Origin of the sequence: Haloechinothrix aidingensis (genome assembly GCF_013450155.1) — a bacterium.
Taxonomy (GTDB): Bacteria; Actinomycetota; Actinomycetes; order Mycobacteriales; family Pseudonocardiaceae; genus Haloechinothrix; species Haloechinothrix aidingensis.
In genome coordinates this window covers 223,011-280,147 of record NZ_JACCKD010000008.1, presented here as the reverse complement: position 1 = coordinate 280,147, position 57,137 = coordinate 223,011, and the positions used below count along the sequence as shown (strand labels likewise).

The following is a 57,137-nucleotide window of genomic DNA, read 5'->3' as shown; positions in this document are numbered from 1 at the left end:
CCCTTGCCGAAACCGGTGTGCACTGTGCGGCACGTCGGTCCCTCGGCAGCCGACTCCACCCCGTGACGAGCGTTTACTGTGACTACTTGCTATGTGAGTACCTGACAGGCGAGGCGCACAACACGGACGTCGCCGAGAACGTCAGTGTGGTGTGGGCCGAGAAGAAGCGCTTGACGCGCTTCATACCGGCCGAGCAGATATTTCCGCCAATCCTGAAAGCCCTGGAGGTAGACAGTGACCCAGATGACGCCTGAAGCCGCGCGCCCAACGATCGCGGCCGCCATTATCGTGCAGGACGGGAAAGTCCTGCTCGTGCAACGGCGCGTTAAAGAGGGCAGCTTGTCTTGGCAGTTCCCTGCCGGTGAAGCGGAAGAAGGGGAATCGGCTGGTCAAGCGGCAGTTCGTGAGGCGCGCGAGGAAACTGGCTTGACCGTCGCTGAATCGAAGGTGCTTGGCGAGCGCGTACACCCGGCAACCGGGCGCACGATGGCCTATGTGGCGTGCCATGTTGTCGAAGGCTCAGCGAGCGTGGTCGACGACGACGAGCTAGCCGACCTTGCTTGGTTGAAGCATGACCAACTTGCTGAGTACGTACCACACGGTTTCTACGAGCCTGTGCAGGAGTACCTTGACGCAGCGCTTTCGTCATGAGTCAGAGTTGCGAAACTGGTAAATACTCACGTTCTAGGGAGGCGTAATACGGGTGCGAGACCGGGTTCGCACCTCTTCACGAAGTCGTTCTCGTACCTGAGTATGAAGGTCGACGGATGTCGTAGATCCGACTTCAAGAGAGACGGCGAGACCGTAGTGAACCGCGCGCTCCAGTTTCCCCGATTCGGCGCGACATTGGACATTTATAGAAAGACTGTCGTTATGCATGAAGGCCACGACCTTATTGCCTTCCAATATTTCATGCTGGACAGTGCCGTTGCGAACTGTGTTGTGGGGTACCTCCTTGCGGTCGACCCCGATACCTGCGGCCGGTGGTTCAAATTGCAGCTTCGCAACTCGGTACTTCTGTGAGTAAACATTAATTGGGGACATCCAGGCTAGCGTTATGGTGAGCCGCCTCCACTCGGTTGTTCCCGACAACCCTCTTGGCAAGGGGTAAGAAAATTCGTGTTGACGCCCATCGTTGATTGAACCGGCACCAAGCAATAGCGCTCGATTCTGCCTTGCCTTTGCTGCTCGCTCCTGACGCAGAGTCCCGTAACCAAGTAGCCGCGCCAATTCCCGACGCCGTTCCGACGCAGTAAGATCAAGCAGCTGCGGCAGTTCGCCTCCAACTTTGTACCACTCCGCCGCATGAACGAGTAGGGCCTTAGCCAGCACGGGATGGTACAGCTGGTTCGGAAATTGAAACTCGTCCGTCTGATTATCCAGACTTTCGAGTATGTCAAATATTTCATTAAGTTGACGAGTCGCAAGCGCTGCCGAATTGCTTGTTCCGAAACTCCAGACCGTAGACTTCAGTTCTCCTTCAAGTCCTGGTGCTGCGGTATGTAGCCCCGGGGGAGTTTCTGGGTTATTAACGCCTACGAGTTCACTGGGTACTTCGGTGGTTGGATCTGGCTTCTGAAACAGTTGCCGCCCTCCCGGAAGTAGAACTTCTGGCTTGACAGATCGACGGAAGCCAAAACCAGCAGGTGAGAAACAAGCCGGAAACCCGGTGGGCACCACATCCACCACGTTATCGGGAAAATCGGAGTCTGTTCGGTCCTCGTGGCTAGCACCGACGGTTATACAATTGATCGATTCGGCTGGTGATAGGGGGCGTCGAAGGCTAGCGGTGTCGTGTAGCCAGCGAGCAATCTCTCGCTTTGTAGCATCAGATGAACCCACAGCGTTGGCTGGGAGTCGGGGACTAATAGAAGCTTGATTTCCTGCGCTTACGACTATGACAACATTGTACTTAGAAGCCAGCCGGTCTAACAGGCGTGCTAGAGGGCTGAGCCGACGGATAAATGGTCGGGCCGGATCACCGATGGACAAGTTGACGATTCGGACGCTCTGTGCTGCCGGATCCCGGTTCTCATCTCCTTCGAAAATTCGAGTGAATGCACGATGTATCAGATCGACAAGCAGCTCGTGCGGCGGGACGACCTCGTTAAGTCTGTTATGTTCATCAGGTTGTAGGATAGGTCTGATATACAGCGGTTGACGCGCAGATGTTCCTGGCTGAGATAGATCGCCATGGATTATGAGTGACGCCATAGCAGAGCCGTGAAAGCGTTGACTGGTTGTATACAATGATTCGTGATCGTCCGGATCATCAATGATTAGACGACCTGCGAGTACTTCGTGATTAGTGAATGGTACTCCGTCAAGCAAGGCAATACGCGGTCGGCCGGATGGCAAGCGGTGATCAAAATCGGAGTGACGAGGTGATACACTATCGGATGCCGGAAAAGTCACAGGGAGACTTGGGCTCACCATCATGACATATTCAGTGGTAAGTAAGTCGATTGCTGTAGGACCTTGTTCAAGGACGCGCTCAACCTCGGAACGAGGTATGTCTACCAACAAACCGTGGTACGCTATGCTCGATTGCTCCGAAGTAGCGACGATACTCCCGTTAGAAGATCGTATGATGTTTTCGACAGTTTGTTGGGAATCTAAACGAGCCGCAGATGTGCTGCGATACCATAGCTCGACCTCGACCCGAACATGCTGTTTAGGAGCAACTAGAACGCTTTCTCGCCACTGTTCAAGTAATCCGGTTTCTCGTATACGATCATGCGGTCCCCATCGACGAATAGAACGAAGAAGCTTAAATACATTTTTGAGAGGATTTAGGCCGTAGGTAAATTTGACCTGGGGATTCTGCTGCCATTGTTCAAATAGACTTATAAGGTAACCAACGGCGCGTGCGTTGGTCATAACCATGTAAAGTGTTATCGGTACTTGTTTAGTTGGGTCATCTTCGTAGGAGAAATCTTCGTCTGGATCAATAAGGTCGTCAGCTAAATCGGCAAGAAACTCGAGGCCGTCAATTTTGTCGACTGCGTTTTGGAATTTGTGTACGCTGTCCGCAAGTTCAAAAACCACTACAAGCTCAGGGTCAGGAGCGGCTGTTGGCTCTGTGATCTCGGCACGCTTATTCGCAAGCGTCGACTGAAGCTCGCGGAATTGTGGAGTTAGACGTTCACGTTGACGGTCGGGACTCGGGCCACTAACGGTGGGAATTAGTCTGCGTTTCCCTGGTATGATATCGCCAGTCGTGGGCGGCGGGAAAGCTAGTAGTGGTCGTTCCTGGCTTGTGGATGGGCCTGGGTCCGCCATTGTTCGATCCGACTCCGAGCGATATCTTGTGCGTTGCCTCCAGGCAATGAGAGCACCAAACGCCTGCGGATGTCTAGGGCGATCTGCTCAAGCTCCGCGTAGCTTGCTCCCGGGAGCTTGTCAGCCAGCGTTCGCGGTGCAAGGCCGAGGTCGCCGCCGAGCCGGGTCTGGAGGGAACTGAGGAACGACGTCGCCTCAGACCTGGATGGAGCGTCAAGTTCTAGTCGAACCTGGAAACGCCTCCACGCTGCACGGTCAAGAAGCTCAGAGTGATTGGTGGAGCAGATCACGATCACGTGAGGAGGTAGTCGGTCGATCTGCATCAGAAGCGTTGAAACGACTCTCTTGACTTCACCCGTCTCATGCAGGTCGGAACGTTCCTTTGCGATCGTGTCGAATTCGTCGAAGAAGACGACGCAACGGCGGGTGCGGACAAACTCGAAGACATGATCCAACCTTGCCGCGGTTTCGCCGAGGAAGCTTGACACGATTCCCTCGTAACGAACGATGTAGAATGGGAGCATGGTTTCGGTCGCGATCGCTTCGGCAAGAGTAGTCTTGCCATTACCGGGGGGGCCGTCGAGGAGTAGGCGGTTGCGTGGCTCAAGGCCGTGACTTCGTAAGAGTTCGATCCGACGGTGTTCTTCGATCAGTTCCTGTGATGCCTGCTGCACGGTATCCCGAAGATGCAACGTATCGAGACGTCGGCGCGGCACGGTGTCGAGCAGTAGGTCGTTGACTCGCGTGGCAGCGTCGTCACGCGGGAGCAGGTCCGATGAACCTACGGTGGTGATCAGCTCGGAGAGGCGATCAGCTACCAAGTGGTGCTGGTTGGCTCGCTCCTCGGCGATGATTGCCTCTACCAAGGTTTGGAACTTCTGCTTATCGCCGGATCGCTCTGCTTCAACTAGGTCGATCAGCAGATCTGCGCGTGCCACGGTGACCTCCGCTTCACCTGTGAGTTCGAAGCAGCTGAAGTACCCAGCCGTACAACGTCGAGTCGGCAGGACGCCGATAGACTGAAGCAACCCTATCTTGCAGCGCGCGAAGCGTCTTTACTACCTTGACCCGCCATTGGTGATCAAGGACATGGTGATCGTTATAGAAGTGCAACTTGCATGCGCGCCGACGCGCGGTGGGCGGCGGCGCCGGTGGACGAGGCGACTGACTCAAGGCGCGTGAGCCGCATGTCCGGTGACAGCTGGTGACGTTGAATTGTCATGCAGAACATCTGCCAACCGCGCCTGCACGACGCCTGGGTGCAACAAGTGCGGTATGGCGACGCCTCCGATGGAACTTTGGGTGCTCGCGATTTGTTCAAGGGTATCTGAAGGAAGATCCTCCAGAATCTTCAGCGAGCACCGTGCCCACTCCCCAGCGAGGTCGAACCGCCGACAACCGCCGATATCTTCGTTCCTATAACGAAACGCCAGTGCGTAGGCGGTTTCGGCCGCCGCGCGTGCGTTCGTAGTGAGTTCGCGCCGGAATATCGCTTCGAGCTGGATGATCGATGGCAAACTGTCGCCGGTCACTGTGTCACACTCCGGGCTAGTAGGCGAGCTTTTCGGCGGCGGTCTCGTAGTCAAACTGCTCGTCCTCACCGAACCACAGGTTCACCTCGTACTTGGCTTCCTCGACGTTGCCGGAAGCGTGTACGAGGTTCATGACAGCCTTGCCACTGACGTCAGCCGAAGCCTTGGTCTGATGGGCGAAGTCCCCTCGCACGGTGCCTGGAGCAGCCTCGCTCGGTAGCGTCGCGCCGATGATCTTGCGCACTGTAGTGACGGCGTTGACGCCTTCGAGTACTACAGCCATAACCGGGTTGGACTGCATGAAGCCAGCAGTGCTGTTGTAGACCTCGGCGCCAAGACGCTCCTCCAGGTCGAAGTAGTGTTTGCGGGCGAAGTCGGCATCCATCTGCTTCATCTTCACGCCGACGATCTTGAGGTTCGCATCTTCGAAGCGTGTCAGGATGCGACCCGCCAGGCCACGAGTGACGGCATCGGGCTTGAGTACTACGAGGGTCCGCTCTACCCCGAGATCTGACGAGTCAGTCATTTGTTGCCCCTTACGGTCGACTACGGAGAGCATCATGTTGATGCCCTTCGTAGCTTCCCACGGCTCGGGTCTGCCGTGTAGCTATCCGTGTTGCGAACTGGTGCAAATGGTGCCGAAGGAGCCTCGTGTAGCTACAGCGGATTCAATAAAGCGGCAGGTCAATGCTAGGTTAGACGGATAACAAGGTTCTCGTAATGAATAGGTCAGGGGTTCGAATCCCCTAGGCGGCTCCACGTCGGGCCCCATCCGCGCACGCCGTGGATGGGGCCCGAGTGCTGGCGGGGCGAACTGAGTGACAAAGCCGTTCCCGCGGCGATGTGCCGGTACGTCGTTGACAGCTGTCGCTGGATGTCGTTTCGCGTGCGGGCTTGTCCAGGGGGTCGGACGGTCGTGCGTGGGTTCGTGCTCGTGGATGTTTCCGGGAATCAGATGCCCGGGCCTCGCCGGGTGACACGGATGCCGTACTCACCGCGAAGTCGACACGAAGAACATTCACAAATTCCTTTCATAGATTTTTGGCGGACATATTCCTGATTCTCTTCGGTTCGTAACAAGAGTTTTGTCATTCCGTCACATTCGAAGGAATTGGTGTCGCATTGTTGTGTGATCCGTGACTCATCCGGAACTTCACTGTTACGTTACGTACCCGCTACCGGTAGTCACACATAGTTCGGTCCAGTACGCAACTGCACGGAGGTACTACACATGGCGAAGCGAACCGCACGTATCGGCGCCCTGGGAGCGGCTGCTGCGATGACCCTCGGCGGACTGATGTTCGTGTCGTCCGCCCAGGCCCAGGAAGCCGAGGGTGCTGGCGTGAGCTTCTTCGGCCACTACTGCGGATTGGAGAACTACGGCTCCGCGTCGGAGTGCACCTACACACCGCTGCTCGACCAGTCCTACGCCGGCAACGGGCCGTTCACGATCAAGGCTGTGGACACGGCGGGCGACGTCGTCTTCGAGACGTCCTGCGCCGAGGGCGAGCTGTGCACCGACGAAAGTGCCGGTTCCATCCCGGCCGGGTCGACGGTGACGATCGACGTGACCGGTGAGCCCGGCAGCGTCGGTGCGGGCGACTTCGAGTAACTCGCCCGGCCGGTCATCGGACCACGCGGCAGCCGCTGCCGCAGCGGGGCGGGCCACCGGAGCCTCCGGTGGCCCGCCCACTCGTATGTGACCGGCCATCACCCGAGCGGCCACTGCTTGACGAGCTCGACGTGCACCACGTGTGCCCCGGAACGGTCGGTGCTGTCCGCGTCGACCCGGGCGGCGGTATCCGCGAGGTTCTCCACGGCTCGCCGCTCGAATGACGCCGTGCTGGGTGGTCGCTCGTCGTCGGTATGCGTGGAAGCCGCCAGCACCAGCCGGCGAGAACGCACCGTGAACCGGCAGGTGATCACCGAACCCGGTACCGCCCTGCGGGCCAGTATCGTGCACATGCGGTCGACCAGGAGTTCCGCGTCGGTGACAGCATCACGGCTCTCGCCTCGCGCGTGCTTCGCCCACGTCACCCGGTTCGATCGGGAACCCTCCGCTGTCCCGTGATGTCGGTTGTTCCGCATCGACGACCCGTTGTCGTCCGTAGCCGTGCATCGGAGCGGCGTGATTAGGCAGCGGCTTCGTGGGTACTCGGAGGGAGATGCTCCACGGACTGAGGAGGTGCTGAAGGGTTGGCTGAGACCTCGCGGTTGCCCACGCCTGTGGCGGAGAGCTGGGACTGGCAGCGCTTCGGCGCGTGCCGCGACATGGCGAGCGAGGCCTTCTTCTCGCCCGAGCACGAGCGGGGCAGGGTGCGTAGGCGGCGCATCGAGCGCGCCAAAGCCGTGTGCCGCAGCTGTCCCGTGCTCCTCGACTGCAGGCGTTACGCGCTCCGCGCGGAAGAACAGTACGGCGTGTGGGGCGGTCTCGACGAGGGCGAACGGAACCGCTTGATCGCGACGCGACGTCAGACGCCGGCAGCGTGATCCGGGAGGAAGTCCTCGCGGGCGGTAGTCGTGCGTCCGTCGTGGACACACGCTCGACCCCGGTTCCCGGACTATCAGATGTGGATGGTTGGCGAGTGAAACGGCGGCTGCTTCCCGGCGTGACATCGCGCATTGACCTGGCGTTCGATACGAGAAGTACCCGCGTGGCAGGAGGACTGCTGGCATGAACGCGCTACACGAGCTGCGGGAGCTCGACCAGAGCGTGTGGTACGACAATATCCACCGCGCGCTGATCGAGGACGGGACGTTGGACAAGCTCGTCGACGAGTACGCGGTCAGCGGCGTGACGTCGAACCCGACGATTTACGAGCGGGCGCTCTCGGAGGGCGACGACTACGACGACGCGCTGCGCGCGGCGATCCAGCGTGGCGTGACCGACCCCGAGTCGGTGTTCTGGGAGGTCGCGGTCGCCGACATCGTGGCCGCGGCGGACATCCTGCGGTCGGTCCACGACGCGACGGGCGGTCGGGACGGGTTCGTCTGCCTCGAGTTGCCGCCGCGGCTGTCGCACAGCACGGGAGAGTCGATCGAGTTCGCCGACCAGTTGTTCCGGCGGGTCGACCGGGCCAATGTCATGATCAAGGTGCCCGCCACCACGGAGGGTATGGCGGCGATCGAGGAGCTGATCTACCGCGGCGTGAACGTGAACGTGACGCTGGTGTTCTCCCCCGACGCCTGGCGATCGGTGGCCGAGGCCCACGCACGCGGGCTCGAACGCCGCGTGGCCGAGGGTGCCGCCCCGGACGTGCACTCCGTGGCGTCTTTCTTCATTTCCCGCATCGACGCCAAGGCCAACGAGGAACTTCCCGACGAGCTGCAGAACCGGCTGGCCGTGGCCAACGCCAAGCTGGTGTACGTCGCGTATCGGGAGTGGCTCGAGACCGGCCGGTGGCGGAACCTGGCCGAGGCCGGGGCGGCGCCCCAGCGCCTGCTGTGGGCATCGACCTCGACCAAGGATCCGCGGCTGCTCGAAACGCACTATGTCTCGGCCCTGGCCGCCCCGAAGACGGTGGACACCATGAACGACCGGGCCCTGAACGCGTTCGCGGCCTCGGGCGAGGTGCCTGAGGCCATGTCCGGCCGGCGCGAGCACGCCGAGGACGCCCGCGCGGTCGTGGCCGAGGCGCGGCAGGCGGGGGTCGATCTCGAGGAGCTGGGCACCCGGTTGCTCGCCGACGGAGACCGCGCGTTCGCCGACTCGTTCAAGCAGATGATCGAGAACCTCAGTATCAAGATCGACAAGCTGGCTGAGCGGTGATCGGCATGCGACTCGTCGCGCCCGACACGCGACGTATGGGAGTGCGACGGCAATCCGGTGGTCACGGAGTACGTTCGGTGTGATGGAGCAGCAGTGTGACGCCGTCGTGCTGTTCGGCGCTACCGGCGACCTGGCGCGGAAGAAGCTGCTTCCCGCGCTGCACGACATGGCACGAGCCGGCCGGCTCCCGCCTCGCGTGATCGGCGTGGCGCTCTCTGACTGGTCGGACGACGATTTCCGGCGCCACGTGCGGGACGCCGTCTCCGCTGACGGTAACGGGCCGGAGGACGAATCGGCGTGGCGAACACTGGCGGCCTCGTTGAGCTACGTGCGGGGTGACTACACTGAGGCGGAGACCTACGAGCGCCTGCGCGCGACATTGCACGGCTCGCGGTGCCCGCTGCTCTACCTGGCGATACCCCCGGCGCTGTTCGAGACCGTCGTCGAGCGGCTCGCCGAAGCCGGCCTCAACGACGACGCCCGGGTGGTACTCGAGAAGCCGTTCGGCAGGGACCTCGAGTCCGCGCGGGAACTCAACAGGTGCGTTCTCGGGCGTTTCCCGGAAGACGCCGTGTTCCGGATCGACCATTTCCTCGGCAAGGAGGAGGTGCTCGACCTGCTGGTCCTGCGGTTCGCCAACACCATCCTCGAACCGGCGTGGAACCGCAACTACATCGACAACGTGCAGATCACCATGGCCGAGGACTTCGGCGTCGCGGGCAGGGGCGCGTTCTACGACGGGGTCGGTGCCGTTCGTGACGTGGCGCAGAACCACCTGATGCAGCTCGTGGCGCTCACGGCGATGGAACCGCCGGTGGCTACCGACGCGACCGCACTGCGCGACGAGAAGGCCAAGGTGCTCCGGGCCGTGCGGCCGGTCGATCCCGGCGATGCGGTGCGGGGGCAGTTCGACGGCTATCGCGACGAGTCGGGAGTCCACCCGGAGTCACACACCGAGACGTTCGTGGCCCTGCGGCTGGAGATCGACTCGTGGCGCTGGTCGGGCGTGCCGTTCTACATCCGGGCAGGCAAGGGGTTGGCGACCACCGCGACCGAGATCCTCGTCGAGTTCCGGCGACCCCCGCAGTTGTTCTTCACGCGCCACGATGAACCGCCGCCGCACCCCAATCACCTGGCGTTTCGCACCAAACCGGGGGAACGGGTGTCGATGGCGATGCACATGAAGGCCCCGGGAAACGAGCTGGTCAGCCGTCCTGTCGAGCTGGACTACGCCTACGACGAGGACCGCGAAGGTCCGCGCCTCGACGCCTACGCGCGATTGTTGAGCGACGCGGTGAACGGCGACCAACGCCTGTTCGCACGGTCGGACACCGTGGAGGAGGCGTGGCGCATCGTTGAGCCGCTGCTGACCGGGGCGCAGGAACCGCCCCACCGGTACGAGCGCGGTACGTGGGGTCCAGCCGCTGCCGACGCACTGATCGAACCACACGGTCGCTGGCACGATCCCGCGCCGTGAGTGGACCGGGGGCGCGCTTCCGTTCGTACCGGGGTGGTTGGCGCCACCACGGCTGTCCGGCGGGTGCGGTGGCGGCAGGCCGTCCAGTGGTCAGCCGAGGAACGGGTGTGCGCGTTCTTCGAGGAAGTGGTCGATGCGCATCCGCATGGACGGGTGAATGGTGAGGTCGTCGAGCCGGTCGGTCCCGACCCACCTGACCTCTTTCGTCTCGGTACCGTCCGCCTGCGCTGTCGCGCTGGTGGGCCGGGCAGAGAAGCAGATGGAGAACTGCTGGCGCACCTCGCCGTCGTCGTAAGCCATGACGTGGTTGGGATCGGTATAGAGCCCGACGAGTCCGGTGATCTCCACGTCGACGCCGGTTTCCTCGCGGACCTCGCGTACGGCAGTGGCGGTGATGGACTCGCCCACGTCGTGCCCACCGCCCGGTAGCGCCCAGAGATCGTTGTCGACCTTGTGGACGAGCAGGATGCGACCCTGCTCGTCACGCACTGCGACGGTGACCGACGGGACAACGCTGTTGGCCTCCGGAGCATGCGGGTCGTGGAAGTAGTCGATGCGTGCCATGAGCCGCCCCTCGTTGGTCAACCGGCGTGACGCGGGTACCCAGCTCCCCGCGCGTTCGACGCTAGCGTTACTCGGTGCCCCGCGCACAGGGGTCGACCGGTCGGGCCTTACTCATAGGTGGCTGCGAACCATGTGGCCCGGCCGGGCAGATCGATGACACCAGGCTTCACGTAGGCAACGTGCCGCAAAAGCGCCGCAGCCGCAGCAATACGGCACAACGGGGTGGGAATGATCGGCGATGCGCCGTGCCACCGGCGCGTTGGGCGATGACCTGGCCGGGTTGGCGAGTCGGCTGATCGTGGCATGAGCTGACGTAGGCTGGGGCCATGCCGGACGAGCGGCTGAACGCGGCGACGCCGCGCGTAGCGGCCGGTGTGCTGTTCACCGACGACACCGGCCGGGTGCTGATGCTGCGGATGACCTACAAGGACTTCTGGGACATCCCTGGTGGCTATGTCGAGCCCGGTGAGTCCCCGCAGGCAGCCGCCGCTCGCGAGGTACGCGAGGAACTCGGTCTGGATATCGCTGTCGGTGGCCTGCTGGCGGTGGACTGGGCGCCTTCGGAATCGGAGGGCGACAAGATGCTCTTCCTGTTCGACGGTCCCCGGCTCGACCCCGACACGCACTTCACCTTCACCGATGGTGAGATCGCCGAAGCCCGCTACGTGCCGGTGGACGAACTGGACAGCTACACACTCGACCGCCTCGCGCGCCGGATCCGCTCCGCGCTGCGCACATCGACGCCGGAGTATCTCGAGCACGGCGAGTCCACCACCGCGCGCTATCCCTGACCGGTCAACGCGCCTCGTTGGTTCACCGGCTCGATCGGTTACCCAGCTTCCCGCGCGTTCGAAGCCAGCGTTGCGCCATGTCCGAGGCATAGGGGTCGATTTATCGTCAAACATGTTGACCGGCACTGCCGACGTTCATCCGCACACGGGCGCCCTGTCGACAACGCCCGAGAAGTTGAGGTTTGAGTACTGCCTGACCACACAACTTGAATCGTTCTGCCGCACGCCAGCCCACCCGTGTAGCCGCGTACGGTAGGCGCGTGAGCGGCGAGGAAAACAACACGGGGCTGACGCGGTGGACGATTCATGGCGAGCGGATCGTGGACGATAGTCGCAAGATGGTCGTCAGCATCGCGTCAGTCGAGCTGCCGGATGGGGTTGAGTTCGAGCAGTACGTGTTCCGGTCGCCTCCGGTGGCGATGGTGGTCGCGCTGAACGAACGGGATGAGGTGCTGATGATCTGGCGTCACCGGTTCATCATGGATCGGTGGACGTGGGAGCTGCCTGGGGGCTATATCGAGCCTGGCGAGGACTCGGAGCAGGCCGCTGCGCGTGAGCTGAAGGAAGAGGCCGGGTGGTGTGCTGGTTCGCTGCGGCTGCTGGCGCGGTTCCAGCCGCTCGCGGGAAGCATCGATATGGAGAACCGCGTCTACCTTGCCGAGAAACTGGAAGCGACGGGCAACGGGCCTGACATCAACGAAACCGCGAAGGTGGAGTGGGTGCCGTTGTCTTCGGTCCCGGACCGTATCGCCAAAGGAGAGGTCATCGGCGCGGGTGCACAGCTCGGGCTGATGCACACAGCGCGCTTGCACGGCTACTAGACCCGCTGTAACGGGATCTGGTGTGCGGTCACCGTTCCCGACCCCACCGAGTGTGCCGACTGTCGCTCTCCGAGCCTGCAGGTCGTGGAATTGGTCGGTGCGTGCCATGAGCCCGCGTCGTCAGTCGTAGCCATGGTGGGGTTACTCGCCACCTCGACGCGACCGAATCTAGCGTGGCTACGTGTCTGACCTCCAGCGAATCGATAACTCGGCGAGCGTGCTGGTCGATGGATGTTCTCGTGTCGCATGGGCTCGGTACGATCTTTTATGTGCGCGGAGCAGGTGACCAGATGACCGTTGGGGAACGCATCAAGTTCTACCGACGTCGACGGGGCCTCACGCAGGAGGTGCTGGCAAACCTGGTTGGTCGTAAGGTTGACTGGCTGAGCAAGATCGAACGCGGCGAGCGGGACGTTCGACGGCTCGACGTCATGTCTGAGGTTGCGAGGGCGCTGCGCGTCAGCGTCGCCGACTTGTTCGGGCAGCCGGTGCTCTTGGAAGACGAGAACGAGAACGACGATGTTCTCAAGGTCCGCGATGCGCTCATGACACCTCGGCGGTTATCGCATGCTCTATTCGGTACGACCGCCGAACCGCTCAACGTCAACCCTCAGACATCGAGTCATTTCGTCGAACAAGCCTGGGATGCTTACCAGGCCGGCCGGCTTGGCCGCGTGATCAACACGCTTCCTGGGTTGATCGAAGCGGCGCAACAGCTCGAGGATGTCGCGAACGCCGGTGGGAGCGATGCGAGGGAGTGCTTGGCCGTATCGGCTCGGACACACCACCTGGCTGCGACTACGCTGAGCAAACTCGGTGAGTCTGATCTCGCCTGGATAGCTGCCGAACGTGCCATGCAAGCTGCTGATACGTCCGGTGACCCCTTGGTACTAGCATCTGCCGCACGTGCGGGAACTCACGCGTTACTCGCGGTGGGGCGATATGATGACGCAGTGGCGCTCGGTAGCCGTGCTGCGGAATGGCTCGCCCCGCAAATGGCGAATGGTGACCCGTCAGCGCTGAGCTTGTACGGCATGCTGCATCTTCGTACCGCTATCGCGGCTGCACGACGGCAGGACCGGGCGGTAGCAACAGACTTGCTGCGTCGCGCATCGACCGCTGCTGATGAGTTGAACGAGGATGGGAACTACTGGCAGACGGGCTTCGGCCCGACGAACGTAGCGGTGCATGAGATCTCCGCTTCGCTTGACCTGGGCGATGTGCCGTACGTCGTGGCGCACGGCCCGTCGATCGTGGTGGACCATCTTCCTGCTGAGCGACGCGCAACCCACCTGGTTGATGTGGCTCGCGCGCATAGCATGATCGCTAGGGACGACGTCGCTCTCGAACACCTGCTTGGGGCTGAAGCGCTCGCTCCCCAGCTCGTGCGACACAGTCCTGCAGTGCGGGAGACGGTCAAGGCAATGCATCGTCGCGCACCCGTCACGATGAACTTCACGTCATCGCCGTTGTCGGGACTCGCTGAGCGGTGCCGGGCGGTCCAATGAGTACGCGACGACCGACGTGTGGCCTACTCGTGTCATCGGCTGGTGGCGCCGAGCGCATTCGAGAAGGATTCGTGGAACCGGCGATCGCAGCGGGCTGGGCGGTGGCGGTGACGGCGAGCCCGACTGCGGCACACTGGCTCGGCCAATTCGGTGAGTTGGACAGGTTGACCGAGGTCACCGGATATCCCGTACGGGTTCAGCCCCGCATTCCCGGCGAGAGTAGCCCTCACCCACCGGTAGATGTGTACGCCGTGATTCCCGCAAGCGCGAATACTGTCGCGAAGCTCGCGCTCGGGATCGCCGACAACCAACTCCTCACGACGGCTTGTGAAGCTATCGGGGGCCAGGAGGTGCCCGTCGTCGTGTTCCCTCGTGTCAACGCGGCGCACGCGCGGCAACCGATGTGGAATCAGCATCTCGCCGCGCTACGTGACGCGGGGGTGCGTTTGGTCTACGGCGAACACGTGTGGCCCTTGCATGAACCCCGCAGCGCCCCCGGTAAAGATTTGCCGTGGACGGCCCTCGTGCAGGCTGTAAACGATGCCTACATGAGACGTCCAGACTTCTCCTGAGCAGACCCGGACAGTTTGTCCGGGGCATCCGTCTCCTTCGGTTGTTTCCTGGTGTTGTGCACGCGCACGCGATGCAGGACTACCACGTCGATTCGATCTGGGAGGGCACTGGCTATGGGATCGCTGATTGATGCTCTGGGCACGCAGGTTCTCGATGGACTGTGAAGCGTTTCCCTCGTCCGATCACGACAGTCAGCGGCGTATGCGGGCGTCGTGGTTGGGGTGTCTGTCCGATGGCCGTGATCACGTGGTCACGCATGCCGAGCTGTCCGGGGCGACGGGGCGGCGCGGTGGGACGTACCGCGCGCTGTGCGGGCATGTGGTGATGCCGGGCTCGATGCTGGAGCCGCCGAGCCCGGCGTGTGTTACCTGTGTGCGGTTCGTGCGAGTGCATCCGAGTGTGGTGACCCCGGAGCGGGCGAGCGAGCTGCGGCAGCGGCGCGGGCGGGGGCCGATCGCGGCCTACCTGGCGCGGTTGATGGCTCCGGTGGGAACGGGTGTGACCCCGACCTCGCCCGTTCCCACCGGTCTTCACCCCGATCGGGGTGAGACGTGATGGGGGTGCGGCTGCTGCTGGCCCGGCCGCTGCCGGGCACTGTCGGCGAGGCGCGGCGCGTCACGCACGTCTTCGCGGAGCCGGAGAGCGTGCCTGCCCGGCTGGATGCCTACTGCGGCGTGTCGTTCGGGGCGGGCGAGCTGGAACTGCTGGACGGGATCCGGGGCATGCCGTGTGAGCCCTGCCTGCTGCTGGCACCGCCGCCGGACGGGCAGCTCGACGGTGGTGCGGGCAGTGACTAGCCCGGTAGTGATCCGGGACTCTCGATTCTGGGTCAGTGTGTTGGTGCGCTGTCCGCGTAGCTCGCCCCCGGGGCTGGTCAGGTGCGGGGTGGCTCGCCTACGGCGTCGATGATCTTCTCGAACTCCGCGTAAGTCGGGACCAGCTTCGGTGACTCCCAGGTTTGCTGCGCCATGACCCGCAGACGCGGGTGGATGCCTTCGGCGATCTCCTGCTCGGTCTCGGCCTCGGGGTCGTCGTTCCACACGTTGAGGCGCGAGCCGGAGTTACGAGGTTCCGACGGGTCGATGTCGTGGTAGGGCGCGCCGATGTCGCCGTGCAGGTACATGGGGCCACGGAAGCGGTGCACGGCCCAGGTCTCGTACATGCCCTCCAGGTCCGGTTTCGGCGGCAGCGGGAAGCCCAGGTTGGAGTAGTAGGTCGGGTACCAGCTGATGTTGTGGATCTCGTGCCCGCTATCGAGGATCTCGGCCGGGGTCGGTGGCGAGGGGTCCGACAGCGGCGAGATATCCGTCCACCATTCGACGACCGTGTCGGGGTCGACGGCGACCGCTTCCCCGCCGTCCAGATCGTCGTTGGAGACACGTGCCGTCCGGCCGTGCGCGCGGACATGGGCGTTGATGTCGTTGACGAAACCGAACACCGCGTCCTTGGCATTGGCACTGTCGCCGTAGCGCTGCCGGGCGTACTCCTCGAGCTGCGGGTACAGCGGGTAGGTCGCCGCAGGCAGGTACTCGTCGGCACTGATCGTCCAGCGCTGGTTCGGAAACAGGGGCAGGTACTCGTCGACCAGGTCGAAGGCGAACTGCCGCGCCTGGGGGATCGTGAAGTCCAGGGCGGTCTCGTTCGCCCGTCCGGAGACGTCACGTAGCTGGAACTCCGGGTGCGGTGCCAGCGCCGCGCCCATGTGCCCCGGCATGGTGATCCCGGAGACCACGGTGACGTGGTAACGCGACGCCAGCTCGGTAAGGTCGCGGACCTGCTGCTTGGTCAGGTGCTCCGCCGAGACGATCTCCGGGTGCCGCTCGCTCTCGATCCGCCAGCCGAGGTTCTCGGTGAACCACAGATGCAGGTAGTTGAGCTTGAGGTAGGCACACTCGTGCACCCGCGCGACCAGCCACTCGTAGCTGAAGTGCTTGCGGCCGACGTCCACCATCAGTCCACGGTCCGCGTAGCGGGGCCAGTCCAGCGCGACCCCTGCGGGTACCGGACCGGGCTGCGCCAGCAGCTGCAACAGGCTGCGCGTGCCGTGGAAGGCCCCGGCTGCGGTATTGGCCGTGATCACTGCCGCGGCGCCGAGCTCCATCCGGTACCCCTCGGCACCGAGGACGGCATCCTCGGCACCCAGCCGCAGCCGTACCTCGCCGCGCCGGGGTGGTCTGGCTGTGACCAGGACGCGCGCCGGGATCCGCAGCAGCGCCTCGAGATCCTCCGCGGTCGTCTCCGCCGTCGGTGACAGCTCCTCGGCCTCCCGCGGGGTAACCACGACCCGGGCAGGGGAGTTGATGTGGAAGCTGCCCGGAGCCGGACGCCACCGGCGCATCGCGGGGATCGTCCACGGCTGCGCGGGTGCCTCGGCGGCGCGCGCCCAGCCGGGTATCGCTGCGAGCGTCCCGCCCGCGAGGAGACCCTGCAACGTGGACCGACGGGTGATCGTCATGCGGGTTCTCCTTCACCAGGGGCGCGCCGAGGTCGCGCCGGAGGGCGGCACCGAGCCGGCATCCCGGCCGGCACAGGGTTCCGGCTGTCACCCGGCTCGTGCGAGGCTGCGTATTACTGCGAAATCGTGACAAAAATGAGCACATTCGCGCAAGAGCTCTGCATGGCGCACGAAGGCTACACGCTCTACTGGGATCAAGCGGTGTGATCAGGTCATTCGGCTGCCGGTGCTTCCTTGCGTCACCGTCCTGAGAGTGATCGCCAGGCTCACCGCGCGGAACCGGAGCGCGGGTCGGCGGTGCATGGAACCGGTCGTGGCTGTTGCTAATTGCGTGTTCGACCGACAGAATGCTCAACATCAATCAGGCGGCGGATCCGAGCCGAGGTGATTCGTCACCGCTGACACGGCAGCCAAGGAGGGTCTCGACGTGGTCGCTTCGGTTCGACGCGGCGCGGCGTGTGCCGCAGCGGTCGCTGTCGTCGCCGGTCTCGCCACGCCGGTCGCGGCGACGGCCGCACCAGGCGGTAGCGATGCGGCTGATGACCGGCCCGGCGAGGAGCGTGCAACCGGAACCGGGACTCCGGCCAGGGGCGAGCGAGATTGCGGGCAGGGCTCATGGGTGGCGGGAACCGTCGACATCTGTGGCGGCGAGCTGGTGTATCGCGACTACGTCTACGACGACCACGGCGCGTCCGCGGCGGGACTGCCCGACGATCGGCTGGAGGGCCTGTACGCGGCGGTCCGCCCCACCCACGACGGCTGGGGCAACACCTCGCCTGCCGGCGCGGCCGACTACTTGGGTCAGCCGCCCGACTCCCGGGACAACACGGCGGACCTGGTGTCGTTGCGGGCGCAGGTCACCGACACCACGCTGACAGTGACCGCCGAGCTGAACACGATGTTCGAGCCGCACAGAGCCAAGGTCGTCGTCGGCATCGACACGGACGGCGACCCGGCCACGCGGCGGGGTGCGCAATGGCCGGGTCTGGTCGCGAACCCGTTCACCGGCGAGACGCTCGACAACTCGGGGCTCGACACGTTCATCGTGCTCGACCAGGGTGACCCCGACTCGAACCTGCTCACCACGACGGTGCAGCGCCCACCGGGGTCCACCTGGCGCCTGCAGGCAGTCACAGCCCGGCCGGTGGACGGGGTGGCTGACCCGGCCTTGATGAACGTCGCCTTCCGTGGTGTCGACGAGCGCGGGGGCTGGTGGGAGAACGCGCAGGCCGCGGCGCTGGCCGAGGGCGATATCTCGGACTTCGCGCACACGGTCTCCGTCACCGACCTCGAGCGGGGAGTGACGCGCCGGGATGAGGTGCCGCCGGGCAAGCTACGGCAGCGGGTCTACATCTCCGAGCACAATCCCGGCAGCGGCGAGGGCATCGACCACGACGGCGTCGCGGGGCCCGGTAGCTGGTTGCCCGAGGAGGATCGCTCGATCCTGTCGCAGGGGTTCACCCATGTCGGCAAGTACCAGCCCTACGGCTTCTACCGGCCGGCGGACCCCGCTCCGCACGAGCTGCAGCTGTTGCTGCACGGGGCAGGTGAGAACCATTCGGCGCAGATGTGGGACCCGGGTGGCGGTGCGAACCCACCGCCGATCGCGGAGGCCTTCGGCGAGAGCAACAGGGTCTTCGCCAGCCCACTCGGACGTGGTCCGCGTGGCTGGTACTCCTCATACAGCGAACGGGATGTGCTGGACGTGCTCGCCGACGTCAAGGCCAACTATCCGGTCGAAGGCGACCGCGTGACGCTCAGCGGGACGTCCATGGGCGGGTACGGAGCCACCCGGATCGCGGCGCTGCACCCGGACGAGTTCGCCGCAGCCATGCAGTGGGTCGGCTACACCGGCGACCTGCTCAACGGCACCACCGCCGAGGGCAACGGATCTCAGGCCGCGGCGGTAGGCAACGCGGTCGAGCTGCTCGGCAACCTGCGACACGTCCCGCTGGCGTCGTGGTACGCGGGTGCCGACGAGCTGGTCCACGTCAACCAGGCCCTTGCCGTGCGCGAGCGCCTCGAGGAGTTGGACCTGCCGTCGGTGTGGTGGCTGCACCCGACCGCCAACCACAGCTCGCCCGCGACCCTGAACGACTGGGCGAAAGAGGTGGAGTGGAGCGCCGATCGGATCCGCGTGTCCGAGCCCGCACACGTCAGCTTCCGCACCGACCGGCGGTTCTTCGCCCCGGAAGCGGGCGTCGTTCCGGACGGGGCCTACTGGGTATCCGACGTCCGACCGGCGGGGCCCGGACATGCCGACGTCGACGCCGTCTCCTACGGCTGCGGGCGCGGCGAGCCCGTCACCGAGCTGACCAGGCCGAGCGGCATGCGGCCCGTGCCGTGGGTCGGGCAGCGGATCGATGTCGTCGACACCCGCGAGCACGAGCGCAGGCAGCACCTGGAACTGACCGTCGCGAACGTGGCGGCACTGGCGATCGAGACGGGCGACCCGGCAGGCAAGCCCGACGCCGGACAGGCGTGCCTCGGCCGCGAGGCGTTCAGCTTCGAGATCACCACCGACCGGCCACTGACCGTGCACTTCTCCGGCGGCCGGACGCTCACCCTGGACAGTCGAGGCACCCACACCGGCACCGTCGCCGCGGGCTGAGAGGGTTCCGGGGTACGCGCCGCCCTCGGCCGCGTTGCTCAGCTCCGTGACCGGCCCGCCGTGCCCGGCGCCTCGCCTGAACCGCCCGAGACCTTCTCGGTGATCTCCGTCAGGTTCTCGAGCATGGTGCGGGTGAACTCGACGCTGATGTCGATGAGCGCGGTGCGGTTGATGGCTACGCCGTCGTTGATCCACACCAGGACGAGCTCGGTGACGCCGCCGGTGAGCAGCTGCGCGACCGCCTGGACCACGTGCTCACTGCCCGAGGGCAGGTCGAGCAGCTCGTGGGCCTGGTCCACGATGACCCCGGCGATGGTGCGCATCGCGGTGAACCGCCTGCGCATGAGGGTCACGCTGCCGTGCGCCTCGGCGAAGGCCACGCGCGCGCGGCGCGGGTCGTCCGTGACGTCGGTGATGATGGTCTCGATCCCGGCCCGGATCTTGGCGCCCACGTCGTCCGGCGCCGCGGCGACGGCCTCCAGCGCGCGCTCCAGAGCGGTGTCCCGGATCTCGTCGTGCACGGCTGCGGCGAGCGCGTCGAGGTCGTCGAAGCTCTCGTAGAAGAACCGGGGACCGACGCGCGCGTGCTCGCACACGCCGCGCACGGTGGTGGCCGACCAGCCCTGCGTCCCGATGATGTCCAGCGCCGCGTCCATCAGCTTGCGGCGTCGCTGCGCGCGCCGCTGCTCGGCCGAGGCGCCCCGGTAGACCCCTGTCGCTGCCCGCGTCACGGGCTCAAGTCTGGCACAGGACCCCAACTCCGGAAACGCCCGTTTACGGAAACACATGATTCCGGTAGCGTCGCTCGTGGCACGTTTCGCAGCGCCGCGAAAGGAACCTCGCCATGACCGGAGTGACCAGCAAGGTGCAAGCCGCCGCGCGTTCGGTGTCGGAACGGGTTCCCAGCAGGGTCCGGCCGCTGGCCGAGCCACCGTCCGGATCCGGGCTCAAACCGGTGCCGGGGGACTACGGGCTGCCGCTCATCGGGCACTCGATCAGCGCGCTGACGGACATGCTGGGGTTCTTCCGCCGCCGGTACGCGCGGTTCGGGCCGGTGCAGTGGATCGGCCTGCTCGGCACGAAGGTGGTCGCTGTGAACGGCCCCGAAGCCCTGGAAAGGGTGGCGATCAACAGGGACAAGGCGTTCGCCAACGAGGGGTTCTACGAGTACCTCATCGGCCCGTTCTTCCATCGCGGCATCATGCTGATGGACTTCGACGAGCACAGGCACCATCGCCGGATCATGCAGCAGGCCTTCACCAAGGACCGCCTGGTCGGCTACCTGGGCGCCATGAACCCGAGCATCGAGCGCGGCGTATCGAACTGGCAGCCCGATGACCGGTTCCCGATCTACACCGCGGCCAAGCAGCTCACCCTGGACATCGCCACGGACGTCTTCGTCGGCGATGACGTGGGTGCCGACGCCGACCGCATCAACAAGGCCTTCGTCGACGCCGTGCACGGCGGTCACGCGGTCGTGCGGGCCAACCTGCCCGGCGGCACCTGGGCGCGCGGGCTGCGCGGCAGGCGCGTGCTCGAGGAGTACTTCCGCAGGCAGCTGCCCGCCAAGCGGGCAGGCGACGGCGACGACCTGTTCAGCGTGCTCTGCCGGGCCGAGAGCGAGGACGGCGAGCGCTACAGCGACGAGGACATCGTCAACCACATGATCTTCGTGCTGATGGCCGCGCACGACACCAGCACGATCACCCTGGCGATGATGGCCTACTACCTCGGCCGCTACCCCGAGTGGCAGGAGCGCGCTCGCGCCGAGTCGCAGGAGCTGGGCAAGCCCGCGCTCGACTACGAGGACCTGGACCGGCTACCGGCGCTGGACATGGTCTTCGCCGAGGCCATGCGCATCAACGCGCCGGTGGGCGGGCTGTTCCGTGAGGCCGTCGCGGACACCGAGCTGCTTGGCCACTACATCCCCGCAGGGACGAAGGTGGTCGCCGGGATCTACCCGACGCAGCGGATGGAGGAATGGTGGCCGGACCCGGACACCTTCGACCCCGAGCGGTTCGCCGAGCATCGCCGGGAGGACAAGGTGCACCGTTACGCGTGGGCGCCGTTCGGTGGGGGCGTGCACAAGTGCATCGGTATGCACTTCGGCAGCATGGAGGTCAAGGCGATCATGCACCAGATGCTGCTCCGCTTCCGGTGGAGCGTCCCCGCCGGGTACGAGCCGCCGATGCGGTACGGCACCGGCCCCACCCCGACCGACGGGCTGCCGATTCGCCTGGAGCCGCTGCCGCATCCGGCGGTGCCACGGTGAGTATCTCCATGGGTTGATATATCTCTGTTATCGAATGGGCGTAACCCTTATGGGCGATGGATCGATGGACCCTGTGACACAGACTGTCCATCTCGTGCCTGTGCGGTTGCTCGTGCCCGGCCTCTCCCGGGTTAGGAGCAACCGCACAGGTATTACGAAGGAGAAGCCCTATGCCCTTATCCCCTCCAGGGATACGACGTGCGGTGGTCGCGACGACCACCGCGGCCGCGCTGTCCGCGGCCATGATGCTGGGGGCCTCGGCCGCCCACGCGACGAGCGATGAGGACGCGCGCGCGGACATCGGCGGCGGTAACGCCAAGACCTGCGCGGACGTGGGCCTCGGCGGTGAGCTCATCGCGGTGCACGACGGGGAGGACGACGACCTCTCCAACGTCGAGTACGACGACGGCGAGACGGATGACCAGTACCTGACGATCACCTCGGTCGCCGCTTCCGTCTCCGACGTCACCGGGATCGTCGTCAAGGGCGGCGATGGCTACAACGTCTACGAGCCCGGCGAGCGCGAGTTGTCCGGGACGGCGCCGTGGGAGGACCTGCGGGCCCCGCTGAACAAGGGCGGGAAGATCCCGGAGATCAGCCACTGGTTCGTCTGCGGTGAGCTCGATGACTCGACGCCGACTCCGACGCACTCGGACACGCCGGAGCCGAGCGAGACGGAAACCACCACCTCCGAGACCAGCGAGCCGCCGGAGACCACCACGAGCTCGGAGACCACGGAGTCCGACACCCCGGGCTCGTCCACCCCGGTGTCGTCGACGTCGACCACCGATGAGTCGACCACGACCGAGTCCGAGGACGAGGAGCAGGACGACGTGACCCCGGCCGGTGCTTCCGGGCCGCTGGCCGACACCGGGTTCGGTGCCGGCTCGCTGATCTGGGTCGGCGCACTCCTGCTGATCGGCGGCGGTGCCGCGCTGTACCTCGCCCGCACGCGCCTGAACAGCTGAGCGCGCAGGTACGTGACCGGGCCGCCTACCGGCCGGTGAGCGAGCGGTGAACACGGGTGCGGGACGCGCCGTCGGGCGCGTCCCGCACCCGGATCGCCGGGAGGCTAAGGTAGGAGCGGTCGGAGACGTACGAGGCGAGCCATGGGGAGGTAGCCGGCGGTGTCGCAGGACTCGTTCGTTCACCTGCACGTCCACACCGAGTACTCGATGCTCGACGGCGCCGCGAAAATCGCCGCCCTGTTCACCGAGGCCTCCCGGCTCGAGATGCCCGCCGTGGGCATGACCGACCACGGCAATATGTACGGCGCCGACGAGTTCTACCAGCAGGCCCTCAAGTCCGGCGTCAAGCCGATCATCGGGATCGAGGCCTACGTCGCGCCGCAGAGCCGTTTCCACAAGAAGCCGGTGTTCTGGGGGCAGAGCAGCCAGCGCGGCGCGGACGAGTACGGCGAGGGCGGTGACGTCTCCGGCGCCGGTGCCTACACGCACATGACGATGATCGCGGCCAACGCGACCGGGTTGCGCAACCTGTTCACGCTGTCCTCGCTGGCGAGCATGGAGGGCCACTACCGCAAGCCGCGGATGGACCGCGAGCTGATCTCCGAGCACGCCGAGGGCATCATCGCCACAACCGGCTGCCCCTCCGGCGAGGTACAGACCCGCCTGCGGCTCGGCCAGTTCGACGAGGCGATGCAGGCCGCCTCGGACTACCGGGACATCTTCGGCAAGGAGAACTTCTACCTCGAGCTGATGGACCACGGGCTGCCGATCGAGAAGTCCGTGCGCGAGGGCCTGCTCGAGATCGGCCGCAAGCTCGAACTGACCCCGCTGGCCACCAACGACTCGCACTACGTCACGCAGGACCAGGCCGACTCGCACAGCGCGTTGCTGTGCGTGCAGGCAGGCAAGACGCTCAACGACCCCAACAGGTTCAAGTTCGACGGGGACGGCTACTACCTCAAATCCGCGGCGGAGATGCGCGAGTACTGGGACTCCGAGGTCCCCGGAGCGTGTGACGCCACCCTGGAGATCGCCGAACGTGTCGAGTCCTACGCCGACGTCTACGCCCACCGGGACAGGATGCCGCGCTTCTCGGTGCCCGAGGGGCACACCGAGGCGAGCTGGCTGCACAACGAGGTGATGAACGGGCTGCAGTGGCGCTTCCCCGAGGGTGTGCCCGACGGCTACGAGGAACGCGCCGAGATGGAGCTCGGCGTGATCGCCGAGAAGGGCTACCCGGCCTACTTCCTCGTGGTCGGTGACCTGGTGAACTACGCCAAGAGCGTGGGTATCCGGGTGGGGCCGGGCCGGGGGTCGGCCGCCGGTGCGCTCGTGGCCTACGCGATGGGGATCACCAACATCGACCCCATCCCCCAGACGCTGCTGTTCGAGCGGTTCCTGAACCCGGAACGCGAGTCGATGCCCGACATCGACATCGATTTCGACGACCGCAGGCGCGGCGAGATGGTGCGCTACGCGACCGAGAAGTACGGCGAGGACAAGGTCGCGCAGGTCATCACGTTCGGCACCATCAAGACGAAGGCAGCCATCAAGGACGCCGCGCGAGTACACTTCGGACAGCCGGGTTTCGCGCTCGCCGACAAGATCTCCAAGGCCCTTCCTCCGCCGATCATGGCCAAGGACATCCCCCTCGAGGGGATCGTCGACCCGGAGCACGAGCGCTACGCCGAGGCCGCGGAAGTCCGGTCCCTTGTGGAGAACGACCAGGACGTCGCCACGATCTTCAACACGGCCAAGGGGCTGGAAGGGCTGATCCGTAACGCGGGTGTGCACGCCTGTGCCGTGATCATGTCGTCCGAGCCGCTGATGGACTGCATCCCGCTGTGGCAGCGCGAGGACGGCGCGGTCATCACAGGCTGGGACTACCCGTCCTGCGAGGCCATCGGTCTGTTGAAAATGGACTTCCTCGGCCTGCGCAACCTCACGGTCATCGAGGACGCGATCGGCAACATCAGGGCCAACCGGGGCGAGGAGATCGACCTGGACCGGCTCGGCCTGGAGGACCCCGAGTCGTACCGGCTGCTCGGTCGCGGCGACACCCTCGGCGTGTTCCAGCTCGACGGCGGCCCGATGCGTGACCTGCTGCGGCGTATGCAGCCCACCGGCTTCGAGGACATCGTCGCCGTGCTGGCGCTGTACCGGCCGGGCCCGATGGGTGTCAACGCGCACAACGACTACGCCGACCGCAAGAACAAGCGGCAGCAGGTCATCCCGATCCACCCGGAGCTGGAGGACCCGCTGTCGGACATCCTCGGCGACACCTACGGTCTGATCGTCTACCAAGAGCAGATCATGCAGATCGCGCAGAAGGTCGCCGGGTACTCGATGGGTCGAGCGGACGTGCTCCGGCGCGCGATGGGCAAGAAGAAGCAGGAGGTCCTCGAGAAGGAGTTCGAGGGCTTCGCCGAGGGGATGCGGCAGAGCCCGCTGCGCGAGGGCGGTTTCAGCGAGGAAGCGATCAAGGCGCTGTGGGACACCATCCTCCCGTTCGCCGGCTACGCGTTCAACAAGTCGCACGCCGCGGGGTACGGCCTGGTGTCGTACTGGACCGCCTACCTCAAGGCGAACTACCCCGCCGAGTACATGGCCGCGTTGCTGACCTCGGTCGGCGACAACAAGGACAAGTCCGCCGTGTACCTCTCCGAGTGCCGCAGGCTCGGTATCCGGGTGCTGCCGCCGGATGTGAACGAGTCGGCCCAGCGGTTCGCCGCCGTCGGTGACGACATCCGTTTCGGTCTCGGGGCGGTGCGCAACGTGGGGGCCAACGTCGTGGAGTCGATCATCGCGACGCGCGAGAAGAAGGGGAAGTTCTCCTCGTTCGCCGACTTCATGGACAAGTGCGACCTCGTCGCGTGCAACAAGCGGGTCGTCGAGTCGCTGGCCAAGGCCGGGGCGTTCGACTCGCTCGGCCACACGCGGCTGTCCCTCGTGCAGTGCCACGAGGAGGCTGTGGATGCCGTGGTCCCGCTCAAGCGGCAGGAAGCCATGGGGCAGTTCGACCTGTTCGGCGCGGACTCCAGCGCGGAGAGCACCGAGTCCTCCTCGCCGCTCGCGCACCTCGACATCGGTGAGGACGAGTACCCGCGGAAGCAGAAGCTCGGCTACGAACGGGAGATGCTCGGGCTCTATGTCTCGGGGCACCCGCTCGACGGGGCGGAACGGGTGCTGCGCAAGCACGCGCCCAAGCCGATCGCGGCGATCCTGCACGACCCGCCGAGCGAGGGCGAGATCACCGTCGCCGGGTTGATCACCGGTCTGGACCGCAGGGTGAACAAGAACGGCGAGCCGTGGGCGATCTGCACGGTGGAGGACCTGGACGCCTCGCTGGAGGTGCTGTTCTTCGCGCGGGCCTACGCGCTGTACTCGGCCGATCTGGTCGAGGACAACGCCGTGGTCGTCAAGGGTCGGGTGAACTGGCGCGAGGACAAGATGTCCGTCTTCGGCGGCGGGCTCGTGCCGCTGGACCTGTCCGATATCGGCCCGGAGGACGAGGAGCAGCCGTTCGTGCTGCTGGCGTCGGAGGATCAGCTCGACGCCGGTGCGGTCGCCGAGCTCAAACGCACCCTCGAGGTGCACAAGGGCGACACCCCGGTGCGGCTCAAGCTGCTCGGCGGCAGCAGGGAGACGATCTTCGCCCTGGACCGTTTCTCCGTGGAGCCCAGCGCGACGCTCATGGGCGAGCTCAAGGCCATCAAGGGGATCAGCGCGGCGAGCTGAGCCGGCGGGCGGTCCGGGTGTGGTCGCCGATTAGCATGCGTTCATGCCGATGTTTGCTTTTGAGGGATCGCGACCGAACGTTCACCCCGACGCGTGGGTCGCGCCGACAGCGACCCTGGTGGGCGACGTCACGGTCGAGGCGGGGGCGTCGATCTGGTACGGCGCCGTGTTACGCGCCGACTTCGGCCGGATCGTCGTCGGTGAGGGCGCCAATATCCAGGACAACGCGGTCGTGCATCTCAACGGTGGGGTGTGTGAGATCGGGAAGAACGTCACCGTCGGGCACATGTGCCTCGTGCACGACTGCACCATCGGCGAGCAGGCGCTGATCGGGAACAGTTCGACGGTTCTCGACCGGTCGGTGATCGGAGCGAAGGCCCTGGTCGCTGCTGGCTCGGTGGTCACACCGAACTCGGAGGTCGCAGAGGAGACGATCGCGATGGGCTCGCCCGCCAAGAAGCACGTGCCGCTGAGCGACTCGGCACGCGTCTGGGTCGAGCACAACGCCGAGGTCTACCAGCAGCTCGCCGAGCGCCACCGCGCAGGCGTCGAACGCATCGACGAGTGACTGCCACCCCACCCCAGGGGTGGGAGCCGAATGTGACATTGGGCGCCTTCTAAGAACCCAATGTCACATTCGGCTCCCACCTGCTCGGGGGGTGTTGCTAGTGGGCGTCGCTGTCGCCGAGGTTGGCGAGGCGCTCGACCTCGCGCTCCAGGGAGCGCTTGATCTCGGTCTCGGCCTCGTCGCGGCCGCCCCAGCTGGAACCCTCGACACTCTTGGCAGGTTCGAGGTCCTTGTACACCTGGAAGAAGTGCTCGATCTCGAGCTTGTGGAACTCGTTCAGGTGGTGGATGTCGCGCAGGTGCTCCAGCCGCGGGTCGTCGCTCGGCACGGCGAGGACCTTGTCGTCCGGGCCCTTCTCGTCGGTCATCCGGAACATGCCGATCGTCCGGCAGCGGATCAGGCAGCCGGGAAACGTCGGCTCCTGTACGAGGACGAGCGCGTCCAGCGGGTCACCGTCCCTGCCGAGTGTGTCGTCGATGAACCCGTAGTCGGCCGGGTACTGCGTCGCGGTGAACAGGGTGCGGTCCAGCTTGATCCGGCCCGTCTTGTGGTCAACCTCGTACTTGTTGCGTGCCCCTTTGGGGATCTCGATCGTGACGTCGAACTCCACGGCGTCCTCGCTGCTCTCGTGGGCGGCGCGACACGTCCTGGGGCGCGTCCGACGTGCGGACCCGCAACCACGGTGCCGGCCGGGTGTGCGTAACTCTCGTACTGGCCTTCCCAGTGTGGACTATGGGCTGGCTCACGGGGAGGAGAGGATGTCGCTCGTCAGCTGTGACTCCGGCCGCTTCGGGATCGCCTGCCCCGCCCGCGCGGGGCGGGCGTGCGTGGTGCCCGGTGGAAGCCGGCGCGGGCACCGCCGCTCGGGGCTGCCTATGCTCGGTGGCGAGGACGGTTGTCAGGTCAGCAGTCGGGTTCGGCCAAGGGGTGAGTTGCGTGGCGGGCGAGGACCGCGAGGACGGACACGGCTGGCCCACCGTCGACGAGGACGAGCAGCCCGCGGGCGACGGCGGGTATCCCGACGGTGTGCCGCCCGCGCCGGGGCAGGTGCTGCCCGAACGCATCGGTGCGCCCGCCGAGGAAGGGCCGACCGAGGAACACGCTCCGCCCCGCGGGCGCCGGAGGAAGCTGGTCCTCGGCTCGGTCGCGTTGCTTGTCGTGGCCGCGCTCGCCGGTGCACTGGCCGTGCCGGACGTGTCGAACCGCCTCGAGCTGCCGTGGGCGCCGAACGCGCCGCTCGGCCCGGCACCCGAGCCCGCCGCGGTGGAACGCGGCCTGCTCGGCTCGGACGCGACCGCGCACCGCCCGAGCGGTGCCGGCGTGACCGCGGCGATCGAGGACGCCGTGTCCGACCCGGTGCTCGGCGAGCTGACCGGCAGCGTGATGGACCCGTACACCGGCTCGGTGCTCTGGGAGCAGGATGCCGACCGCCCGCTGACGCCGGCCTCGGCGACGAAGCTGCTCACCGCGGCCGCGGCCCTGCTGTCGCTGGACGGTACGACCAGGCTGTCCACCACGGTGGTGCGGGGCGAGCAGCCGGGGGATGTCGTGCTCGTCGGCGGCGGGGATCCCACGCTGTCGCGGGCCGCGGACGGCGAGGACACGTTCTACCCGGGTGCGCCGCGGCTGGACGAGCTCGCCGGGCAGGTACTCGATGCCGCGGGCGGGGACGTCGACACGGTGGCCGTCGACCTGTCCGCCTACACCGGCGACACCACCGCCGACGGGTGGTCGTCCGACGACGTGCCCTCCACCTACGCCGCGCCCGTCGTCTCGGGGATGCTGGACGGTGCGCGGACCGAGCTGGACGAGGATCACCCGATGCGCCACGAGAATCCCGCCGGTGAGCTGGTGACCGCGCTCGCCGAGCGGCTGGACGCCGAGATCGCCGAGCCCAGCGTCGTGGATGCCGCGCCGGGCGCGGAGGTGCTCGGTGAGGTGCGCTCGGTTCCGCTGACCGACCTGCTGCGCCAGATGCTGACCGCGTCGGACAACCTCCTCGCCGAGGCCGTCGCCCGGCAGGTCGCCATTTCCGAGGGCACGGAGCCCTCGTTCGAGGGCGCGGCCGAGGCGACGCTCGACGTGCTGGAGCGCGCGGGCTTCGACACCAGCGGCGTCGAACTGCACGACGGCAGCGGGCTCTCGGAGCACAACCGCATACCCGCCCGGCTGCTGGCTGAGCTTCTCGCGGTGACAGCCGGACCGCTTGACGGTGATCGTCCCGTCGCCGAGCTGCGCCCGCTGCTGGACGGCCTGCCTGTCGCGGGCGGTGACGGCACCCTGCTCGAGCGCTATGCCGAGGAGCCCGCGGAGTCCGCGCGGGGCTGGGTCCGCGCCAAGACGGGCACGCTGTCCGAGGTGAACACGCTCGCGGGCACCGTCGTCGACCAGGAAGGCCGCGTGCTGGTGTTCGCGTTGATGTCCGAAGGCTCCTCGGTGCGCGAGGGCAGGGTCGCGCTCGATGAGATCGCCGCCACCCTGCGCGAGTGCGGCTGCGAATGAGGCTTCCGGTGCCGTTCGGCGCGCGGCGCGGGCGGTCCGATCCGGCGAGCGTGGCCGCGTGCCCGGCAGGTAGCGTCGAGGGTGTGAACACGCGGAGCGAGCGCAGCGAGTCCGGTGGGCGTGTCCCTGTCGACTGGTCGGTCGCGACGGCTACCGGGGTGCGCCTTGTCGGCAGCGGGCCGAGCGTGCCGCGTGGCGACGCCGACCGTGTCGTTACCCAGCTTTCCGACCTGTCGGTGGGGGCGGAGCGGCACGTCCGGGAACTGACCGGCCTCGGCACGGACCTTCCGCTGCTGCCGGGAACGGTGGTCGACCGGCGCGGGTGGGTCGAGGCAGCTGCCGCGGGGCTGCGCGTGCTGACGACGCGGGGTGCGGGCGGGGACTCCTCCGGCGAGGGAGACGACTCGCCGGGCACGGCGGGGCGCAACCTGTTCCGCCCGTTGATGGCGGGTGGTGCCGGCGTGCAGACCGGGCTCGCTCTCGCGTTCCTCGGGTCGAAGGTGCTCGGCCAGTACGACCCGTTCGGCGGGGCAGGCGATGCGGGCGAGCCCGGCGAGGGCAGGTTGCTGCTCGTCGCGCCGAACGTGCTCCAGGCAGAGCGTGCCATGGACGTCCCGGGTGACGACTTCCGCATGTGGGTCTGCCTGCACGAGTGCACCCACCGTCTGCAGTTCACCGCGGTGAGCTGGCTGCGCGAGTACTTCGCCACCGAGGTCGACCGGTTCATCAATGCCATGGACGACACCGCGGCAGGCTCGCTGAGCAGGCTCCCCGAGGTGCTCAGGGAGGCCAGGAACCACCGGCCGGGTGCGCTGGGGATGGCCGAGGCGCTGCAGTCGCCCGAGCAGCGCCGCGCGTTCGACCGGCTGATCGCGTTGGCCACGCTGCTCGAGGGGCACGCGGACTACGTCATGGACGCGGTGGGACCGCGGGTGGTGCCGAGTGTCGAGGAGATCAGGCGCAAGTTCACCGAACGCCGCAAGGGCGGCAGCCTGATCGACCGGTTCCTGCGCAGCCTGCTGGGTATCGACGCCAAGATCAAGCAGTACGAGCAGGGCGCGGCGTTCGTCCGGCACGTGATCGACCGTGTCGGGATGACCGGGTTCAACCAGGTGTGGCAGGCACCGGAGTACCTGCCGACGCGCGAGGAGATCACCGATCCGGATGCGTGGCTGCACAGGGTGCACACCGGCGATGACCGGTAACACGGTCGGACCCGCGGGGCTGCGGGTGCGCTCGGCCGTGCGTGACCTGCTCGGCGCACCGGAATGCGCCCCGCACAGGCGCGCCGGTGTCGTCGGGGTGGCGATCTCCGGCGGCGCGGACTCCCTCGCGCTGGCCGACGCGGCGGCATACTGCTGCGCGCGGCTGGGTATGGCCACCCGCGGGCTCGTCGTCGACCACCGCATGCAGGACGGTTCGGCAGCCACCGCCGCGTGGGCAGCCGAGACGGCCCGCTCGCTCGGCGTGGCCGAGACACGGGTGCTGCCGGTGGACGTGCACGGAGCGGGTGGTCCGGAAGCGGCGGCGCGCCAGGCGCGGTACGCGGCGCTGCGCGCGGCGATGCCGGAGGACGGCGCGCTCGTGCTGCTCGGTCACACCCGGGACGACCAGGCCGAGACGGTGCTGCTGGGGCTGGGCCGCGGGTCCGGGCCGCGCTCGATCGCCGGGATGCGGCCGCTGGATCCGCCGTGGGCGCGACCGCTGCTCGACCTGCCCCGCTCCGACACCCAGCTGGCCTGTGCCGAGCTGGGCGTGCGCCCGTGGCACGACCCGCACAACGCGGACCCGCGCTTCACCAGGTCGCGGCTGCGTACCGAGGTGTTCCCCCTGCTGGAGGACGTGCTGCAGGACGGGGTCGCCGGGGCGCTGGCGCGCACCGCGGCGCAGCTCCGCGAGGACCTCGTCGTGCTCGACGAGCTGGCCGGGGACCTCTATGCCAAGGCCCGGGTGCCCGGCCACGGCGATCCGGGCACCGGCGACGTCGCGGACGGGCTCGACGCCGAGACGCTCGGCACAGCGCGCGCGGCGCTACGCAGGCGGGCGATCCGGCACTGGCTGCACGCTGCCGGTGCCCGCGACCTGTCCGACGGGCACCTGCGCTCCGTCGACGCGCTGGTATCCGCATGGCGTGGCCAGGGCGGCGTGTGGCTACCAGGGAACTTGGTGGCGAGCCGATCGCATGGGACGCTTCGTGTGCAGCACTTCGTGTCCGGAAGCGTCACCGACCGACAGCAAGAACCCGACTAGAGGGGAACCGACCGTGTACTCCGGCGACATCGCCTCCGTGCTCATCACCGAGCAAGACATCCAGGACAAGACCGCGGAGCTGGCCAAGCTTGTCGCAGCGGACTACCCGGAGGGCAGCGAGGACGACCTCATTCTCGTCGGCGTCCTCAAAGGCGCGGTGATGTTCATGACCGACCTCGCGCGGGCCCTGCCTGTCCCGTCCCAGCTGGAGTTCATGGCCGTGTCCTCGTACGGATCGGCGACGACGTCGTCCGGGGTGGTGCGGATACTCAAGGACCTCGACCGCGATATCACCGGCCGGCACGTGCTGATCGTCGAGGACATCGTCGACTCGGGACTCACGCTGTCCTGGCTGATGCGCAACCTCGCCACGCGCAACCCCGCCTCGCTTGCCGTGTGCTCGCTGCTGCGCAAGCCGGAGGCGGTGAAGGTGGACGTTCCGGTCTCCTACGTCGGGTTCGACATCCCCAACGAGTTCGTCGTCGGCTACGGGCTCGACTACGGCGAGCGTTACCGGGACCTGCCCTACATCGCCACCTTGGCTCCGCACGTGTACGAGGCGTGAGGGCCCCGCGCGCGGACGGCGCGAAGGTCGTGGAGTATCCCCTTGGAACCATTTTCTTCCGGAACGCGTCATAGCGACCACGAGATTGCGTTAGCCTGGGTGACGGCAGCCGTGGCCGCGCAGTGTGGCCGGTGGACCAGGGGAGAGTGACAATGTCCTACAGCGGTATGGACACCGCAGCGTTCATGGAGGCCGCCGCGACGGGGGAGATCGGGCTCGACCCGGACGCCGCGCAGGCTGTACTGAAGAAGATCCGGTCCGGTAAGGACGCGGTGGATGACCTCATCACCAAGGCGTCGGATGTCGGCGTGGCACCACAGCTGGGGGCCAATCCCGTCGGCGACGCGATGGCCGCGAAGTACGCCGACCGCGCGGGTGGGCACGGCGACTCCTACCTGCAGGCCCTGCGCAACCTGCGTGCGCAGTACGAGCAGGTGGAGAGCGCGATCAACTCCGCGATACGCAACTACGAGGAGATGGAAGCCAACACGGCGGCCGAGCTGGACAGGCAGCTGTAAGGATCAGCGAGCACGAGAGAAGCATTCGCGGGCGAGGACAGGGGGCAGCATGGATCCCGAGAACACCGAGGTAGCAGCCGGGTCCGAGGATGGTGGTGGCCAGGCCGACCAGCCGGAAGGAGACTCGACCGGCCAGGAAGGCGCTGGCGGCGAGACCGCTTCCGGCGGCGGGGCAGGCTCCGGCCCGCTCACCGGTTCCGACGGCAGGCACGAGGAGCTTGTCGCGGCGCTGCGCGCGGGTGACCAGGGTTTCATGTTCGGTGACGACCGGGCGATCACGAACCCGCCGAACTGGGCGAGCCGGGACAGCACCCAGCTCTACAACGGCGCGACCATGCGCAACGACCCCGGGATGGTCGACGCGACCGGGCAGGCGTGGTCGAATCACGGTACGGCGCTCAGCGACGTCGCCAACGGCCTGTTCGAGGCGATCAGCCAGCTGGGGCACGCCTGGATCGGGCAGGCATCCGGTGCCGCGCAGGGGACGCTGGCCGCGATCGCGCGGTCCAGCGAGTCGGCCGGTGAGGCGGCACGCGCGATGGGGGCGCGGATGACCGAACAGGCCGCGGCAGCCGCCGAGGTCAAGAAGATGCCGCCGCCGCGGGAGTTCGACGCCGAGCAGGCGCTGCAGGCGATGCTCGAAGGCGGGCCGGAGGCGATGACTGCCGACCTCAAGGCGCAGTCGGACGCCGCCCGCGACGTGAAGGAACAGCAGATCGCGTACTGCAACGCCTACACGGCCGCGTTGCAGCAGACCGACGACAGGACCCCCAGTTTCGGGCCGGAGTCGCTCGCGCTGCGGCCGGTGGTCGACAGCGGCGGTTCCGGCGGCGCGGGGATCGGCGGGTACGGCACCGGGGTCGGTATCGGCGCGGGCGGCGGTGCCGCGGCGCTGGGAACCACCGGTGCAGCCGCGCAGGAGCCCGTGCCCGCGCGCGGTGTGGTCGCCGCCGGCGGTACTGCGGCGGGGCACCAGCAGGCGCCCGTGCAGACCGCGCCGCCCTCACCCGGGACGGCCGGTCCGGCGGGCCCGGTCACGACCTCCGGGAACGCTCCGGTGTCCGGCTCGGGCGGGCCGGGTGCCGGCGTGACGGCAGGTGCGGCCGCGCTCGCGGCCGGTGTGGGTGTCGGCGGTGCCAAGGCCATGGCCAAGGCCAACCGGTCGGGCAGCAAGCAGCGCCCCGCCGACGGCGAGAACAACGCGCAGGCCGGGGAGCAGCAGGCGTCCGAAGAGCAGCAGCCGCCCGAGGACAGCGGCACCGCACCCGCCGCACCGGAGCAGACAAGCGCCACCGCGAACCAGGCCCCCGCAGGTGGGACAGCGGGGCAGAGCGCGCAAGGCTACGGTGCGCAGGCCGCCGCGGGCGGACCGGTGCCGCCTGCCGGTACGCCGATGGGCGGCGGTGGCGCCGGGATGGCAGGCGGGGCCGGTGCCTCGGCGGGCGGCGACGAGGACCGCGTGCACGAGTCGTACCTGATCGAGCCCGATCCCGACGAGCTGTTCGGCCCGGGTGAAGCGATGACACCGCCCGTTATCGGCATGATCGACGAGGAAGAGTGATGCAGGCGGCCGATCCGCTGTCGCCACTGGAACTCGATTTCCTCTGGGAGTCGCACAGCGCTGGGGAGCTTCCCTACCCGCTCGAGGTGCGCTCGCACGGGGCCACCATGGACGAGCGAGCCGAGCTGCGCAGGCGCACCCTCGGTGAGCTGGCCGAGCGCGGCCTGCTCGACCAGCGCGGCAGGCTCCACCCGGAGCTGGCCGACCGGTTGGACGTACTCGCGCGGGCCGACGCGAGTGTCGACTCGATGTTCATCCCCGACGCCGGTTCCGGTGTGGTGCTCGCGCTGGCGGCCGCGGCGGGCGGCAAGGGGGTGCTGGCCGTCCAGGCCGACGACGGGCTGAGGCTGGATGCGGTCGACCCGGACGGGCTGGCGAGCGCGGTCGTATCGCTGCTGCCGCGCGCGCAGCGCGGTCAGGAGCGGTCGGTGACCGTACCGGTCGAGCAGCTCATGGCAGGCCCCGGTGCGGACTTCCTGCAGCGCAGGCCCGAGGCGGAGCTCGCTGCCCGGCCGGGACGCGGCAACGGCGCGACACGTCCGGGTACTGATGAGGAGCGCAAGGCGCTCGCGCGGCTGCACGCGCAGTCGCGGTTGCGGGGCGGCCAGATCGGCGCGAACAGCCGCTCCTCGTTCGGGGAGAAGTCGCGTTCGGCGGTGTTGAGCTGGTTCGACACCGATGGCGGGCGCTACATGACGCAGGTGAGCCAGGGCGGCGACGGTCGTGACTGGGTCACCATCGCCCCTGCCGACGCGCCGACCCTGCGCCACCGGGTCGGCGAGATGTTAATAGGAGCCCGCCGCTCGGCGATGGCAGGGTAGGCGGCAGTCGCGCCGCCGGTCGGCCGAACGGGAGGGCAACAGTATGACGCAGGGAACATCCGCCGCGCGGTTCTTCGCGCCGGTCGCATTCGACTTCCTCTGGGAGTCCGCGGGACTGGGTGAGGTGCCGTACCCGCTCCGTGTGGCCTCACACGGTGCGACGATGGACGAGCGGGTGGCGCTGCGCTTCCGCACCGAGGACGAGTTGCGCGCCAGCGGCGTCAAGGACAACGTCGGCGGGATCGAGCCGACCGTCGAGCACTGGCTGACGCTGCTGGCCCGTGCCCCGCACAGCGTCGACGCGCTGTTCGTCCCCGACCTCGGCGCGCGACCGGTCGCGGCTATCGCGGCGGCCGACAGCTCAGGCGGGGTGCTCGCGGTGCAGGACGCCGAGGGGATCCGACTACGGCCCATCTACCCGGACGCCGCGGTGACCGAGATCGTCGAGCTGTTGCCCGCGTGCCGGCGCGGTACCGAGCGCTCGATCACGATCTCGCGGGAGGAGGCCGCGCGTACTACTCCGGCACGGGGTGCGCACGCGTCCAGCGTGGCGGCCGAACCCGAGGAGGGCCTTGCCGGCCGGTTCGGGTTGGGCCTCACGCGGCAGTCCCGGTCCCGCTCACACCCCCGGCTGTCCGAGCGGACCGCCGGTGACCAGCGTCAGGACTACGCTCGGCTGGCCGGGCAGCCGCGCATCCGAGGTGGGCAGCTGGCCGCGAACGCCCGTGACGAGTTCGGTTCCCGCCGCCGCTCCCCTGTGCTGGCGTGGTTCGACACCGACACGGGCCGCTACCTGAGCCTGACCAGGACCGGTTCGGACGGCCACGAGTGGGTCACCGTGTCCCCGGCGGACACGAAGACGCTACGGAGCCGCCTTGCGGACCTGACCGGCGAGCTGAGTCACACCCGGTAGGTCGCCGGGACCCGTACGGAACAACGCCCGTCCACCAACCGTTGACCGGGCGCCGGGGAGGGAGCCGAACGTGACATTGGGCTCCCTCTATGGAAGCGGGGTCACCTTCGGCTCCCGGTTTGCCGCCTCTGGTCGGGTATGCCTGGGGCGGTGGGAGGGGTGACTGCCGGGCGGTACCCTGAAATGATGCGGTGTCGGCCTCGCCGGCACCGCGGTTACTCCCCGTGGCGTGCCCGCGCCGTGCCCACCCGTCGGTAGGCATCGCAAACTCTCGAGGTTAATTCAGGGAGGGTCAAGGCCTCAGCGGCCGATCAGCATGGACCGAAAGCGGCTCCTCAAGAACCCACTGGTGTGGATCGCCCTGGCTGTGGGTCTGTACTTCCTGTTCTCCACGCTCCTCGACGATCACCGCGGCTACACCGAGGTTTCGACGTCGCAGGCCATGCAGCAGATCTCGGCGGACAACATCGGCTCGGCCGAGATCGAGGACAAGGAGCAGCAGCTGCTGCTCGACCTCGACGAGTCGATCGAGGTCGAGGGGGAGTCGACCAGCCAGGTCATCACCCAGTACCCGGAGCGGGTGTCCCAGGACATCTACAACGACCTGCTCGGGCAGGGCGTGGAAGTCGAGACGTCGGTCTCGCAGAGCTCGTTGCTGGGCCAGATGCTGATCTACATGATCCCGCTGGCACTGCTGCTGTTGCTGCTGTTCTGGGTCATGAACAACGCGCAGGGCGGCGGGAGCAAGGTCCTCAACTTCGGCAAGTCCAAGGCGAAGCAGCTCACGAAGGACATGCCGACCAGCTTGTTCACCGACGTCGCCGGTGCCGACGAGGCGGTCGAGGAGCTGCACGAGATCAAGGACTTCCTGCAGAGCCCGGCGCGCTACCAGGAGCTCGGGGCCAAGATCCCGAAGGGCGTGCTGCTCTACGGCCCGCCCGGTACCGGCAAGACGCTGCTGGCCCGCGCGGTCGCCGGTGAGGCCGGGGTGCCGTTCTACACCATCTCCGGCTCCGACTTCGTGGAGATGTTCGTCGGTGTTGGCGCCTCCCGGGTGCGCGACCTGTTCGAGCAGGCCAAGCAGAACGCGCCGTGCATCATCTTCGTCGACGAGATCGACGCGGTCGGCAGGCAGCGCGGTGCCGGCCTCGGTGGCGGCCACGACGAGCGGGAGCAGACCCTGAACCAGCTGCTCGTCGAGATGGACGGGTTCGACTCCAAGGGCGGGATCATCCTCATCGCCGCCACCAACCGCCCGGACATCCTCGATCCGGCCCTGCTGCGTCCCGGCCGGTTCGACAGGCAGATCCCGGTACAAGCGCCCGATCTGCGCGGCAGGAAGGCCATCCTGGAGGTGCACGCGAAGAGCAAGCCGCTGGCACCGGACGCCAGCCTGGACGGCCTCGCCAAGCGGACGGCAGGCATGTCGGGCGCCGACCTGGAGAACGTGCTCAACGAAGCGGCGCTGCTGACCGCGCGCCTGCACCGGACCGAGATCGACGAGTACGCGCTCGAGGAATCCGTGGACCGGGTCATCGGCGGTCCCGCACGCAAGGGCAAGGTGATCTCCGAGAAGGAAAAGAAGATCACCGCCTATCACGAGGGTGGGCACGCGCTGGCCGCGTGGGCGATGCCGGATATCGAACCGGTGTACAAGCTGACCATCCTGCCGCGCGGTCGTACCGGCGGGCATGCGTTGCTCGTGCCGGAGGACGACAAGGACCTGATGACCCGCTCGGAGATGATCGGCAGGCTGGTCTTCGCGATGGGTGGGCGCACCGCCGAGGAGCTGGTGTTCCACGAGCCCACCACGGGGGCTTCCTCGGACATCGAGCAGGCGACCAAGATCGCCAAGGCGATGGTCAAGGAGTACGGCATGAGCGCCCGGCTCGGCGCTGTCAAGTACGGCCACGAGCAGGGCGACCCGTTCCTGGGGCGTTCGGCGGGCAAGGAGGCTGACTACTCGCTCGAGGTCGCCCACGAGATCGACGAGGAAGTGCGCAAGCTGATCGAGACCGCGCACACCGAGGCGTGGGAGGTACTGTCCAACTACCGCGACGTACTCGACGACCTCGTCTACGAAGTGCTGCGCAAGGAGACGCTGCAGCGTCCCGACCTGGAGCGCATCTTCGCCAAGGTCTCCAAGCGGCCGCGCATCACGGTGTTCAACGAGTTCGGCAGCCGCAAGCCCTCGGAGAAGCCGCCCATCAAGACGCCTGCCGAGGTCGCTGCCGAGCGGGGTGAGCCGTGGCCACCACCGGAGCAGCCGCGAACTGAGCCTGCGAGCAACGCTCCGGCGGGGCAGGCGGCCGGAGAGACGCAGGAACCGAGCGGGCAGGCCGAGCAGGAGCCGTCCGCTGCCCCTGCCAACCCGTATGCATACCGGCCGGCGGGGCCGAACGGGACGGGCACGGACACCCGGCACGGTGCGCAGCGCGAGCCGTGGCCGGGCGAGCCCCAGCAGCGCGACCCCCGGTACGGAACGGGGCCGAACGGTGGACAGGGGTACCGTGGTTACGGGCAGCAGCCGGAGGGCTCGGCGCGGCAGGGCAACCCGTACGGCCCGCCGAACTACGGCGCGCCGCCCGGGTGGAAGCCGGCTACCAGCCCGAGCGGCCGCAACCGGCAGTATGGGCCCGGCTCGCAGGGTCCGGGAGCACCGGGACCGGGTGCTGCACCGGGACCGGGTGCGGCGCCGGGGTCGGAAGGACCCGTCGGTAGCGAGCGCGGGCAGCTCGGGGGCGAGCAACCCCAGGCACCGGACGGCGACGGCGGGTGGCCACAGGCCGGGCAGTACGGAGATGGACAGCCAGGTGACGGGAAGCATCGACGGAACGCCGACGGGCAGGATGGGCAACATCGAGGGTGACGAGTTCGGCCCCTATGTCGCGAGCGACGGTGAGTTCGGTCGCGACGGCGAGCTGGACGGGGCCGACGTGCTCGGCGAGACCGGCGCGGCAGGCGTGTTCGACGCGGCCCGCGCGGAGAAGGCTGTCCGGGAGCTGCTCATCGCCTGCGGTGAGGACCCGGACCGGGAGGGTCTGCAGGAGACGCCCGCCCGGGTCGCACGCGCTTACCGGGAGCTCTTCGCCGGGTTGCACACCGACCCGGCCGCGGTCATCGACCGCACCTTCGACGAGAGCCACGAGGAGCTGGTTCTCATCACCGACATCCCGATGTTCAGCACCTGCGAGCACCACCTCGTGCCGTTCCACGGTGTGGCGCACGTCGGTTACATCCCCGACGAGCACGGCAGGGTCACCGGGTTGTCCAAACTGGCAAGGCTCGTCGACCTCTACGCGCGGCGGCCGCAGGTGCAGGAGCGGCTGACGTCGCAGGTCGCGGACGCTGTGGAACGCAGGTTGCAGCCGCGCGGCGTGATCGTGGTCGTCGAGGCCGAGCACCTGTGCATGGCCATGCGCGGGATCCGCAAGCCGGGCGCCAGGACCACGACGTCGGCTGTGCGTGGTCTGCTGAAGTCGTCGGCGTCGTCCCGGGCGGAGGCGCTGGATCTGCTCAAGGGACGAATCCGATGAGTGCACTGCGGTTCACCCCCGGCACCGGAGTACCGCGGCACGCCGGCAGGTGCAGCGTGGTCGGGGTTCTCAACGTCACCCCGGACTCGTTCTCCGACGGCGGACAGTACTTCCATGTCGATGACGCGCTGCGCCACGCGCACGAGATGACCGCGCGCGGCGCGGACCTCATCGACGTCGGCGGGGAGTCCACCCGGCCGGGAGCGGACCGGGTCGCAGCCGAGGTGGAGATCGAGCGCGTCCTCCCGGTGATCAAGGCCCTCGCCGCGGACGGGTTCGAGCTGTCGATCGACACCACTCGCGCCGAGGTCGCCGAGGCCGCGCTGGACGCGGGTGCGCACGTCATCAACGACGTCTCCGGGGGGTTGGCCGATCCGAACATGGCCAAGGTCGCCGCCGCGGCGCGGGTGCCGTTCGTGCTGATGCACTGGCGCGGGCACAGCAGGGAGATGGACTCGCTGGCGACCTACACCGATGTGGTCGAGCAGGTACGTACCGAGCTGTCGCGACAGGTGGACGCGGTGGTCGCCGCGGGCGTCGCGCCGGAGGAGATCGTACTGGACCCGGGGCTGGGTTTCGCCAAGCGCGCCGAGCACAACTGGGCGTTGCTGCATCACCTCGATACGCTGCTCGGGCTGGGATTCCCGGTGCTGATCGGGGCGTCGCGCAAACGGTTCCTCGGTGCGTTGCTGCCGGACGCCGACGGCAACCCGCGTGAGCCCGACGGCAGGGAGGTAGCCACGGCAGCGGTGTCCGCCCTGGCTGCGGCCGCAGGCGTGTGGGGGGTTCGGGTGCACGAGGTCGGTGCGTCGTTCGACGCCGTCTCGGTGTCGGCCGCGTGGGCTCGCGGTGGTGCGTGAGGCATCGATGGAGCCGAATCGGGACGGTGCGGGCCGGGCGGTCGTGCGTGAACCGCATGACCGGATCGACCTGACCGGCATCAGGGCCTTCGGCAGGCACGGGGTATTCGACTCGGAGCGGCGGCAGGGGCAGGAGTTCGTTGTGGACCTGCGGCTGCGCGCCGACCTGGCCGAGGCGCAGCGTAGCGATCGGCTGGAGGACACCCTCGACTACGGCGCGCTGGCCAACAGGGTTGTCGAGATCGTGGGCGGCGAGCCGTGCGACCTGATCGAGGCCCTGGCCGGACGGATCGCCGATGACCTGGCCGACGACCCTCGCCTGTGGGGGGTCGAGGTGACGGTGCACAAGCCGTCGGCCCCGATCCAGGTTCCGTTCGGGGACGTCGCTGTCACGGTCAGCCGGGAGCGCGTCTCGTGAGCAGGACCGTGCTCTCGCTGGGGTCGAACCTCGGAGACCGGTTGGGGTATCTCCAGCTCGCCGTCGACGGGCTACGGGACGCGCTGGTCGCCGTGTCGTCGGTGTACGAGACACGGCCGTGGGGTGTGTCCGATCAGCCGGACTTCCTCAATGCCGTGTGCGTTGTGGATGATCCCGGCCGTGACGAGTGGGACTGGTTGCGCCGCGCCCAGGAGCTCGAGGAGGCCGCCGACCGGGTGCGGGAGCAGCGATGGGGCCCGCGAACCCTGGATGTCGACGTCGTCGTGGTCGGCGAGGTGCGTTCCGAGGACCCCCGCCTGCTGCTGCCACACCCGGGGACCGCCTCCCGCGCAACGGTGCTGGTCCCGTGGCTGGAGATCGAGCAGGCGGCCTGGCTGCCCGGCCGGGGGTCGGTCGCCGGGCTGCTCGCGGAGCTGCCCGCGGAGGAGCGTGCCGGTGTGCGGCTGCGGGATGACCTGCGCCTGGCGTAGGGCGTGCCCGATACGCTGGCCGGGTGCACTTCACTCGGGCGAGAGACCTGGCACTCGCGGGCCTGATCGGGCTCGGCGTGGGATACGTGCTGTTCGACAACGCGTACCGGGCGATGCCGGAGCTACCGACCCTGGCGGGCGTCACGTTGCTGGTCCTCGCGCTGGTCGAGCTCGGGTTCGCCGTCTCAGCACGGGGAAGGATCAGGGAGGGGCGTGTCTACGCCGGACTGCTCATCGCCAGGTTCGTCATCCTGGCCAAGGCGTCCTCACTGCTCGGCGCGCTCATGCTCGGTGGCTGGCTCGGCGCGTTGCTGTACCTGACCCCCAGGTCGAGCACGGTGCACGCGGCGGCCGAGGATGTGCCGAGCGCGGTGGTCGGTGTGATCTGCGCTGCTTGCCTGATCGGGGCCGCGTTGTGGTTGGAGTACAGCTGCCGTTCGCCCGAGCCGGACGACGAGCAGCGGCGTGACCGGTCCACGGAGTAGTGTCGCGCCGTGCGGACGCGGGCCGGGCGGATACCGTTTCACGCACCGTTCGATGACAAGTTCGGCGTGGATACCTCGTAGGAGACGACAACGAAAGTACCGAGTTGGTATCGGTCTCGTCACTAACAGGTAGGCTCACGGCTATGAAGGTTGCATCCGGCGGCCGCGCGGGCACGTTGACGCTCATCGCGAGCGTGGTGCTGGCCGCCGGGGCGATCTGCGTGCTGCTGCTGACGTCGGACGATCGTGCACTTCGCCTGGGGCTGCTCGCCGCGTTGTGGGCCGCGCTGCTCGCCGGCGTGCTCGCGGCGCGTTTCCGCACGCATGCCGCGCAGGCCGAGGTGGCAGCCGAGCAGGCCCAGGAGTCGGTCGAACGGGCGCAGGAGGTCTACGAGCAGGAGCTGGAGCGCGAGGTGACCGCGCGCAAGCAGCACGAGCTCGAGTTCGAGCTCGCCAAGCGCAAGGAGCTCGAGGACGCGTCGCGCGCGGAGCTGGACCGGCTGCGCTCCGAGGTCGAGGCGTTGCAGCAGACGTTACGCCAGTTGCTCGACGGCGAGGTGCTGTACGAGCGGATCGCGCTGACGGCGCAGGCCACCCGGATGCGTGCCGGCGGGGACGAGGTGCGGTACCTCGAGCAGGGTGGCATGGGCGCGTACGACGAGCTCGGGCTCGAGGCGCTGGCGAACAACATGGACGGTGCTCGCCACGGTGCGGCGTACCGTGACGGTGCGGGCGCGGACAGCGACCCCGATGGCGCTCGGCAGCGAAACCCGGCACCCGCGGGTGCCGGTTACCCGAACGGGGGGCGTCGGGGGCAGCCTCAGGAGGCGTCCACCGAGACTTTCGCGCGGGTGATCGAGTACGGCGACGCCGCGCACGGCGGCTCCTCGAACGGCGCGGCAGGTGACTTCCCCGGTGCCCCGTACAACGGCCATGAGGCCTCCTACAACGGGCACAGGGCACGGGACGGGGGCGCTGCGGCGGCCGCCGCGCACAGCAACAGCCACAGCGCCGCCGAGCCGCAGGACCTCGCCCCGCGACGGGGCAGCCACCACGCGCATCCAGAGGAGCCGCCTGCCACGAGCGGCGCTTCCGGCGGAGGTGCCTCCTCGTGGTTCACGCCTCCCCCCGGTCACGGACCGACCCACGCACGGGGCCAGCCGCCGGGCCAGTCACGGGGCCAGCCACCGGGCCACACACCGGGCCAGCCGAACGGATACCCGGATTCCGGTCCGACAGTGCGTTCGCCCGGTCGTCACGCACCGGGCCACGGCGCGCACGCCGCCGGGCACGAGCCACGGACCTGGCAGCAGTGGGGCGCCGACGACGGCGACCCCCCGAGGCACGGGCGCAACGGCGCGCACGGTGCGCACAGCGCGGTTCCTGCCGGTCAGCATGACCGGCAGGGCCACGAGCGGCACTCCCGGCACGAGCGTCCTCCCGAGGACGGCAGGCGCTCCCGGCACGACCAGGTCGCAGGTGACGGCCGGGCGGGCGATGAACGGCGGGCAGGGGACGGCCAGCGAGGGCGCGGTGCGCACGAGGCCGAGGAGCCGGATGACGCCGGATCGCACGCGGAGGGCCGGCCGGTCGGCGAGCTGCTGGCCTCCTACGGCGGCGGCGTCGAACCCCGTAGGCGTAGACGCAGGGAATGACCGCGGGCCCGGTACGACCTGCGTGCCCGTCACGTGAAGCTGGTCACCTAGAGTAGGCGCGCACGTCGGCGTGTCAGCTACTCTCGCGCTAATCGTCCGGTACCCGGAACGGCTCCGAACCAGTTGCGCGGGAGAGCCTGCTGTGGAGCGGGACTGGAACGAGCGAAGGAGCTATGTACATGAACCGGCCCGCACGGCTCTCGGTCGGCATCGTCTCGGCCGGCAGGGTAGGAAGCGTGCTCGGCGCGACACTCGCCGCCGCAGGTCACACCGTCATCGCCGCGTCAGCCGTGTCGGACGCGTCGGTTCGCCGCTGTGAGGAGCTCCTGCCGGGAGCGGAGATCGCGCGCCCGGACGAGGTCGCGCGGCGCAGCGATCTCGTGTTGCTTGCCATCCCCGATGACGTGCTGCCCGGAACGGTACGGGGACTGGTCGCCGCCGGGGCGCTGCGTTCCGGTCAGATCGTCGTACACACCTCGGGTGCGCACGGTGTGGATGTGCTCGACCCGGCCGCCGAGGCCGGCGCGCTGTGTCTCGCCCTGCACCCCGCGATGACGTTCACCGGCCGATCGGAAGACGTGCAGCGGCTGGCGTCCTGCTGCATCGGTGTCACAGCGGCGGCGGACGACGAGGCCGCGTGGCCGGTCGGCGAGGCGCTCGCCGTGGAGATGGGGGCCGAGCCGGTACGTCTCCCCGAGGCCGCGCGACCGCTCTACCACGCCGCGCTGACGCACGGCGCCAACCACCTCATCACGCTCATCGCCGACTGTCTCGACCAGCTTCGTGGTGCCGGGGTCACCCAGCCCGAACGACTGGTGGGGCCGTTGCTGTCCGCATCTCTGGACAACGTGCTCCGGCACGGGGACCGGGCACTGACCGGTCCCGTTGCCAGGGGCGACTCCGGCACGGTGCGCGCGCACCTCGATGTGCTGTCCCAGCACGCCCCCGAGATCGTCGACAGCTACACGACGCTCGCACACCGGACGGCGGTGCGGGCCCGCGAGACCGGGCTGCTCGCCGAGGACGCCGCCGCCGACATCGACACAGCATTAGGGGGCAAGCAATGACCGTGAGCCAGGCCCGGTTCACCCGGGACCAGCTGAACGTGCTGGCGCGCGCGGAGGACGTGACCCGCACGAGTAACGCCCTGCGGCGGGTCGGGAGCAAGATCGCTTTCGTCCCGACGATGGGCGCGTTGCACGAGGGACATCTGGAGATCGTGCGCAGGGCGAAGCGGATCCCCAACACCGTTGTCGCCGCCTCGATCTTCGTCAACCCGCTGCAGTTCGGCCCCGGCGAGGACTACGAGGCCTACCCCAGGTCGCGTGAGGCCGACCTGGAGGCACTGGAGCGAGCCGGGGTGGAGCTGGTGTTCACCCCGGATGTGAGCGAGCTCTACGACAGCGACGCCGCGGTGACCGTGCACCCGGGACCCCTCGGTGACGAGTTGGAAGGCGCGCACCGGCCGGGGCATTTCGCCGGGGTGCTGACCGTGGTCGCGAAGCTGTTCAACATCGTGCGCCCGCACTACGCGCTGTTCGGGGAGAAGGACTACCAGCAACTTGTGCTGCTCAAGCGGATGGCGCGCGACCTCAACATGGAGCCGTCGGTGATCGGTGTCCCCACGGTGCGCGAACGTGACGGGCTCGCGCTGTCGTCACGCAACCGCTACCTCACCGACGAGCAGCGGGAGCAGGCCGTCGTGCTGTCAGCGGCCCTCACCGCAGGAGCGCACGCGGGCCAACAGGGCCCGGAAGCGGTGTACGAGGCGGCCCGCGAGACGCTGGCCGCGCAACCCGAGGTGGCCGTGGACTACCTCGCACTGCGGGACCCCGAGCTGGGGCCCGCGCCGGACGAGGGAGAGGCACGGCTGCTGATCGCCGCCCGGGTGGGTGGCACCCGGCTGATCGACAACGCAGGACTCGTAATCGGTGACCCGATCTGACGCCCCAGGCACCCGTATCCAGGAGTTCCCACCATGTACCGCACCATGCTGAAGTCCAAGATCCACCGTGCGACCGTCACGCAGGCCGACCTGCACTACGTCGGTTCCGTCACCGTGGACGAGACACTGATGCGCGCGGCCGACCTGCTGCCCGGCGAGCAGGTCACGATCGTGGACATCACCAACGGAGCGCGCCTGGAGACCTACGTCATCCCCGGCGAGGCCGACAGCGGGGTCCTCGGGATCAACGGCGCGGCCGCTCACCTGGTCCACCCTGGCGACCTGGTCATCCTGATCTCCTACGGGCAGATGGACGACGCCGAAGCGGTCGCCTACCAGCCGAGGGTGCTGTTCGTCGACGGCGACAACCGCATCGAGCACACCGGTGGTGACCCCGGGCACGCGCCGGAGGGGTCCGGCCTGGTCAGCGGGTCCACACCGATCACGCGGCCGGGCGCCGCGGTGTACGCGCACAGCTAGGCATGGCCCGGTAACCATGCTGCTTACCGTGGATGTCGGTAACACCAACATCGTCATAGGCCTGTACAGCGGCAGGGGAGCATCCGCGGAGCTGGTCAGTGACTGGCGTATGCGTACCGACACCCGGCTGACCGCGGACGAGCTCGCGCTGTCCGTGCGGGGCATGCTCGCGGAGGAGGCCGACACGGTGACCGGCATCTGTGCGCTGTCCACGGTGCCTCCGGTACTGCGGGAGCTGCGGGTGATGTTCGCGCGGTACTACGAGCTGGTACCAACAGTGATCATCGAGCCGGGTGTGCGGACCGGGTTGCCGTTGCGCGTCGACAACCCCAAGGAGGTCGGCCCCGACCGGATCGCCAACGCGGTCGCGGCGCACGAGCTGTACGGCGGGCCGTGCGTCGTCGTGGACTTCGGGACCTCTACGGTCGTCGACGCCGTTTCCGGGCGGGGTGAGTTCCTGGGAGGCGCGTTCGCGCCGGGTGTGGAGATCTCACTCGATGCCCTTGCTTCCCGGGCGTCGGCACTGCGCGCGGTGGAGTTGGTGTCGCCGCGTTCGGTCATCGGCAAGACCACGGTGGAGTGCTTGCAGTCGGGGATCCTGTACGGGTTCGCCGGGCAGGTGGACGGACTGGTGCGCCGTTTCCAGCAAGAGTTGTGCGCGGATACGCAGTTCCACGCGGACGACATCGGGGTGATCGCCACCGGCGGGCTCGCCCCCCTGATGATCGGTGAGTGCGGCACGGTCACCGAGCACCGGCCGGATCTGACGATGGCGGGGCTGCGGCTGACCTACGAGCGCAACGTGCGGTGAATACCGTTCAGGAATCGTGTAAGAGTGTGTCCTGACCGGCAGCGTCACGTGCCGCCGATCAGTATCGACAGGTAACACCGCTTCCTGGCCACGACGAGGATCAATCGCGAACCGGTAAGCTCGCCCCTGCCCGGCCGGCCTGTGCCGCTTTACCGGATACCGGTCACGGCAGAGATCGAGGAATGCGTCCGGTATCGGCACTCGAGTTCCCCGACGGGCGCCGCACCGGCGGATTGATGCGAATAGATCCCGCATTGTTCACGTATCGCGATATTCTTGCCGGGGTGCCGGTGCGGGATCGGTTGTCGCCCGCAGCGGCTCTCCGACGTGTCGCCGGCCGCCTTCGACGGCCCGGCTCCGTGTCGTAGATTCCGCACGGGTGAGCTCCCCTGCCTGCTCGTGAATAGCCGGACGCGTTCTGGGGCCGGGTGGTCGTGTGCGGTGGCGCAGGCGGTATCCGACCCGCGCGTTCCGCTTTCTTTCCGGCTCGTATGATCTGTTGGCCGGGCGGGCCGGAGGATATTCACAATCCGGCGAGCCACCGGAACGACCTCACGGCGTGGCATGCGTGGTGTGGTTCGTGGCCCGGGCGTCACGGTGGCCGTCGGCGGACAATCCGTCGGCGTCACGTTCGGGGCCGGGATACGGCACGCAGTGAATGTATCGGTATTGAACGGGCCTACCCGAGAGCTATTCACGAGCCGGCGAACGGGGCCTCCCGGAGGGACGTTCGTGGTCGGCTTCCGCGGGTGGCCGGTGACGTGTGGTGAGCCGATTGCGGTGAATGGCCCGACATGTGAATGCGGAGGCGGGTCGTGGATCCGGGGGTTGAAACCTCGTGACAGGAAACGGAGCAGGGTGCGGGCGAATGGCGAAGCGAAGTTGTCGGACCCGCTGTCGGTTTGCGTTTAGCATGGAATTAGAGTATTAATGTGTTGCCGTGCTGTTGCCACTGCCGTTGGTGAGGTCGCACGTGCATACACGAAGGTTCTGATCATTCCTAGGCTGGAGGGAACGAATGGCCCAGAAGGTGCTCGTGTCACTCATCGATGATTTGGATGGTGGCGAGGCTGAAGAGACCGTCGAGTTCGGTTTGGACGGTGTAACCTACCAGATCGACTTGTCGGGTGAGAATGCCGAGGAGCTGCGCGACGCCCTGGCGCAATACATCGAGCATGCCCGGCGTTCTGGTGGCCGGAAGAAGGCGGGAACAAAGAGCAGCGGTAGCTCGAACCGTTCCGCGTCGGTGGATAGGGAACAGAACCAGGCGATTCGGGCATGGGCGAGGAAGAACGGATATACCGTCTCGGACCGCGGGCGCATTCCCAGCGAGGTCGTGGACGCGTACCACAAGCGGAAGTGACACTTCCCCCTCCCGGGAGTGCCGGAGGGCTATTCGCAACTCGCCGGGCGCAGGCCGCGGGTGTGCGGATCGTGAACGGCCGGCACAACTGCCGGGTCGCGCCCGGCGACGTGCGAACAGCCCTCCGGAACCGGCGAGCTACAGCGGGGGGATGACACGGGGACAGGTCCGGCAGGGACCTTTGCCCTCGTTGAGCATGTAGTGAAAGCAGCACGACTCCTTGCGGCGTGTCCAACAGGGATCGCCGTGCTCGTCGGTGGCCGGATGCAGGGTCGACGCCGAGGTGAACGGGGCGGAACAGTCTCGGAGCAGCAACCCGGCGTCCGTTACCCCGGCCCCTTCGTCACCGTTCTGCTTGCCCGCTCGCCACATGCCGACGTCGAGCGCGTCGGTGACAGCTCCCCAGAGGTTACGGGCGCCGAATCGCACGGTTGGCTGGTAGGCGCGCACGAACCGCGCGGCGTGCGCCGTGTAGCGGGCGCGCAGCAGCTGGACGAGCCGGTCCTCGGAGTCGACGACGAATGCCTCGCTCGCGCCCGCGGCCGGGTCGTCCGGCAGGCAGGCGAAGGCCGGGTTCGCCACGGCGATCTCGGCCGGTTCCGGCTTACCGCGCGCCGCGATCCGGAATGACAGGTCCTCCGGCCGGAGCGAGGGAACGCGGCGCTCGTGATGGAACAGCAGCGTGGCGAGGTACGCGGGCACCTGGAGGTACCAGGAGCGCACGCCCGCGGCCACCGTCTGGTGCGGGGCCTCGCCGTACTCGGCACGTAGCCACTCCGCCGCGACCGCACGCCACGTGGCCAGCCCGTCCGGATGGGCGAGCAGGTCGGCACAGTGCTGCCATTCCCGCTGCCCTCGGCGGCCCGGCGACGGCGTGTCCAGCGTGATGTGCACGAGCTCTTGACGCTGGTTGACTCGGGAGATCGACTCCGGAAGGTCCCGTGCGGCACGACTGACCGGCAACGGTGCAGGCATGACCACCTCCACTGCCCTTCCGGCGTCCATTCGAGTGCTTAGGTGTGCCTAACTTTAACGTGCTGGAGTCGGGTCGTGGGGATGTCATTCGTCACGTCGGGTTAAGCGCTCCGCTTGATGGCTGATACTGCCGGTGCGACTCACCCGGCCGGAGGGCCGTTCGCGCTGAGCGGACACGGGGTCGGTACGGGAACCCTCGCGACGGTCACGCGCGTTGTGCCGAGTGTGACCAGCGGATCTGGTGACTCCACCCGGATGTCATCGTGCGGGTGCGCTGCCGGCGGCGACGTGGTGGACTGACGTAATGACCCGGGGAAAGCCGTTAGCGGGCTTCCCGGGTGGAAAGCCTCGTAGTGGTTACCCAACCGGCAGGGGATGGCTACTACAGTGGTCTTACGGTGCTGAATAAGTCGCGCTGGGCAGCCCGCCGAGCACGATGACATCATCACCGCCGACGCAGCAGTCGAGGGAGTGGGAATGTTCGAGAGGTTCACCGACCGCGCGAGGCGGGTGGTTGTCCTGGCCCAGGAAGAAGCCAGGATGCTCAACCACAACTACATCGGCACCGAGCACATCCTTCTGGGTCTGATCCACGAGGGTGAAGGTGTCGCTGCCAAGGCGCTCGAGTCCTTGGGGATCGCGCTCGAGGGTGTACGCCAGCAGGTCGAAGAGATCATCGGGCAGGGTCAGCAGGCGCCGAGCGGGCACATCCCGTTCACACCGCGTGCCAAGAAGGTACTGGAGCTGTCCCTGCGCGAGGCGTTGCAGCTCGGCCACAACTACATCGGCACCGAGCACATCCTGCTCGGGCTGATCCGCGAGGGCGAGGGTGTCGCCGCGCAGGTACTGGTGAAGCTGGGCGCCGACCTCAACCGGGTCCGCCAGCAGGTGTTGCAGCTACTGTCCGGCTACCAGGGCAAGGAGCCCGCCGAGGCGGGTGCCGGCCGTGGTGAGGGGACGCCGTCCTCCTCGCTGGTGCTCGACCAGTTCGGCCGCAACCTGACCCAGTCCGCCCGGGAAGGCAAGCTGGACCCGGTCATCGGCCGCAACAGCGAGATCGAGCGGGTCATGCAGGTGCTGTCCCGCCGGACCAAGAACAACCCGGTGCTGGTCGGTGAGGCCGGTGTCGGCAAGACGGCCGTCGTCGAGGGCCTCGCCCAGTCGATCGTCAAGGGCGAGGTGCCGGAGACGCTCAAGGAGAAGCAGCTCTACACCCTCGACCTTGGTTCGCTCGTCGCGGGCTCGCGCTACCGCGGTGACTTCGAAGAGCGCCTGAAGAAGGTGCTCAAGGAGATCAAGACTCGCGGGGACATCATCCTGTTCATCGACGAGCTGCACACCCTTGTCGGCGCCGGTGCGGCGGAGGGCGCGATCGACGCGGCGAGCATCCTCAAGCCGATGCTGGCGCGCGGTGAGCTGCAGACGATCGGCGCGACCACGCTCGAGGAGTACAAGAAGCACGTCGAGAAGGACGCCGCGCTGGAGCGCCGCTTCCAGCCCATCCAGGTCGGTGAGCCCTCGCTGGAGCACACCATCGAGATCCTGAAGGGGCTGCGGGACCGGTACGAGGCCCACCACAGGGTGTCGATCACCGACTCCGCGCTGGTCGCGGCCTCGACGCTGGCGGATCGCTACATCAACGACCGGTACCTGCCGGACAAGGCGATCGACCTGATCGACGAGGCGGGTGCGCGGATGCGTATCCGCAGGATGACCGCTCCGCCGGACCTGCGCGAGTTCGACGAGAAGATCGCCGATGTGCGCAGGGACAAGGAGTCGGCGATCGACGCGCAGGACTTCGAGCGCGCCGCGTCCCTGCGGGACGAGGAGAAGACGCTGCTCGGCCAGAAGTCCGAGCGGGAGAAGCAGTGGAAGGACGGTGACCTGGACGTCGTCACCGAGGTCGACGACGAGCAGATCGCCGAGGTGCTCGCGCACTGGACCGGGATCCCGGTCTTCAAGCTCACCGAGGAGGAGACCACGCGCCTGCTCCGCATGGAGGAGGAGCTGCACAAGCGGATCATCGGCCAGGACGACGCGGTCGCGGCGGTGTCCCAGGCGATCCGGCGTACTCGCGCCGGGCTGAAGGACCCGAAGCGCCCCTCGGGCTCGTTCATCTTCGCCGGACCTTCGGGTGTCGGGAAGACGGAGCTTTCCAAGGCGCTGGCCAACTTCCTGTTCGGCGAGGACGACGCGCTCATCCAGATCGACATGGGCGAGTTCCACGACCGCTACACCGCGTCGCGGCTGTTCGGTGCTCCCCCCGGCTACGTCGGTTACGAGGAGGGCGGTCAGCTCACCGAGAAGGTGCGCCGCAAGCCGTTCTCCGTGGTGCTCTTCGACGAGATCGAGAAGGCGCACCAGGAGATCTACAACACGCTGCTGCAGGTGCTCGAGGACGGCAGGCTCACCGACGGCCAGGGCCGCACCGTCGATTTCAAGAACACCGTGCTCATCTTCACGTCGAACCTGGGTACCCAGGACATCTCCAAGTCGGTGAGCCTGGGCTTCTCCTCCGGTGGGGACGAGGAAACCCGGTACGACAAGATGAAGCAGAAGGTCAACGAGGAAATGAAGAAGCATTTCCGGCCGGAGTTCCTCAACCGTATCGACGACGTGATCGTGTTCCACCAGCTCACGCGGGAACAGATCATCGAGATGGTCGACCTGATGACCGAGCGGGTCGAGACGCAGTTGAAGAAGAAGGACATGGCGCTGGAGCTGACCGAGCGAGCCAAGAAGGTCGTCGCCAAGCGCGGGTTCGATCCGGTACTCGGTGCGCGGCCGTTGCGGCGCACGATCCAGCACGAGATCGAGGACCAGCTCTCCGAGAAGATTCTGTTCGGGGAGATCGAGTCCGGCCAGATCATCGTGGTGGATGTGGAGAACTTCGACGAGGAGACCGAGCGGCACGAGGACGCCTACTTCGTCTTCCGCGGGGAGTCGAGGCCGGCTGACGTGCCGGACGCCCCGCCGGTGGACGTCGCGGCCACCGGTGGCGAAGGTGGCAGCGAGAGCAGCGGCGAGTCGGAGTCGTAAACCGCCACGACCAGTAGTTCACGGGGCCGGTCCTTATCCACAAGGACCGGCCCCGTTGCTGTGCGTGGGGTGTCGGATCGGCTACGCTCCGGAGTCATCCGTGGACGCACGCGTCCTGGCGTGAGATGGGGTGGGGAAGCGATGAGCCTGTTCGCAAGCGAACTCCGGCGTGCCAGGGAAGGCTTCGGCTGGAGCAGGGAGAAGCTCGCCGAGGAGATCAATTTCTCGACGTCGCTGATCGAGAAGGTCGAGTGCGGGAACAAGGCGCCGAGCCAGGCCTTCGCGGAGGGTGCCGACCGCGCGCTGGCCACCGACGGGCTGCTCGGCAGGATCAGGGATCACCTGCTCACCCAGGCGGGCCTGCCCGAGTGGTTCCGGTCCTGGTACGACATCGAGCAAGAGGCGTCAGCCATCTGGTGGTACGAGCTACTTCTCGTCCCGGGCCTGTTGCAAGCAGAGGGCTATGCGCATGAGTTGCTCAACGGCGACGAAAGCAAGCTCGCTGCGCGTATGGAGCGCCAGCAGATCCTCACCCGCGCGGCGCCGTCGCCGCCGGAGCTGGTGGTACTGCTGGACGAGCGCGCGTTGCGCTATCCGATGACCGATCCCCAGGGGATGCGCGCGCAGTTGGAGCGCATCGAGGCTATAGCCGAATCCTTCGTGGTGCAGGTGGTGCCGATCGACTGCGGAACCCACCTGCATCTGGACGGGTCGTTCGGCATGGCGGTGCTCGACGGTCGGGAGTATGTCTACGTCGACACCCCGGCCCGTGGTTTCGTGCTGGACAGCCCGGATGTAATCTCGGCCATGAAACGTCGATGGGACCTGATACGCGCCGAGGCCCTGCCGAGAAGGCAGTCGGCTGAACTGATACGGGAAGTGGCGGAGCAATGGACGAGTTGAGGTGGCGCAAGTCGTCACGGTCGAACTCGAACGGGGGCGCTTGCGTCGAGGTGGCGGCACAGCACGAGCGGGTGCTGGTCCGCGACACCAAGGAACGCGACGGCGGCATCGTGACCGTGCCGTTGTCCGCGTGGCGCGCCTTCACCGGCCGGCTGCGCGGGGAGTAGCCTCGCCACCGGCCTGCCCGCGCAGGTGGCTGTCGATCGCGTCCAGTGCCTCGAGGGCGCTGGTGGCTATCGATACACCACGCTCTCCGGGGATCCGGGGCTCGCGGGGGTTGATGCGGATCAGCGCGCCGGAGGTGGCGGTGGTCGCCTCGGCGTAACGGCGCACTGTCGGTACCGCGGAGCCCGCGCCGAGCTCCACAACGACCAGTGCCCGGCGTTCGCGCTGCCAGGCGCGCAGCTCGTTCAGCTGCTCCTGGCTGCGGTCCCCGATCCAGTCGCCGTCGCCGAACATCAGGATGTTGGGGCGAGCCGTCGAGCCACACCGCGGGCACTCCGGCAGCGGCGGCCGTGCGCGCATCGTGTCCGGATCCACCGTGACGGCGTGGTCGTCGCTCGGCCACGTCTTCCCGGAACAGCCTGCGAGGCACTGCAGGTGGTGGATCGATCCATGCGCCTCGCAGACGTCGCTGAAGCCCGCGCGCTGGAACTGCCCGTCGACGTTCGAGGTGAACACCCGCACGCCACCGGTCGTGCGCTCACCCCACTCGCGCAGCAGAGTGAACCCACGGTGCGGCTCGGTGCGGCGGTACAGCTCCAGCCGGTGCCCGTAGAAGCCCCACGCGAACTCGGGGTCGGTGTGGAAGTGCTCGGGATCGGCTAGGTCGGTGAACTCGAGGCCGAGCCGGGCATAGGGCGGGTAGGCCCGCCAGAACCCCTCGTTGCCCCGGAAGTCGGGCAGCCCCGAGTCCACACCCATGCCCGCGCCCGCACAGACGAGGAGCCCGTCGGCTCCCGCGATCATCTCCGCGGCGCGGGAGTACTCGTTCGCCATCGGCGTTCAGGAAGCGTCCGCGTCGCCCGCCGAACCGGCTCCTCCCGCGTCGGTGGGCTCGCTGCGCAGCACCACGTCGAACTCCAGAAGGCTCGCGCCCGTGGCGACAGGCTCGCGGGCCTCACCGGCGTGGGCTTCCTTCGCGGGACCGTTCGCCCAGTTCTGGAAGTCCTCCTCGGTCTCCCACTTGGTGTAGACGAAGTACCGTTGCTCGTTGCCGGTGGGGCGCAGCAGCTCGAAGCCGAGGAAGCCGGGAGCGGAGTCGACGGTCTGGGCGCGCTCGGCGAACCGGCGTTCCAGCTCGGCACCGGAGCCTTCGGGGACCTCGATTGCGTTGATCTTTACGACAGCCATGTGACCAGTGTGCCGCCCTGCCTGTTGGCCGGGGAACGGGGATGGCCGGTTCGGCGTCCGCGGCGCGCCCTAAACTGCTCGCGTGGCTGCACGAACCGATCTGGTCGAGTTCGGCGGTACCGGGTCGCCCATCCTGCTGCTGCACGGCCTGATGGGCCGCGCGCGCACCTGGTGGCAGGTCGCGCAGTGGTTGCTGCCCCATGGCCGCGTGCTGGGCCTGGACGCGCGGGCACACGGCAGGAGCCCGCGAGCCGGGCCGTGTTCGACAGAGGACTTCGCCGACGATGTGGATGAGCTACTGCGCGAGGTGGACGCCGGACCGGCGGTCGTGGTCGGTCACTCGATGGGTGGGCTGCACGCGCTGGTGACGGCGGCGCGGTCCCCGGAGCTGGTGCGCGCGGTCGTCGTCGAGGACATGGCGATCGACCAGCGGGGCAGGACGGTGGACGCCTGGCGGCCGGTGTTCGAGTCCTGGCCGGTGCCGTTCGAGTCGCTCGCGCACGTGCGGTCGTTCTTCGCGCCTTACGGGAACTACTTCACCGAGTGCGTGGAAGAGCGTTCGGACGGCTACCACCTGATCGCCGAGCTGTCCGACCTCTACGCGATCGCCGCCGAGTGGGGCGAACGCGAGTACTGGGGATATGCCGACAAAGTTCACTGCCCGGTGCTGGTCGTCGAGGCGGAGCGCACGGCGATGCCGGAGGGTCAGCAGGCGGAGCTCGCGCGCCGCGTGCCGGGCGGCGGCACGCATGTCCGGGTGCCGGGCACGGGGCACCTGGTGCACGAGGACGCGCCGGAGGCCTACCGCGCGGCAGTCGAACCGTTCGTGCGCCGTGCCCTCAGCGGGAGCGCGGGGCAGGCGTGACGGGGGACTGCCGGTGCCCGGAGCACTCGGAGTGACTACCGCACAGTAGTTGCGTAGACTTCGGCCCCAAGGCCTGCCCACCGCAGGTACTCAGGTGACGCCCCAGACCCCGGCGCTTGTTCCGATAGGCATGTGCAGGGAGTCGTGGTTCGATGGCGCGCACCGCGGCCGTAACCGTGCGAGCCGGACAGCCGGCGCCGGGCCGCCTACCCCCGCTGCATGACGTAGTGACACGCGCCAGAGGCCCGCGTCTCGGCAAGATCGACCCAAGGGTGTTCTGGTTCGTCGAGGTGTCGCGTGAAGCATACAATGGAAGCCAGCCAGGCAGGTTCGGGTATGTCGCCCCAACCCAGATATCTCGCTCCGGATTTGTCGTCGGCGGGTACCGCACACTACCGGAACGGATCCCATGACGGTGGATAGGGCGCGGCTCGCCGATACTCTCCTGGAGATCGTTGCCGAAGTGTCCGACCCGTCCGCGCTTCCCGGTCAGCTGTGCGCCGCGTGCCTCCGGGCTCTGCCGATCGACGGAGTGGGGGTGTCGCTGATGAGCGGCCGTCAGGCAGGGGGCAGGGTCCTGCTCGGGGCGAGTGGCGCGATCGGGCACCGGATGGAAGACCTCCAGTTCGAGCTGGGTGAAGGTCCATCCATATCGGCTGTTGAAGACGGCCAGCCGGTGCTCGTCCCGGACGTCCTCGCGGAGGACGCACGCTCGCGATGGCCGATGTTCGTCCAATCGGTGGAAACCACCGACGTGCGGGCACTGTTCACCTTCCCGTTGCAGCTGGGGGCGATCAGCTTCGGTGCACTGGGGTGCTACCGGTCCCGGGCAGGTCCACTGGATGAAGTCGTCAACGCCCTCGTCGTCGCCGAAGCGGTGACGCTGGCGCTGTTGCAAGCCCAGGCGAAGGAGGTCGACGGCAACGGTCACCGGTCCTGGCTGACCGAGGCGGTCGTCGACTATCACCCGCACGTGCACCAGGCTGTCGGCATGGTTTCCGCGCAGCTGGAGGCTTCCGTCGAGGAGGCGTTCGTGCGGCTGCGTGGCCATGCCTTCCGGTACGGCAGGTCGCTGGAGGATGTCGGAGCCGACGTGGTCGCGCGCCGGCTGCGCTTCACCGGAGATGAGCTGATGCCCGAATGAACACCGAATACGCGTTGAAACAGCGCCAAGGAGAGACATCATGCTAGGTCAGCCGCTCGAACGGGATCAGGCGCTGCTGCTGACGTTCGCCGATCTGGCGCACGCGATGGTCGCCGACTACGACGTCATCGACCTGGCGCACCGCCTCGCCGCGTACTGCGTGGAGCTGCTGCCGGTCGCTGCGGCCGGCTTGCTGCTCACCGACGAGCGCGGCACGCTGCGGTTGCTGGCTTCGTCCAACGAGCAAGCCCGGCTCGTGGAGCTGGTCCAGCTCGAAGCAGACCAGTCGGGGCCGTGCCTGGAGTCGTTCCGCACCGGCGCGCCGGTCACCGTCGCCGATGTCTCCACCTGCGAGCACAAGTGGCCGGAGTTCGTCACCGAAGCACGTAAGCAGGGATTCCACGGTGTATACGCGGTTCCCATGCGGTTGCGGGAGCATCGCGTCGGCGCGCTGAACATGTTCTCCTCCGCCCCGGGCGAACTTTCCGCCGACGACGAGCGTCTCGCCCAGGCGCTGGCTGATGTCGCCTCGATCGGGATCGTGCAGCAACGAGCGCTGGCCCGCAGCGAGACTGTCGTCGAGCAACTGCAGGGGGCGCTCAACAGCCGGATCACCATCGAGCAGGCCAAGGGTGTGGTGTCCGAACGCGCCGATGTCGAGGTCGATACTGCCTTCGGTTTGCTTCGCGACTACGCCCGTTCGCACAACATGGGACTGCAGCGTCTCGCGGCTACCGTGCTCCACGACCGGGTGC

At 67.6% G+C, this 57,137-nt stretch carries 55 protein-coding genes (2 of these 55 cut by a window edge); 43 read left to right on the top strand and 12 right to left on the bottom strand.

Features of this window, described 5'->3' with window-relative positions:
• Positions 1-254, top strand: partial view of an NUDIX hydrolase gene (locus tag H0B56_RS20380; protein WP_219632953.1) — the end only. The gene continues 322 nt to the left of window position 1, outside the view; only the last 254 of its 576 coding nucleotides appear in the window; the start codon falls outside the window, past its left edge; it ends in the stop codon at positions 252-254.
• Positions 244-651, top strand: coding sequence for an NUDIX hydrolase (locus H0B56_RS20375; protein WP_180894698.1), 408 nt, complete (start codon positions 244-246; stop codon positions 649-651). Before H0B56_RS20380 ends, H0B56_RS20375 begins: the two co-directional genes overlap by 11 nt.
• A gap of 33 nt (positions 652-684) precedes the next feature.
• On the opposite strand, the gene H0B56_RS23085 is transcribed toward H0B56_RS20375, so the two are convergent.
• The 4 genes from H0B56_RS23085 to H0B56_RS20355 form a co-directional block, all read right to left on the bottom strand.
• Positions 685-3,048 carry a S8 family serine peptidase gene (locus H0B56_RS23085; protein ID WP_180894697.1) on the bottom strand — a complete coding sequence of 788 codons (2,364 nt, stop codon included), beginning with the start codon at positions 3,046-3,048 and terminating at the stop codon, positions 685-687.
• A 188-nt stretch (positions 3,049-3,236) separates the two neighbouring features.
• Complete coding sequence (locus H0B56_RS20365) at positions 3,237-4,220, bottom strand: AAA family ATPase (RefSeq protein WP_180894696.1); 984 nt, start codon at positions 4,218-4,220, stop codon at positions 3,237-3,239.
• A gap of 231 nt (positions 4,221-4,451) precedes the next feature.
• On the bottom strand, positions 4,452-4,814 hold the full coding sequence (locus tag H0B56_RS20360; RefSeq protein WP_180894695.1) for a hypothetical protein: 363 nt from the start codon (positions 4,812-4,814) through the stop codon (positions 4,452-4,454).
• A 16-nt stretch (positions 4,815-4,830) separates the two neighbouring features.
• Positions 4,831-5,340 carry a nucleoside-diphosphate kinase gene (locus tag H0B56_RS20355; protein WP_180894694.1) on the bottom strand — a complete coding sequence of 170 codons (510 nt, stop codon included), beginning with the start codon at positions 5,338-5,340 and terminating at the stop codon, positions 4,831-4,833.
• A 705-nt stretch (positions 5,341-6,045) separates the two neighbouring features.
• On the opposite strand from H0B56_RS20355, the gene H0B56_RS20350 reads away from it, so the two are divergent.
• Positions 6,046-6,426: a hypothetical protein gene (locus tag H0B56_RS20350; protein WP_180894693.1), complete on the top strand. Its 381-nt coding sequence runs from the start codon at positions 6,046-6,048 to the stop codon at positions 6,424-6,426.
• Positions 6,427-6,524: 98 nt separating this feature from the next.
• Here the strand turns inward: H0B56_RS20350 and H0B56_RS20345 are convergent, their stop codons facing one another.
• A complete protein-coding gene (locus H0B56_RS20345) occupies positions 6,525-6,851 on the bottom strand; it encodes a hypothetical protein (protein WP_180894692.1) in 327 nt (108 codons plus the stop codon).
• Between the two features lie 159 nt (positions 6,852-7,010).
• On the opposite strand from H0B56_RS20345, the gene H0B56_RS20340 reads away from it, so the two are divergent.
• From H0B56_RS20340 to zwf, 3 genes are all read left to right on the top strand, one after another.
• Complete coding sequence (locus H0B56_RS20340) at positions 7,011-7,304, top strand: WhiB family transcriptional regulator (RefSeq protein WP_180894691.1); 294 nt, start codon at positions 7,011-7,013, stop codon at positions 7,302-7,304.
• 184 nt (positions 7,305-7,488) lie between these two features.
• Positions 7,489-8,583, top strand: a complete 1,095-nt coding sequence (gene tal, locus H0B56_RS20335; RefSeq protein ID WP_180894690.1) for a transaldolase — start codon at positions 7,489-7,491, stop codon at positions 8,581-8,583.
• Between the two features lie 82 nt (positions 8,584-8,665).
• Complete coding sequence (gene zwf / locus H0B56_RS20330; RefSeq protein WP_180894689.1) at positions 8,666-10,060, top strand: glucose-6-phosphate dehydrogenase; 1,395 nt, start codon at positions 8,666-8,668, stop codon at positions 10,058-10,060.
• Between the two features lie 90 nt (positions 10,061-10,150).
• Here the strand turns inward: zwf and H0B56_RS20325 are convergent, their stop codons facing one another.
• Complete coding sequence (locus H0B56_RS20325) at positions 10,151-10,624, bottom strand: NUDIX domain-containing protein (protein WP_180894688.1); 474 nt, start codon at positions 10,622-10,624, stop codon at positions 10,151-10,153.
• Positions 10,625-10,950: 326 nt separating this feature from the next.
• Between H0B56_RS20325 and H0B56_RS20320 the strand changes: the two genes are divergently transcribed.
• From H0B56_RS20320 to H0B56_RS20295, 6 genes are all read left to right on the top strand, one after another.
• On the top strand, positions 10,951-11,415 hold the full coding sequence (locus H0B56_RS20320; protein ID WP_180894687.1) for an NUDIX domain-containing protein: 465 nt from the start codon (positions 10,951-10,953) through the stop codon (positions 11,413-11,415).
• Positions 11,416-11,675: 260 nt separating this feature from the next.
• Positions 11,676-12,236, top strand: a complete 561-nt coding sequence (locus tag H0B56_RS20315) for an NUDIX hydrolase (RefSeq protein ID WP_343063975.1) — start codon at positions 11,676-11,678, stop codon at positions 12,234-12,236.
• Between the two features lie 269 nt (positions 12,237-12,505).
• The gene (locus tag H0B56_RS20310; RefSeq protein ID WP_180894733.1) at positions 12,506-13,744 is read left to right on the top strand and encodes a helix-turn-helix domain-containing protein; all 1,239 of its coding nucleotides are present in this window, start codon (positions 12,506-12,508) and stop codon (positions 13,742-13,744) included.
• On the top strand, positions 13,741-14,316 hold the full coding sequence (locus tag H0B56_RS20305; protein WP_180894686.1) for a flavoprotein: 576 nt from the start codon (positions 13,741-13,743) through the stop codon (positions 14,314-14,316). Before H0B56_RS20310 ends, H0B56_RS20305 begins: the two co-directional genes overlap by 4 nt.
• 247 nt (positions 14,317-14,563) lie before the next feature.
• Positions 14,564-14,872 (top strand): hypothetical protein, encoded by a 309-nt coding sequence (locus H0B56_RS20300; protein WP_180894685.1) that lies wholly within the window; start codon positions 14,564-14,566, stop codon positions 14,870-14,872.
• Positions 14,872-15,114, top strand: a complete 243-nt coding sequence (locus H0B56_RS20295; protein ID WP_180894684.1) for a hypothetical protein — start codon at positions 14,872-14,874, stop codon at positions 15,112-15,114. Before H0B56_RS20300 ends, H0B56_RS20295 begins: the two co-directional genes overlap by 1 nt.
• Positions 15,115-15,191: 77 nt before the next feature.
• On the opposite strand, the gene H0B56_RS20290 is transcribed toward H0B56_RS20295, so the two are convergent.
• Positions 15,192-16,772 carry a beta-N-acetylhexosaminidase gene (locus H0B56_RS20290; RefSeq protein ID WP_180894683.1) on the bottom strand — a complete coding sequence of 527 codons (1,581 nt, stop codon included), beginning with the start codon at positions 16,770-16,772 and terminating at the stop codon, positions 15,192-15,194.
• A 427-nt stretch (positions 16,773-17,199) separates the two neighbouring features.
• Between H0B56_RS20290 and H0B56_RS23555 the strand changes: the two genes are divergently transcribed.
• On the top strand, positions 17,200-19,383 hold the full coding sequence (locus H0B56_RS23555) for a prolyl oligopeptidase family serine peptidase (RefSeq protein WP_180894682.1): 2,184 nt from the start codon (positions 17,200-17,202) through the stop codon (positions 19,381-19,383).
• 38 nt (positions 19,384-19,421) lie between these two features.
• Here H0B56_RS23555 and H0B56_RS20280 read toward each other — a convergent pair whose 3' ends face one another.
• A complete protein-coding gene (locus H0B56_RS20280; RefSeq protein ID WP_180894681.1) occupies positions 19,422-20,114 on the bottom strand; it encodes a TetR family transcriptional regulator in 693 nt (230 codons plus the stop codon).
• A gap of 113 nt (positions 20,115-20,227) precedes the next feature.
• On the opposite strand from H0B56_RS20280, the gene H0B56_RS20275 reads away from it, so the two are divergent.
• The 4 genes from H0B56_RS20275 to H0B56_RS20260 all read left to right on the top strand — a co-directional run bounded on the left by H0B56_RS20275 (position 20,228) and on the right by H0B56_RS20260 (position 26,929).
• Positions 20,228-21,655 carry a cytochrome P450 gene (locus tag H0B56_RS20275; protein WP_180894680.1) on the top strand — a complete coding sequence of 476 codons (1,428 nt, stop codon included), beginning with the start codon at positions 20,228-20,230 and terminating at the stop codon, positions 21,653-21,655.
• 203 nt (positions 21,656-21,858) lie between these two features.
• Positions 21,859-22,623: a hypothetical protein gene (locus H0B56_RS20270; protein ID WP_180894679.1), complete on the top strand. Its 765-nt coding sequence runs from the start codon at positions 21,859-21,861 to the stop codon at positions 22,621-22,623.
• Between the two features lie 159 nt (positions 22,624-22,782).
• Positions 22,783-26,361 carry a DNA polymerase III subunit alpha gene (dnaE, locus tag H0B56_RS20265; RefSeq protein ID WP_180894678.1) on the top strand — a complete coding sequence of 1,193 codons (3,579 nt, stop codon included), beginning with the start codon at positions 22,783-22,785 and terminating at the stop codon, positions 26,359-26,361.
• A gap of 43 nt (positions 26,362-26,404) precedes the next feature.
• Positions 26,405-26,929, top strand: a complete 525-nt coding sequence (locus H0B56_RS20260; protein ID WP_180894677.1) for a gamma carbonic anhydrase family protein — start codon at positions 26,405-26,407, stop codon at positions 26,927-26,929.
• A gap of 97 nt (positions 26,930-27,026) precedes the next feature.
• Here H0B56_RS20260 and H0B56_RS20255 read toward each other — a convergent pair whose 3' ends face one another.
• Positions 27,027-27,539 (bottom strand): inorganic diphosphatase, encoded by a 513-nt coding sequence (locus H0B56_RS20255; protein WP_180894676.1) that lies wholly within the window; start codon positions 27,537-27,539, stop codon positions 27,027-27,029.
• A 326-nt stretch (positions 27,540-27,865) separates the two neighbouring features.
• Between H0B56_RS20255 and dacB the strand changes: the two genes are divergently transcribed.
• The 20 genes from dacB to H0B56_RS20155 all read left to right on the top strand — a co-directional run bounded on the left by dacB (position 27,866) and on the right by H0B56_RS20155 (position 48,103).
• Positions 27,866-29,431, top strand: a complete 1,566-nt coding sequence (dacB, locus tag H0B56_RS23340; RefSeq protein ID WP_180894675.1) for a D-alanyl-D-alanine carboxypeptidase/D-alanyl-D-alanine endopeptidase — start codon at positions 27,866-27,868, stop codon at positions 29,429-29,431.
• Positions 29,416-30,636, top strand: coding sequence for a zinc-dependent metalloprotease (locus H0B56_RS20245; protein ID WP_343063974.1), 1,221 nt, complete (start codon positions 29,416-29,418; stop codon positions 30,634-30,636). Before dacB ends, H0B56_RS20245 begins: the two co-directional genes overlap by 16 nt.
• Positions 30,626-31,681, top strand: a complete 1,056-nt coding sequence (tilS, locus tag H0B56_RS20240) for a tRNA lysidine(34) synthetase TilS (protein ID WP_180894674.1) — start codon at positions 30,626-30,628, stop codon at positions 31,679-31,681. Before H0B56_RS20245 ends, tilS begins: the two co-directional genes overlap by 11 nt.
• 13 nt (positions 31,682-31,694) lie before the next feature.
• Positions 31,695-32,246 carry a hypoxanthine phosphoribosyltransferase gene (hpt, locus tag H0B56_RS20235; protein ID WP_180894673.1) on the top strand — a complete coding sequence of 184 codons (552 nt, stop codon included), beginning with the start codon at positions 31,695-31,697 and terminating at the stop codon, positions 32,244-32,246.
• Between the two features lie 152 nt (positions 32,247-32,398).
• Positions 32,399-32,764 (top strand): hypothetical protein, encoded by a 366-nt coding sequence (locus H0B56_RS20230; RefSeq protein WP_089301871.1) that lies wholly within the window; start codon positions 32,399-32,401, stop codon positions 32,762-32,764.
• 49 nt (positions 32,765-32,813) lie between these two features.
• Complete coding sequence (locus tag H0B56_RS20225) at positions 32,814-34,325, top strand: hypothetical protein (RefSeq protein ID WP_180894672.1); 1,512 nt, start codon at positions 32,814-32,816, stop codon at positions 34,323-34,325.
• Positions 34,325-35,146 (top strand): ESX secretion-associated protein EspG, encoded by an 822-nt coding sequence (locus H0B56_RS20220; protein WP_180894671.1) that lies wholly within the window; start codon positions 34,325-34,327, stop codon positions 35,144-35,146. The genes H0B56_RS20225 and H0B56_RS20220 overlap by 1 nt, the downstream gene beginning before the upstream one ends.
• A 43-nt stretch (positions 35,147-35,189) precedes the next feature.
• A complete protein-coding gene (locus H0B56_RS20215; protein WP_180894670.1) occupies positions 35,190-36,059 on the top strand; it encodes an ESX secretion-associated protein EspG in 870 nt (289 codons plus the stop codon).
• A 316-nt stretch (positions 36,060-36,375) separates the two neighbouring features.
• Positions 36,376-38,928 carry an ATP-dependent zinc metalloprotease FtsH gene (gene ftsH, locus H0B56_RS20210; RefSeq protein ID WP_180894669.1) on the top strand — a complete coding sequence of 851 codons (2,553 nt, stop codon included), beginning with the start codon at positions 36,376-36,378 and terminating at the stop codon, positions 38,926-38,928.
• Positions 38,873-39,595 (top strand): GTP cyclohydrolase I FolE, encoded by a 723-nt coding sequence (folE, locus tag H0B56_RS20205; protein ID WP_343063973.1) that lies wholly within the window; start codon positions 38,873-38,875, stop codon positions 39,593-39,595. The genes ftsH and folE overlap by 56 nt, the downstream gene beginning before the upstream one ends.
• Entirely contained in the window at positions 39,592-40,455 is an 864-nt protein-coding gene (gene folP, locus H0B56_RS20200) for a dihydropteroate synthase (RefSeq protein WP_180894668.1), read from the top strand. Before folE ends, folP begins: the two co-directional genes overlap by 4 nt.
• Positions 40,456-40,462: 7 nt before the next feature.
• Complete coding sequence (folB, locus tag H0B56_RS20195; protein WP_180894667.1) at positions 40,463-40,873, top strand: dihydroneopterin aldolase; 411 nt, start codon at positions 40,463-40,465, stop codon at positions 40,871-40,873.
• Complete coding sequence (folK, locus tag H0B56_RS20190) at positions 40,870-41,364, top strand: 2-amino-4-hydroxy-6-hydroxymethyldihydropteridine diphosphokinase (RefSeq protein ID WP_180894666.1); 495 nt, start codon at positions 40,870-40,872, stop codon at positions 41,362-41,364. Before folB ends, folK begins: the two co-directional genes overlap by 4 nt.
• Before the next feature lie 23 nt (positions 41,365-41,387).
• Positions 41,388-41,849, top strand: a complete 462-nt coding sequence (locus tag H0B56_RS20185) for a DUF3180 family protein (RefSeq protein ID WP_180894665.1) — start codon at positions 41,388-41,390, stop codon at positions 41,847-41,849.
• 143 nt (positions 41,850-41,992) lie between these two features.
• Complete coding sequence (locus H0B56_RS20180) at positions 41,993-43,504, top strand: DUF6779 domain-containing protein (protein WP_180894664.1); 1,512 nt, start codon at positions 41,993-41,995, stop codon at positions 43,502-43,504.
• A gap of 140 nt (positions 43,505-43,644) precedes the next feature.
• Positions 43,645-44,571, top strand: a complete 927-nt coding sequence (locus H0B56_RS20175) for a Rossmann-like and DUF2520 domain-containing protein (RefSeq protein ID WP_281373707.1) — start codon at positions 43,645-43,647, stop codon at positions 44,569-44,571.
• The gene (gene panC, locus H0B56_RS20170; protein ID WP_180894662.1) at positions 44,568-45,449 is read left to right on the top strand and encodes a pantoate--beta-alanine ligase; all 882 of its coding nucleotides are present in this window, start codon (positions 44,568-44,570) and stop codon (positions 45,447-45,449) included. The genes H0B56_RS20175 and panC overlap by 4 nt, the downstream gene beginning before the upstream one ends.
• A 33-nt stretch (positions 45,450-45,482) precedes the next feature.
• A complete protein-coding gene (panD, locus tag H0B56_RS20165; protein WP_180894661.1) occupies positions 45,483-45,929 on the top strand; it encodes an aspartate 1-decarboxylase in 447 nt (148 codons plus the stop codon).
• 16 nt (positions 45,930-45,945) lie between these two features.
• A complete protein-coding gene (locus H0B56_RS20160; RefSeq protein WP_180894660.1) occupies positions 45,946-46,740 on the top strand; it encodes a type III pantothenate kinase in 795 nt (264 codons plus the stop codon).
• A 1,018-nt stretch (positions 46,741-47,758) separates the two neighbouring features.
• Entirely contained in the window at positions 47,759-48,103 is a 345-nt protein-coding gene (locus H0B56_RS20155; protein ID WP_180894659.1) for a histone-like nucleoid-structuring protein Lsr2, read from the top strand.
• 138 nt (positions 48,104-48,241) lie between these two features.
• On the opposite strand, the gene H0B56_RS20150 is transcribed toward H0B56_RS20155, so the two are convergent.
• Positions 48,242-49,078, bottom strand: a complete 837-nt coding sequence (locus H0B56_RS20150; RefSeq protein ID WP_246361352.1) for an iron-sulfur protein — start codon at positions 49,076-49,078, stop codon at positions 48,242-48,244.
• 477 nt (positions 49,079-49,555) lie between these two features.
• Here H0B56_RS20150 and H0B56_RS20145 point away from each other — a divergent pair, with 477 nt between their 5' ends.
• From H0B56_RS20145 to H0B56_RS20135, 3 genes are all read left to right on the top strand, one after another.
• A complete protein-coding gene (locus H0B56_RS20145) occupies positions 49,556-52,117 on the top strand; it encodes an ATP-dependent Clp protease ATP-binding subunit (RefSeq protein ID WP_180894658.1) in 2,562 nt (853 codons plus the stop codon).
• 141 nt (positions 52,118-52,258) lie between these two features.
• Positions 52,259-53,020 carry a helix-turn-helix domain-containing protein gene (locus tag H0B56_RS20140; protein WP_180894657.1) on the top strand — a complete coding sequence of 254 codons (762 nt, stop codon included), beginning with the start codon at positions 52,259-52,261 and terminating at the stop codon, positions 53,018-53,020.
• On the top strand, positions 53,008-53,187 hold the full coding sequence (locus H0B56_RS20135; RefSeq protein ID WP_089301855.1) for a DUF397 domain-containing protein: 180 nt from the start codon (positions 53,008-53,010) through the stop codon (positions 53,185-53,187). Before H0B56_RS20140 ends, H0B56_RS20135 begins: the two co-directional genes overlap by 13 nt.
• On the opposite strand, the gene H0B56_RS20130 is transcribed toward H0B56_RS20135, so the two are convergent.
• Entirely contained in the window at positions 53,162-54,019 is an 858-nt protein-coding gene (locus tag H0B56_RS20130) for an SIR2 family NAD-dependent protein deacylase (RefSeq protein ID WP_180894656.1), read from the bottom strand. The two genes, H0B56_RS20135 and H0B56_RS20130, sit on opposite strands and share 26 nt — an antisense overlap.
• Before the next feature lie 6 nt (positions 54,020-54,025).
• Positions 54,026-54,373 carry an antibiotic biosynthesis monooxygenase family protein gene (locus H0B56_RS20125; protein WP_180894655.1) on the bottom strand — a complete coding sequence of 116 codons (348 nt, stop codon included), beginning with the start codon at positions 54,371-54,373 and terminating at the stop codon, positions 54,026-54,028.
• Positions 54,374-54,455: 82 nt separating this feature from the next.
• Between H0B56_RS20125 and H0B56_RS20120 the strand changes: the two genes are divergently transcribed.
• From H0B56_RS20120 to H0B56_RS20110, 3 genes are all read left to right on the top strand, one after another.
• The gene (locus tag H0B56_RS20120; RefSeq protein ID WP_425484554.1) at positions 54,456-55,238 is read left to right on the top strand and encodes an alpha/beta fold hydrolase; all 783 of its coding nucleotides are present in this window, start codon (positions 54,456-54,458) and stop codon (positions 55,236-55,238) included.
• A 409-nt stretch (positions 55,239-55,647) separates the two neighbouring features.
• Positions 55,648-56,382: a GAF and ANTAR domain-containing protein gene (locus tag H0B56_RS20115; RefSeq protein ID WP_180894654.1), complete on the top strand. Its 735-nt coding sequence runs from the start codon at positions 55,648-55,650 to the stop codon at positions 56,380-56,382.
• 40 nt (positions 56,383-56,422) lie between these two features.
• On the top strand, positions 56,423-57,137 hold the 5' portion of the coding sequence (locus H0B56_RS20110) for a GAF and ANTAR domain-containing protein (protein ID WP_180894653.1). It continues 41 nt past the right edge of the window; 715 of the gene's 756 nt are visible here — the first part of the coding sequence; its start codon is at positions 56,423-56,425; its stop codon lies beyond the right edge, outside the window.

Coding starts and splice junctions, on each gene's coding strand:
- H0B56_RS20375 (WP_180894698.1), top strand. CDS start 244: ATGACGCCTGAAGCCGCGCGCCCAACGATCGCGGCCGCCATTATCGTG.
- H0B56_RS20355 (WP_180894694.1), bottom strand. CDS start 5,340: ATGACTGACTCGTCAGATCTCGGGGTAGAGCGGACCCTCGTAGTACTC.
- H0B56_RS20350 (WP_180894693.1), top strand. CDS start 6,046: ATGGCGAAGCGAACCGCACGTATCGGCGCCCTGGGAGCGGCTGCTGCG.
- tal (WP_180894690.1), top strand. CDS start 7,489: ATGAACGCGCTACACGAGCTGCGGGAGCTCGACCAGAGCGTGTGGTAC.
- zwf (WP_180894689.1), top strand. CDS start 8,666: ATGGAGCAGCAGTGTGACGCCGTCGTGCTGTTCGGCGCTACCGGCGAC.
- H0B56_RS20325 (WP_180894688.1), bottom strand. CDS start 10,624: ATGGCACGCATCGACTACTTCCACGACCCGCATGCTCCGGAGGCCAAC.
- H0B56_RS20320 (WP_180894687.1), top strand. CDS start 10,951: ATGCCGGACGAGCGGCTGAACGCGGCGACGCCGCGCGTAGCGGCCGGT.
- H0B56_RS20305 (WP_180894686.1), top strand. CDS start 13,741: ATGAGTACGCGACGACCGACGTGTGGCCTACTCGTGTCATCGGCTGGT.
- H0B56_RS20295 (WP_180894684.1), top strand. CDS start 14,872: ATGGGGGTGCGGCTGCTGCTGGCCCGGCCGCTGCCGGGCACTGTCGGC.
- H0B56_RS20290 (WP_180894683.1), bottom strand. CDS start 16,772: ATGACGATCACCCGTCGGTCCACGTTGCAGGGTCTCCTCGCGGGCGGG.
- H0B56_RS20275 (WP_180894680.1), top strand. CDS start 20,228: ATGACCGGAGTGACCAGCAAGGTGCAAGCCGCCGCGCGTTCGGTGTCG.
- H0B56_RS20260 (WP_180894677.1), top strand. CDS start 26,405: ATGCCGATGTTTGCTTTTGAGGGATCGCGACCGAACGTTCACCCCGAC.
- tilS (WP_180894674.1), top strand. CDS start 30,626: ATGACCGGTAACACGGTCGGACCCGCGGGGCTGCGGGTGCGCTCGGCC.
- H0B56_RS20230 (WP_089301871.1), top strand. CDS start 32,399: ATGTCCTACAGCGGTATGGACACCGCAGCGTTCATGGAGGCCGCCGCG.
- H0B56_RS20225 (WP_180894672.1), top strand. CDS start 32,814: ATGGATCCCGAGAACACCGAGGTAGCAGCCGGGTCCGAGGATGGTGGT.
- H0B56_RS20220 (WP_180894671.1), top strand. CDS start 34,325: ATGCAGGCGGCCGATCCGCTGTCGCCACTGGAACTCGATTTCCTCTGG.
- H0B56_RS20215 (WP_180894670.1), top strand. CDS start 35,190: ATGACGCAGGGAACATCCGCCGCGCGGTTCTTCGCGCCGGTCGCATTC.
- ftsH (WP_180894669.1), top strand. CDS start 36,376: ATGGACCGAAAGCGGCTCCTCAAGAACCCACTGGTGTGGATCGCCCTG.
- folP (WP_180894668.1), top strand. CDS start 39,592: ATGAGTGCACTGCGGTTCACCCCCGGCACCGGAGTACCGCGGCACGCC.
- folB (WP_180894667.1), top strand. CDS start 40,463: ATGGAGCCGAATCGGGACGGTGCGGGCCGGGCGGTCGTGCGTGAACCG.
- H0B56_RS20180 (WP_180894664.1), top strand. CDS start 41,993: ATGAAGGTTGCATCCGGCGGCCGCGCGGGCACGTTGACGCTCATCGCG.
- panC (WP_180894662.1), top strand. CDS start 44,568: ATGACCGTGAGCCAGGCCCGGTTCACCCGGGACCAGCTGAACGTGCTG.
- panD (WP_180894661.1), top strand. CDS start 45,483: ATGTACCGCACCATGCTGAAGTCCAAGATCCACCGTGCGACCGTCACG.
- H0B56_RS20160 (WP_180894660.1), top strand. CDS start 45,946: ATGCTGCTTACCGTGGATGTCGGTAACACCAACATCGTCATAGGCCTG.
- H0B56_RS20155 (WP_180894659.1), top strand. CDS start 47,759: ATGGCCCAGAAGGTGCTCGTGTCACTCATCGATGATTTGGATGGTGGC.
- H0B56_RS20150 (WP_246361352.1), bottom strand. CDS start 49,078: ATGCCTGCACCGTTGCCGGTCAGTCGTGCCGCACGGGACCTTCCGGAG.
- H0B56_RS20145 (WP_180894658.1), top strand. CDS start 49,556: ATGTTCGAGAGGTTCACCGACCGCGCGAGGCGGGTGGTTGTCCTGGCC.
- H0B56_RS20140 (WP_180894657.1), top strand. CDS start 52,259: ATGAGCCTGTTCGCAAGCGAACTCCGGCGTGCCAGGGAAGGCTTCGGC.
- H0B56_RS20135 (WP_089301855.1), top strand. CDS start 53,008: ATGGACGAGTTGAGGTGGCGCAAGTCGTCACGGTCGAACTCGAACGGG.
- H0B56_RS20130 (WP_180894656.1), bottom strand. CDS start 54,019: ATGGCGAACGAGTACTCCCGCGCCGCGGAGATGATCGCGGGAGCCGAC.
- H0B56_RS20125 (WP_180894655.1), bottom strand. CDS start 54,373: ATGGCTGTCGTAAAGATCAACGCAATCGAGGTCCCCGAAGGCTCCGGT.
- H0B56_RS20115 (WP_180894654.1), top strand. CDS start 55,648: ATGACGGTGGATAGGGCGCGGCTCGCCGATACTCTCCTGGAGATCGTT.